Raw genomic sequence first — 52,357 nt, 5'->3', positions numbered from 1 at the left:
ACGGAGACGACGACGTCCTCCGCCGCCGCGTAGTACTGCAGGGACACGAGAATTTTCTCGGCTGCGGCGTCGGTCTCGATGGGGCCGACGATGTACTCGATGCCGGTGACACTGCGGGTGAAAGTGGTCGTCCGTGTGGCACTGTTGCCGAGGGTGTCCGTGACCTTGACCTGCATGGTGTGCTGCCCGTTCGACAGGGCCGCGAACTGCGCCTCTGTGAGGGCGAAGGTGTAGGTCTGGTTTCTCACGGCGTCCTCGATTGTGCGGATTTCGTTCCCGTCGAGGCTTTCGACGACGGTGAGCTCATCGTCGGTGTCTTGGTCGTTCACGGTGTAGGCCATCGAGGGCGGGCTCGTGACGGTGCCGAGGTCGGTGTCGGTGCCGCTGATGGTGGGGTCTACGTTGTGGACAACGGTTTTGACCGTGCTGCTGGTGTAGCCGCTGTACGCTCCGTTGACGTCCTTCGCCCGGACACGCCACTGAACCGTGTTTGCGCTGGTGCCGACGCCGGTGTCGTCGTAGCTGGTGGCGCTGCCGGTGTAGACGTTCGTCCACGCGCCGCTGTTGATGCTCCGCTCGAGCTCGTAGGTGATTGCGCCGCCCTCGGGGTCTACGCTGGCCGCCCACGAGATTTCTGCGGTCTTCCCGCTGCGTACTTCGTCCGGGACGGTGATGCTGGGCGGGGTCGTCGGGGCTTGGTTCCATACAATCGTGTACGCGCCATCGCTGTCCGGGCTGTCAGATACCAAGATTGAAGATGACAGATTCAAAGCCGGGCGGACGCCGTAGTGGCCGTTGTACGCGTAGTAGCTGTTGAGCGTCCCGTCCGAGTTCACGTAGCGGACGTTGTTCGAGCCCGACGCGTTCGGGGAGCGCAGGTAGTAGTACCAGTACTGGGATGCGCTCAACGAACTTGTCTTGTACTCACTGTTGCTGACGGCCTGCGCGGTGGGGCGGCACTGGCGGCCGGAGTTGTCGCTGAACATGGCGAGGGTAGAGCCCTCCGAGACGCCGTTCTCTGCGCCGAGGCCGACTTCCGCCTTGGACAGCAGGAAGACCTTGTCCGTGACGGTCTCGGAGCCGCCGCCGTCAACGCTGGCCTTTGCTACGGTGAGGGTAGTGTTGAGGATAGCGGCGAGCATCTGGGCCGAGAAGCCGGTGAGGAAGCCCGCCTCATCGTCGTACTCATTGTAGCCGTCCCACACATTGGCGTTGGTGGGCGCTGCGTCTGCGCCGTGCTGCGCTTGATACCACGGCGAGCCAGACTTGTTCAGCCACTGCCGGAGGTTAGAAAGGGAATACCTGTTGTTGCCGTAGTTCCGGCGGCTGCTGTCGCCGTTGCCACTCTCCTTCGCGTCGAAGCAGGCGAGCTTGAGGATGTTCGCCGCGACGAGGGTGACGGAGTTCGCCGGGTACCCGGCGTGGTTCTTGTCACCTATCTCCCAGATGATAGGGACGCCGTAGTAGGTCGTGCTGGTGTCTTTGACCTTTGCCCTAACGGGCAGGGCGCTGATTGATTGAGACATCTGCTGTTTCGCTCCTTTCAAAAATCTCATTGTAGAGTTGGTCGTATTTCTGTATGAGCGCGTGGCAATCGCCGTGGGAAGCGTGTGACCGCCAGCTCTGGTAGCTCTCGGTGATTTTCTCCTTGGTGATGGCTCCGCTCTCGTACATGACCTTGTACTTCCGCAGTTTCCGTTTCATCCGCTCGCGGCTGGCCCGGCGCAGCTTGCGGACGACCTTTCCGGTGTCCGTGAGATAGCTGTGGAAGCCGAGAAAATCCAGTCCGTTACGGAGGGGAAATATCTGCGTCTTGTCATTGAGCTCGAGCCCTCGCTCCGCGAGGTGCTCCGATATGGCCTTCCATGCGGCCCGGAGGGTGTCTTTGCTTTCGTGGATGATGTAGAAGTCGTCCATGTATCTCCCGTAGTAGCGGAAGCGGAAGCCCTCTTTCATGAGGTGGTCGAGCTTGTTGAGGTATAAGAGCGCGAATACTTGGCTGCTCTGGTTGCCTATTGGGATGCCGACGTTGCCCGGTGTGCTGTCGATGATGAGGTCGGTGAGCGCGAGGCTCCTTTCGTCGTCGAGCAGCTCCCGGACGTCCTGCTTGAGGATGTCGTGCCGGATGCTGGCGAAGTAGTGGTGGACGTCCGCTTTCAGTACCCATCCGTCTGCGCTGCCGTGCCTGCGGTAATACTCCCGCATGAAGTCGCGTAGCCGGTTGAGGCCGAAGTGGGTTCCCTTGCCTATCTGCGATCCGTAGTTGTCGAGAATGAAAGGACGGGTGAGGACGTCGTAGAGAATGGTGTCGCAAAAGGCGTGTTGGACGATTTTGTCCTTGAAGGAGTTGGTCTGAATGAGCCTTTTCTTCGGCTCGAAGACATAAAACTCCCGGTAGCCGCCGGGGCGGTATGTGCCGGTGCTCAACTCCTCTTGCAGGACGGCGATAGCCTCGAGGGCGTTCATCTCCACCTTGGCGACGGTGTTCTTCCACCTCTTGCCGCGCCGGGATGCCCGGTAGGCGTTGTAGAGCGTTTCAAATTCGTAGACGGTATCAAAATTGACCTTCGTTTTCTGCATCTGCTTGGGCTCCTCCGAACACCGCAAAAGCCCCGAGGCCCTTGCGGGCTCCGGGGCGTCGGTGCTATGTGTTTATCCTCGGCGGTATGCCTTTGGACGGGATATTCCTTCCTTTGATGGGTGGGCCTCTGCTTTCGGCCCCGCCGCAGCGGGGTCTACTTGGTCGCGGTAAATTCCACCGAAGCCGGGCGGACGCCGTTGTTGCCGTTGTACGCGTTGTTGTTGTTGAGCGTCCCGTCCGAGTTCACGTTGCGGACGTTGTTCGAGTTCGACGCGTTCGGGGAGCGCACTACGCACAACAAAAGTCGATGCCGTACAAGGAATACCCCAATGAAACGCCGTCAGCCTTTCGGGCTGAACCGCGCTGCATCCTTTTTCCGCCACGAAGCTGTGAGGTTCTTGACGTCGAGTATCTTCTTCGTCCAGTCCTCGCAGCGGCGGATGTCGATGTAGCCCCTTTCGAGGGCTATGTCGAGTAGGTTGAGGAGGAGCTTACATTTCGTAAGAGCTCTCTTTTGAAGGTCGAGGCGTTCTGCTGTCTCTGCGGCGCTGCGAGGGAATATCTCGTTCGCCTCTATGAGGCATTCCAGAACGTCGAGGGCCGCTGTCTCCATCCGCTGTGAAAGTGTGAAGCGGACGCTTTTCGGAAACACCTTATTGCTGGCCCACATGGTATGGTTCACAAGGTCTTTGGCCTTGCTTATGGCGGTGAGTTCGCCGGGCTTGCCGTTCGTAGCAGACACCTCCTTTCGGCGAGGGCGTCGAGCTCCTCTTGGCTGATGCCCTCCACTTCGAGTACGCCTTTCTTCACTGTGATGCTCACCTGCCTGCCGTCTATGCTGGTGCCGGTGAGATACAGCCCGTCATGCCGCCTGCACGGGCAGGGCGTCTCCAATTCGGAAATGAGGTGCGGTATGAGACAGGCGGCGGTCTCCTCCGTGCAGAGAACCGCCGCCGTCATGCCTCGATGAGCCTCGCTGTCTGGTTCCACACGCCGTCAATGATGGTGACGTTGGAAAGGGTTGCGAAGTCCGCGCTGAACGTGATGCCGCCGGGCATATCCCCGCTGATGAGGTCGGAAAGAAGGTCGATTTCGTCCCCGTAGTCGTCGAGGATTTCTTGCAGGCCGGCGATGTCGGAAATTTCGTGCCCGTGGCCGATGAGCGCGTAGTTGGCGAGGTCTGCCATCGTGGCGAAGGCGTCCGGGTTGATGATGGCGGTGACGATGCTGACGCTCGAGACAATGGTAACGAGCGTGAAGGTCGCCAGCTTGTTCACGGCGTCGCCGTCCGGGCGTATCCATTCCGGGTGTTCCTGCAGGGAGAGGTAGGTGTAGAGGATTTCTCCTTCGTCCGGGTCTGTGGCCCAGAGGCCAAGCTCCGTAGCGTTGAAGCCGGTCTCGACGCCGACACTGCTGACCTGCGCGACGATGGAGACTTCTCCGTTGTTGCTGTTGGCGATGGAGGCAATCATGCCGTCCATAACTTCGTGCCCGAGGTCTGTCATGCTGTCCGGGCTGCTGCCCGAAGGAATGCTCCCGTCGCCGACGCTGACGCGGGTGAATTGCAGTCCCTCCCCCGAGGCCATGAGCTTGGCGATGAGGTCGTTCCCTTTTTGGGTGAGGTAGCTGCCGTCGTTGTAGCCGATTTCTGGCATTGTGCTGTTCCTCCTGTCTGTTTAATATGCTGGCCGGATTGTGATGTGGGCCAGTTCGTAGGCGTAGCTGTTGAGGTAGACGGTGTTGCTGGCCCTGCGGTTGATGACCGGGGGCCTTATCGTCATTCTCGACGAGATGGCTGCCCCGGTATTGAGGTAGAGCGTCGCTTCGTTCCGCCGGTAGGTGCGGAGGAAAAGCCTCATCCCGACGCCCGCTGCGACGATGCGCTTCATGACGCCGGCGATGAGCTCCGCCGTGTCAATCTTCTCGGCTTCGAGGTCTGCTTCGTCAACATATATCCACACCTTCGCGGGGAAAACTTCGTCGAGGTCTACTTGCTCCGGCTCGATGTCGAAAAGGGTCGCCGCCGCATTGATGACGGTCTCGATGTCGCCGCCGGAGAGGAGGCTTATCATCTTGACCTTAATCAGCAGGCGGTAGAAGGCGTCAGGAGCCCCGTCTCGGGCTACGCCGAAGTTCTCCCCGTAGCGGTCTAATACCGCGCCCTGCGCGTTGTCAAGGTCGTCCCAGAGGAGTATCTTGTCGCTCTGGTCGTGGACAAGCTCAAGGCCCCACGCAAGGGTGTTGAACAGCCGTCCGATGTTGGTCTCGAGGGGGAGGCTGCTGTATGCGTTCCTCACGTCGTCCCGGTTGTACGCGCCGGTGAGCATATCAAGCATTGTGTGTAGGTAGCCGTGGCTCATGAGACGCTCACCTTCGCTTTCTCGGTGTATGCCTTCTCTCTGGTGTCTACCTCGATGTTGTAGGTGCCGTAGTCGCTGCCGTCCGGGCTGGTCTGGAGGGTGAAGTCGAGGACGCCGGGGATGGTGTAGATGACCTCCGGGAGCCGGTTGTAATACACGGTCTCTCCGATGGTCGTCCCGCCTTTCACGTCGCTGCCGATGTAGTCGATGAGGGCCTGCGCGATTTGGTCTTTTCCGTCCACAGGGAAGCGGTTGGCGTCCGTCTCGAGGTCTGTGACCTTAATCCACACAGGCACGAGGGTCGGCCTCGAGAATTTGATGTTGTAGGTGACGCCGCTGGAAGACAGGACGGCGACGGTGGTGCTTCCGTAGGTCTGGATGCCTGCCGCCTTGCGCCGGAAAATCTGCTGCGCGACGTCGCTGTCGAGCCCGCCGTAGACGACAGCCTCGATGCTGTGCGGGGGGAGGCCCTCGCTGTCTGTTTCGTCGGTGTCGTTCTCGTACACGATGGCCGAGTAGACGCCTTCGACGTTCTGCAAAATCTCGCCCCGGATGGCGTCTGCGTTGACGCCGCCGGCATAGTCCACGGATTGGTAATACCTGTCCCGGTATTCCTCATCTGTCTCGCGGGCCCGGCCTCCGTCGAAGGCTGCCGGGTTCGTGACCGCCGTTATTCCCTCCGGGATGCCGGGGTTGATGACGACGGTGACGGTGCCCGCTGCTACGTTGCCCTCTGGGCCCGCTGTGGTGGCCTGTGCGGGCAGAAGGACGGTTCCCCCTGTTCCTATCTCCCCCTGCGCCATGACGACGAATTGGAGGCCCGCTACGGTTCCTGCGAGCCACCCTACGGGGACGATGGTTCCCGGCGTACCTGTGATTTGGAGGTAGCCGCTCGACTTCTGCTCCGACAGGAGCTTGAGGCCGATGGCCTTGCCGAGGTTGTAGAGAGAAGTTCCTACCGCCGTGTCAACGAAGCGCGAGTTGTAGACGTCCTCGATGGTGGAAAAGAGCATATTCAAAATCCATGCGAAAATCCGCAGGAACAGGCCAATGGGCGAACGGACGGTGAGGTTCGCCTTGCTGCCGAACAGCTCCCTTGCCTTGTACTCGAGGGCGTCGAGAAGCTCCGTGTATGTGGGCCTTCGGAAGCCTCGCTCCGTGAGGCCCCATTCGTTTTGTGTGCTCACTGCTGCGTCACCTCCATGCTGATGGTCTGGCCGCTGTAAAGGGTGCCGGAGAAGGCGACGTTGAGCTCGCGCCCGTCTGTCTCTGCGTCAAGCTGGTCTATCTGCTCGACGTCCGTCTCTTGGAAGATGGCCTCCCGTAGTACCTCCTCGACCTCATCGCTCTCGAGGTCGGAGCGCCGCCGTCCGAAGATGCGCTCGTAGTCGGTGCCGTGGCTCTCGTCGAGAGGGAAGCCGCCCTTCCACGTGAGAAGGGTAAGCCGGACGCACTGCGCCGTGGTTTCGTCGCCGTAGATGAGCACCATGTTCCCGTCTTCGTCGATGGGAATGTCCATCGTCTCGGGGTCGATTTTCAACGTCATGTTTCTGTCCACTTGCTTCCCTCCTTTACTGCGGTGGTGATGTCTGCCCGTCCGGGCAGGTGTGTGTATGGCTCTTGAGGCTGACGCCTCCGGCGATGACGTCGCCCGTGGCCGTGATGCTGCCGGTGACGGTAACGTCCCCAGTGACAGCAACATCGCCGATGATGGTGATGTCTCCCGTGACCTTCGTGTCTCCGAGAACTTCGATGCCGTCCTCCTTGACGACGAGGTAGATGGAGCCGCCCTCTGTTCCGATGGCGTATCCGTCCGGGAGGCTGTTGCTGGCGCTGCCGGGCAGGATGCCGCCGATGAATATGGCGTCGGTGGCCGAGTGATTGCGCTCTGTGTTTGGCTCTCCCTCGGTGCCGCTGCTCACGGCGTTGTCGATGTCATGGTCGCAGAAGACCACGAGGCCGATGTCTCCGGCCTTGTAGGCGACCTTCTTGGAGAAGCCTCCGCCCCTGTCGCACACGATGGGGACGCCGAGGATTGGAGGCTGGCTCTGGTAGGTTCCCTGCTCGAGCCTTTTGGAGATTGGCTGCACATCGACGGTCTGCTTCGCACCATCGTAGGCCGTGACCTTGACGATTTGGGCGACGTTGATGGCCTCTGCCGCTTTCTTCTTCTGCTGCTGCTCGTATCTGTACTGCGGCGTGTTCATGTGGGCCTCACCTCGATTTCTGTCTTCCAGTCGCCGCTTTGGCTGCCCTTGTGGGTGCCCCGGACGATGATAAACTGCCCGTTGAGGTCGCTCGACTGGATGCGGATGATGTCGGCGGGGCCGAGGTGGTAGTTGAGAAGGCTGTTCCGCTTCTTGGTTTGGGCTTCTTCGTCCTTCTCCTCGGTGGTCTTCTTGGTGTCGAGGTCGGTCTCGACCTCGATGACGACCTTTTCCTCATCCGTGCGGAGGAGGCCGGTCTCCGGCGATAGCAGGTAGCCTTTGTTCACGCCGTCCGTCGGGTTGTTGATGATGATTTTCCCGCAGCGGATGAGGAACCGGCTCTTGCAGTCGCTCACGACGATTTCCTTCAAAACGTCCTTGAGCTTTCCCTTGCATACCCTCCCGCGAGGGTATTCCTTGTCGATGGCGAGCTCAAAGGTTCCGACTTCGATGCCGAAGATGTTGAGAAGGTCTTGCACCATCGCCTTCGCCTTTATGCTCTTGGTGTAGGTCTTGTTGACCTGTGCCGTGAGCCATTGGTCGAGGGCCTCCGTGGCCGTGATTTTGGTCGTCCATTCTGTGCTACTGTGCTTGTGGGAAAGGCCGGACACCTGCCCGACGAAGATGACGCCGAGGTCTCCTTCGTAGCCGGCATTGATGATGACCGGGTCTCCCTTCTTGATGCTGTTCCGGGTGTTCGCCGACAGGTTGTAGGCGTTGACGGTGGCCGTTGTGAGCTCATCACTGTCCTCGAACGGAACCTCGAAGTCGAAGGCGAGGTCGTCCATCGAGTATCTGTTCCCCCCGATTTGGAGGGTCGCGCTGCGGAGCCAGAAGTCCATCACTCGACCCTCCTCTCGTGGAGGTACAGCTTGACTTGCTTCCCGAAGTTGTCGAACGTCACTGTGTCGATGTCTTCCCCGGTGAGGCATTGAGGGATGATGACCGGGAGGGGGAAGCGTTCGTCTTCCACGCTCCCGAAAAGGGGCCGCCCGTAGCGAACAATGTCGCCGTAGACGAGCGGCTCCCCGTCACTGGTGGCGAGGTCTACTGTGAAGAAGCTCCCCGCCTCGTTGTACTTGACCGTGAAAGTATAGGTCTTGTCCGTGAGCTTGACGGAGAAGGTGTAGGGCACCTTGCTCGTATCAATCTCGACGACCTCGACCTCGTTTCCAAGGTCGATAAGCTGTAATGCCATAGCCGCCCTCCTTCCGTCAGCTCACGCCGTTGTAGCTGGCCGTCGCTCTGGTGGCGGGGCCGCTGCTGCTGGCCGGTTTGCTGTTGTAGCTGTTCACATAGGCGGCGTAGGCGCTACTGGAAATGGTCTCCGACACTGTGGTCTTGAGCCCGTCGCTGCTGGTTTTCTTGGTCTGGGCTGTCGAGTAGCTCGTAGGCTTCCCGGTGTCCTGCTGCGTCATCATCGGCATCGCCCCGACTTCGACCACCTCCGAGGAGGAGATGTTGACCTGCTGGAAGGACACCTTGAAGGTGCAGCCCTTCGCGTTCTTGGCCCCGTAGTCGAAAGAGAGGCTTGTGATGACGAGGTTTGCGATGCGGACGCGCCCTGTGTAGGTTACGATGTCCCGGCGGTCTCGCATGGTTTGTAGCGTCTGCTGGCCCTGCTGGCCGCCGATGATGGTGCCGCTTATGGAGAATTTGACCGGGTCTTTTACGACGTGGTCGTTGATGTCTGCGCCGTTCTCGATGGGGTTCGAGGTGACTTTGCTGGACATAGAGACGGCCTCGCTCTGGATGTTACCGATGGTGTCCGGCTCGAACCGCACCGAGCCGCTTTTCCGGCCCGTGATGGTGTATGCCATGCGCTGTCACCTCCTTATGCGTAGGCGTTCTTGATGTTCATGGTGTCGTACTCCTCCTCTCGCATCTCCTTGTAGAGCCGCCGGAACATGGCCTCCGCCTGCGCCATTAGGCTGTCGGCGGTGCCTTGGTCTACGTTCCCCTGCACTTGCAGGGTGAGGCTCGGGGAGAAGCTGCTCGAGGAGTTGATGTTGCTCGATGCGCCGGCGATGAGCTGCTCGCTCTTGTCCGCCGGGATGATGGCCGTGCCCTGCGGGAGGAAGGCGACCTCTCCGCCCTCCTCATTGATGCGCGTCCAGCCGCCTTCAAAGTTGTCGGTGCCTTCCGCGTTTCCGGGAATGGACGTCACGCCGACGCTTACGGACGCGCTGCTCGCGCTGGCCGCCGCCGAGGCGATGCGGTTGAAGGCTGCGACGATGGCGTTCGCCCCGCTCTCCGCAGCCGCCGTCATTCGGCTCCATGCCGTTTCGGCGTCTATTGCCATCGTGGCGTAGGTGCTGCTGGCCTCCGCGCCCATCGTCTTGAGGTTGAGGTCTGTGATGTCCTTGGTCTCGATGATGCTTTCCTGCGCGGTGGCGTTGGCCTCCGTTGCCGCCCCGGTAACGTCCGAGGTGTACTGCGACGTATCGACGGCGAGGCTGACCTCCGTGTTCGCGCTCTCTTGCAGGCCGTTGACGGCTCCGTTGAGCCCTTCGACCTCCTCCTTGCTGTCTTTCGCGCCTCCGAAAAGGCCGGAGAAGAAATTGACGACGGCTCCGACGCCGTCTGCCAGCCAGCCGATGATAGTGCCGAGCACGTCCCCGATGACGCCCAGAACATTCCCGATGACCTCAAGGACAGGGGAAAGGGCTTCGAGGATGGGGGCGATGAGCCCGAGCAGCTCTGCAATCGGCGGGAGAATGGCCTCTGCGATGCTCTGAATGACCGGCATAAGGGGCTCGATGAGCGAGATGATGACGTTCAAAATCTCCGTCAGCGGCGGCATAAGGGTCTCGACCAGCAGGCCGAGGATGCTCGCCAGTGGCGGCAAAACGGTCTGCGCGAGGCTGCCGAATACGTCGATGAGCGGTATTGCGGCTTGGAATACCGTGCCGAGGACATCCGTGAGGACAGGCAAAAGGGCCTGCCCGAGCTCCATTATGACCGGCATGGCCTGCGAAAGGCCCTCCGAGAGCATTTCGACGAGGCCGAGGAGCATGGGCTCGATGGTCGGCCACGCCTCGATGATGGTGTTGAGGAACTGCTCGATGACGGGGGTGAACTTCCCTCCGGCGTCCTCCATGAAATTCGTCCAGATGCCGTTGAGGCTCTTGGTGCTGTTGGTGAGGCCGTCCGTCTGTGTGATGGCTGCCTGCTGCACCTTGGAGCTCTGCTCGATGATGGAGGCGAGCCGTACTTGCGCGAGGGTGGCTTCGTCCATTTCGTCGATGTTCTCCCCGAGCCCCATCTTCATGGCCTGTGCCTTGACCGTCGCTTCGTCCAGCTTGACGCCGTACTCTGCGAGGGCCTCGCCGTTTCCTTGGATGCCCTCTTGGATGAGGGTGAGGGCCTCGGTGTCATCCATCGAAAAGGCGTTGCCGAAGTCGTAGGCGAGGGACGTGGTGGTCTTGGACAGCTCCGCCGCCGCGTCGTCTGTGATGCCGAGGTTGGTGTAGAGAGCTTGGTTGCTGACAAGGAAGCCTTGCACCTCCGTGTTGCTGCGGTGAACGGCGTCCGCGTAGTTGTCGGCCCATTCTCCGACGTCTGTGCCGGCGAACAGGTTATCGAACTTCGCGGATGTGTTCTCCCCGAGCTTTGCTGCCTCTACTGCGGCGCTGGCAAATTCCTTGATGGCGTCGGTGGCCGCTTGGATGGCTTCGATGCTCAAGAAGGCTGCGAGCGCCCCTTTGATGGCGTCCTTGACTTGGTTGCCTGCGTCGCTGCCCTCCGCGCCCATGTCGTCGAGCGCCCGCTCTGCGTCCTTGGCCTCATCCTCTACGTCGTCAGCCGCGTCTGCGGCCCCGTTAAGGGCTTGAACGAGTTTCCCCTTTATGGTCTGTATTGGATGGGTGAAGGCCGTTCCTATGGCCTTTGCGCCCTTTGTGACGTCGTTCTTGAAGCCTGTGAATTGCTTTTGGGTGTAGGCGAAGGCCCCGGAAACGCCGGTGCGGAAGCTCTTGGCAAGCGACTGTCCGCTCTGGATGCCCGCTGCCATCGTCTTCTTGAAGGCCGCGCCGAAGCTGTCGGCCTCCGCTCCCATTTTTCGGAAGCTGTCGCTCGCATCGTCCCCGGCGTCGTCGAAGTCTGCTCCCATCCTCTGGGCGGCGGCTCCGGCGTCCCGTGCTGCGTCCGCGCCTGCCGCGCCCATGTCGCTGATTGCGCGGCTGCAAGACTGTGCCCCAGCCTCTGCCCGGTCTACAGCCTCATCAACGTCGCCGAGGCCGCTTTCCATCTGTTCGATGGCGTTCAAGGCGTCCGACGCTTGGAAGCCTACGCCATAGGTGAGGTCTCTTGCGTCTGCCAAGTTTTCACCTCCTTAAATGCCGAAATAGCCGCCCCCGAAGGGACGGCTATTTCTTTCTGTTGGGGTTCCATTCTCCTTGCCACAGCAAGCGGGCCTCGACGGCTTCCCGGTACTCTCTCAAGTCCATTTCTTTGAGCTCGGAGTAGGTGATGCCGCTGCCGGCGAACACCATGCACCAGAATTCCCTGTTCCGCCGGGCCCGCCGCTGCGCTGCGGCTACGCTGGCCTCACTCTCGAAGAAAGTTCTCGATGGCCTTGATGAGCCCCTCCGGGGTCTTGAGGTCATCCTTCTCATCGAAGTAGGCCATGCCTTCGTTTCTCACCTCGGCGGGCGCGATGACGCAGTTCTTGAACATCCTGTCCATGTACTCCGCGCTCTTGCGCTTTCCGCTGCCGGTGTTCCCACACTCATCGTTGGTCTCGTAGTACCACGACGGAGAAACGCTCTGCAGGGTGAATTCGGTTCCGTTGACAGTTACCTTTTTCTGACGAGCCATATACTTTCGGTAGCCCCTTTCTGATAATGATTTCGGCCTTTCCGGCCAGTTCTTCTTTGCCATCTAAATCCCCGCCTTAACGGTAGTTGAGGTCGGGGATGTAGACGTTGACGGTGACGGTGGTGGGGTCTTTGCTTCTGGGGGTGTCCGGCATCTTGAGGATGCGGCAGTTCTCCTCGCTGACCTGGATGGCGTCGGCGTCGTTGACGTCCGAAACGGAGAAGCGGACGGGACGCCGCTTCGCGCAAATCTCGCGCAGGTACGCAAGGCTCGAAGACGTGCTCATAAGGGGCAGAGCGGCGTTGCCGCTGTTGTTCGCGTTCTCGCTGTATGCGACGTCGCCCTTGGCCCCCACGCTGGGCGTGACGGCGTCCTCATTGTGGGTGAGGGTTACGACGCCGTCTGCGGCAAAGCCGGTGATTACCCGGCCTCCGACGGACACAGTGACCTTCTTGGGGTCGTAGGTGCTGACTTCCGGCATGGTGTGTTCCTCCTTTCACTTACGCGGTGAGGGTGGCCCGCAGGGTGCCTACCACCTTGACGCGGTGGACAGCGCCCTCGAGCAGGGCCTCCCAAGTGATGTCCGGCATCTGGCGGGCGCGGGCCTCCTCATCCGTGGCATCGGCCCGTTTCGGGACGACGACAGAGAAGACGCCTGCATCGCTTTCCGGGTCTCTGGCGATGATGCCGAGGTCGGTGGCCCGGTTGAGGGTCGCGAAGACGGCTCCGGCCACCAGCGCGAAGCCTGCGTCGGTGTAGGGCACCTTCGCATTCTCGAGCAGGACGGCGTAGAGCTCCTCCCTCATGTAGCTGGCGATGTAGTCTGCGCCGAGCTGGTTGTCGATGAATTCTCCGTCGCAGCAGACGCCGTTCTTGACGTACTGCTTCTTGTACTCCTCCGTGAGGAAGTTGACGTTTGCCTCCTCGAGGGCCTCTCTCTGGGCGCTGGTGATTGCAGGCATGGTGATGCCCTGCGGCACCTTGAACTTCCACGTCACGCTCTGCGGGTAGAAGGGGCCGACGTTGCCGAGGTAGGCGGCGTCCGCTTCCTCATCGAGGTTCTCGGTGTCGGTGTAGATGAGGGCGCACCGGCGGTTCTTGACAGCCAGAGAGAGGTTGTCAGTCTGGCCGAAGTAGAATTTGCGGTGGTCTTCCTCGCCTGCGCCGAGCTCCGCCTCTGTCGGCTCCGTGCCCTCCGCCCACGCACAAAGAGCTTTGACGTAGTCGTCTCCGTCTTGGTCGGTGAGCAGCATATACCAGTCGTCGTCGGTCTGGCGGAGGGTCTCGATGGCAGTGATGAGGGCCTCCGCCTTCTCTCCGTCGTCCTGCCCGGTGGGGGGCGCGATGCCGGCGATTTTGACCTTGCGGATGAGGGTGTCTGCGAGTGTGGTCTTGCCCTGCTCAAACAGGGCGCTGACCTTCCGATAGATTTTCGCGGTGGTGCCGCTGTTGGGGTAGTCCTCCGCAACCTCCTCGAGGCTGCGGTAGATGGCGGGGTCTTTGGCCCCGGCGGTGCTCAAGATGAGGATGTCGAGCGCCTCCGAGGGGTTCGGCTTCGCGTCGAGGTTTACGACGACGATAACGTCTTTCGGCATTTGGTTCACTCCTTTTCTTGTTTGGTGACGACGTTTTGGAGGATGTCGTCTCTCCGCTGGTCGTCCTTGGTGTAGCGGACGCGCACGTCAAAGCCATACCGGCGGGCCGCTTCGTCGATGACGAGGGTGGTTCGGTTCCCGACGTTCGTAACCTCCGCGACGACGATGCCCTTGTTGGAGAGGTCGTTGTAGCCGCCCTGCAACAGGTAGCCGATGGCCTTCTCTGTTATGCTCTGGGCTTCATCGTCTCCGTAGACGTATTCCTCGCCGTCCCACCTGTTTTCGGAACAGGCAGTGAAGGAGAAGGTAGCGGAAGGCTGCTCGCGGCGGTTGTCGATGAGCGCCTCGGTGCCGTCTTCGTTCTCGATGACGGTCTGCGTGTGGTCTCCGAGCTCTCCCGTCGATGCGTATGGTGCCGTGACGCTGTAAACGATGAAGGGCACCTCTGCTTCCGGCTGCACTTGGTCGCTCAAGAGGACGGGGAGGCCGAGCGCCGCCGCGAGGCTCGAGACGAGCGTGTTTCTGACTTCAAGGAATGTCATTTCGGCGAGCTCACTCCCTTCTTCTCAACAACATAGCGTTTCAGCGGGTGGATGGGCCCGTGGGTAAGCTCTTGCTTCACGGTATAGACCTGTCCGTCGAAGGTGTCTCGTACCTGCTGCCCGACGGTGAGGCTGTGGCCGTTGGTGTAGAGCTTTTGGCTGTTCTGCGTGTAGGTGCCCGCGATGGCGTACTGCAGGTCTTCGTTGTTGACCGGCATTACAACGCCTTTGAAGGTCTTGGACGTCGGCTTCGTGGGCTTCCACTGGCCTCCGTTCGCTTGGTCGTAACTGCCGCCGGGCTCGAGCTCCTCGATGTCGTGCAGCAGCCCGAGGGGGATGGTGGGCTTTGCGTACTTGAACATGGCTATCCCTCCTCGATTTCGTAGGTGATGGATTGGTAGAGGCGTCCCGTGCTGTAAAGGGGCTTCCCGCTCTTGGTGGTCTCCATTGTGATGCTGCTCTTGGGCGGGTCAATGCCCTTCATGATGTAGGCCTGCGTCATAGCCGCCGCCCGCTCGCCGATGAGGGCCGCCGCCTCTCTGGCGGTTCCTCCCTCGAGGACGATTTTGTCGATGGCTGCCTTGCAAGCCTCCGCGAGTTCGTTCTTCCCGTGGTCGAAGCTGCCTCGAATGAAGCTGCGCTCTGGGATGGTGACGGAAGGGAGGAGAAGGAACAGGAAATTGAATTTCCCGTTCCCCTTGTCCGTAACTCCGAACAGATGCCCTTCCTCCGACGTGATGAAGAAAAGCCCTTGGAAGTCCCTCGGGCTTTTCCCCTCCGCCTCCCGCGAGATGGGAATTGCGAGGTTCTTTACGTTCTTGGCGCGGATGGTCGCCCCGTATTCGTGGACGCCGGCTATCATGAGGAGGTAGCTGTCTGCGTCTCCTTGTATGCCGACGTGGATTTTCAAGGCTTGAAGGGCCTTGAGTTCTGTCTTGATGCGCTCGAGCTCTGGGCGCAGGGTGTCTCTGATAATCGCCACGGCCCACCTCCTCACAAGCGGGTGTAGTAGCCAATGGTCGTGAGCCAGCTCTCTCGCGGGTTCTTGTCGAACGTCCAAGAGACGTCGGAAATGCTGAACGCGGACAGGCCTTGCGCCCCGTTCTGCATGATGGAGAATTCCTGCTGGATAATCCCCCACACCACTCCCTGCAGGTCTGCGGGGAGGGTGCAGGGGTCGTCTTCCGTGGCGTCCTTTGGGAGGACGTAACCGGCGGTGTACTTGACCTCCAAATACCTCGCTGCGAGGAGGAAGTCGTAGGATAAGCCGCCGACGTAGCCCCGGAAAGTCCAGCCGTTGTCCTTGTAGAGGACGCCGATTTCTCCGTCTACGGTGTAGTCGTACTCCTCCGGCGGGATAATGCTTCCGTCAGTGGTGTCCTTGACGTACTCGACATTGATGATGGGCCATTGGAGCAAGACGAGCTCTTGCGTCCCAGAGGCGACGTAGCGTTGTGTGTACTGCTGACGCCCGAGCTTCCGGCCTGTCATTCGCTCAATCCACGCCGAGGCGTAGTTGATGAGGTTCACGAGCATGGCGTCTCGCTGCTCATCCACGTCGTCCGGGGCGATGCCGAGCATGATTTTCACGTCCTCGAGGGTGGTGAGGGCGTTGTTGGCCAGCTTTGCGCTCATAGGTTCGTCACCTCCTGTCGGAAGGGAAAGAGGGCGGCTACTCGCCGCCCTCCTCGACCTTCTCGGTGTTCTTCTTGCCCTTGCCCGCGCTGCCGGTGTCCTTGGTCTCCGTCACCGGGGCCGCCTTCTTATTGCTCTCGGGGCGGGGCTGCTTATACACTCTGGACATAGCCGTCTCCCTCCTTACACCGGCTGCACGTTCTTGTCGCCGAGGGCGATGGCGCAGGTGGCGGTGCAGCTCGGGGAGGTTCCGCCGGTGCACTCCACGGCGACGGTGGCCTTGATGAACTGCTTGCAGCCCACGAGGTCAATGTCGATGTTGTGGAGCTCGCTGCCTGCGGGGTCGGCCTCGATGGTGACCGCGCCGGTGTCGTCGGTGGTCTTGCCGGGCACAACGAGCTTGTCGGCGACAGGGGTGTAGCTGCCGCCCTCGGTATCGCACTCGGTAAACGTCACCTTGACGGTGATGCCGGTGGGGGTGCCGGTGGCAGCGCCGAGGGAGACGCCCAGCACGGCAGAGAGGTAGCCCTCTCTGTCGATGGCGTCGCCGCTGGTGTAGGGCTGCACCTTCACGTTCTCAAGAAGTTCTCTTTTCATGCTGCTGTTCCTCCTTTGGTGTTATGCGCCTTCGCCTTACGCGATGGCGACATTCTTGACGACGATGAAGCTCTCCGCATGGCGGGCCGCGATGTCCACATACATGAGGGCGCGGGTGGCGGAGAGGTTCTCCTCGAAGGCGTTGTGCTGGACGCCGTTCTCATCCGTCCAAGAGCCGTCGAGGGTGGTGTAGGTCTCGAGGCCGAGCTGCTCGCCCACGAGGAGGTCGGCCCAGTTGCCGAAGATGATGGTGGTCTTGTTGCTGGCGGTCTCAATCTGGTTGGAGACCTTGTAGGGGAAGCCCAGCAGTTTGCCGCCGTTCATCTCCTCGCGGTAGATGTACTCGCCCGTGGTGGTCTTCATGTTCTTGAGGAAGCCCTCGACGAAGCTGTTGAACGTCCAGCCGAGGCCGAGGTCGTCCACGTTCTTCGCCAGTACCTTGGACACAAGCCACACGGGGAAGTCGGCGGTGATTTTGCCGTCTGCGCTGGCGAGCTCGGTGTTGTTCAGCGCGGTAGCGTCAACGGTCTCGACCTCCTTATTCTTGGCGATGCCGAGAGGCTGGAATTCGCCGCCGCTGCCGAACATACCGCCGTAGTCGAGGCCCAGCTCCATGCGACGGGTGAGGTCGTTGGCGAAAAGGGCGTCGGCGGAGTAGTTGGTGCTCATGAGCAGCTCGCGGGTCTGGGGCACAATGGCCTCGAGCCGCTTCGCGCTCATTTTGATGTTGCCGAAGGTGGGCTGGCTCTTGGCAATCTTGCGAGCCTCGCCGCCCCACGTCGCACGAGCGCCGGAGGTCATCTTGGGGATGTTGAGGTTGCCGTTCGCCATAGGCACCTTGCGAGCGCCGAGCTCGAAGATGACGGTCTTGGCGTACAGCATCTCGATAATCTCATCGAGGTAAATCTCCGGGATGAGGTAGCCGCCGGAGCTGGGGGAGGTGGCGGACATGGCCTTGAATTCGCGGGCCATAGCCTCATCGCCGTAGTTCTTCTTGGCGTAGTAGGCTGCGGCCTCGGGGTCGTGCCGGCCAAAGACGTCCAGGCACTTCACAGCGCGGGCGAGCTGCACGTCGGCGGGGATTTTCTTCTTCTCGACGGTGACGACTTTGCGGGGCAGATAGATGTCCGCGTACTTGCGCTGCGCGGGGGCTGCGGTGCGCTTCTTAGTCTGGCGGGTGGCGGTGGTCTTGGTGGCCTTGCCCTCCGCGACCTCCTCCTCGGACTTCTCCTCGGTCTCGGCGTCGTCGGCCTTGGCCTCCTCCTCGGCGGTAAGACCGTCAAGGATGGCGGCGGCCTCGGCGATGATTTCGTCGGGAGTAATCTCCTCGGGCACCTCCTCACCGGCCTCCTTGCGGGCCTTGCGTTTCTCGGCGGCAGCTTCGACGGCCTCCTCGATGACGCTCATGACGTCCATGCCCTCACCGGCGGTCTCCTCGGCGGGCGGAGTGTCTTCCTTCTCCTCGCCGAGGCACTCGGCGACGGCGGCCTTCACCATCTCCTTGAGGTCGTCTGCGCTCATCTTGAGAGACTTGCCGCTGGGAGTGTTTTTGTTGTTCATAGCCATTGTTGGTGTTCCTCCTTTAGAGTGTGATTTCAATGGTGGGTTGGGTCGGGGCTTTCTTGAGGCCCCGGATGGGATAACGCTTGCGCGACTTTGCTTTCTCGCCTTCGACCTCGGAAATGAGGGCGTCGAGGGTCTTGGCTGCCTTCTTCATCGTCTCGCTCGCCTCTTTGAGGGTCTTGAGGCGGGCAGAGCTGATTTTCCGGCCTTCCTTGACCTCTGCGGCTGCGTCCTCGGTGAGCTTCACGGCCCTGTCGGCGGTCTCTGCGGCCTTGTAGCCGATGACCGTCGCCTCGGGGTTCATGGCCCACGTCACGACGCTCACCTCCCAGAGCTTTACCTCCCGGAGGTGCCGGATGCCCGTTTCGTCGTAGTCGAATACGATGGGGTCGTACCCGATGGACAGCTCATTGAGGACGCCGTCTTTCAGCAGCACCTTGACGTCGCGCCCCATCGCGGTGTCGCTGATTTTGGCCTTGATGTAGAGGCCCTTGCTGTCCTCTCTGACTTCAAGTGGGCGTCCGATGGGGAGGAGGCTGTCGTTGTGTAGCGCGAGTATCTTAACTCGCTCAAATCCTTCGGCGATGGTCTTCGTGAAGGCTCCGGGCTCTACGATGTCGCCGCCGTCATCGACGTTGCCGAAGACGGAGCCGTAGCCGGAGAAGATGCCTTGCTCCTCGTCATAGTCGTCCACGTTGAAAAGCAGGGTTTTGTACTCGGTCTTCCGGCCCTGCTGCTTCGCCCCTCGGGCGAGGGATTTCTCCCATGCGGTAACTCCCGCCTTGGGAGAGTAATAATTCGGCGAGACGCGCAGGTTTGCCAGCGCGAGCTTCGCCGCTATTACCGGGTCTTCTGCGACGATGTTGGTCGCCGCATCCTTGGTGCCGTGTCTGGCGGCCTCAACGGCCATTCCAGCGGCCAAAGCCTCGGGGCGTATCTTTTCCCCTTCGAGGTCTACGCCGATGTTTCTGGCGGCCTCTGCGGCTTGCTGTGCGGTATATTCCATTGAGCTACCTCCTAAAAGTTCGGGGTGCATACGCACCGGCAGTTTATAACTTCGTCCGCCGGGCCGTCCGGGTCTCTGGGGAACCGTAGGCCGTTGGAGAATTTCGCGTCGATGGGTACGGTCTCTCCGTCCATGCGCCGGTGGTCGCGGCGGTAGTCCGGCGTGATGCTCATGTGGTGCCACGTCTTGGTCTGGGCTCCGGCGTTCACCATCATGTCGTACTGGCCCGTCGAGAGGCTTGTCATGGTCTCTTGCTGGGCGATGAGCCGGGCCCGCTTCTCATTGGTGTTCATTTCCTGCATGATGCTGTCCGCCATGACCTGTGTGCTGTCGCCGTTCTCGATGCCGTCGGCAACGATGCGGGCGATTGCATCCTTCGTGGTCTGGGTGACGTTGGTGACGCGCCTGCCGCCGCGCAGCTTCGCGGTGCTGATAAGCTCGGGGCGCTGTACACCTCGGAGCCCGTAGAGCTCTTGGGTCTGCTTCGCCCCGGCGGTGTACGCTTCTTTCCACAGCGGTTCAAAGACTTTGTTGAGAACGTCCGTCTCATTCGGCCAGTCGATGAGGCTCCCGACAAACTCGTCCATGAGGGCCTTCCGCTGCTCCTCCGTGAGCGCCTCCCATGCCTCCCGGTCTACCTGCCCGGTCTCGGTGATGTACCTCTTGAGGGCGTCCCACGCCGTCGAGGATGCCTTCTCGGTAGCACCGAGGGCGCTGCCGATGCGGCGGGCCTGCTCCCGAAAGTATTTCATGGTCGCAATCTCGAAGGCCGTGGTACTCTGCCGGGCCGCTGCGTCCTCGCTGCGGATGATGGCCCGGAGGCTGACACTCTTTTTCTGCTTGCCGCCGAAGGCCGTGATTTCAACAGCGTCCGGGTCGGCTGGCGGCTCCTCAACGTCGATTTCCTCCGCGCCGCCGGTCTCTGCGGTTGCGGGGTCTCCGTACTGCAGGTTCGCCATACTGCTGCTCACGCTGGCCGGGTCTTCGTTCGCCCTCATGTAGATGTCGGAGAAGGTCGTCTTGTAGACGTCCCCGCCCACCTCTGCCGGGGGCATATCGAGGAGCTCGCGGGCTTCGTCCTTGGTGAGGAGCCCGGCGTTCCATCCGTCGATGCCCTTCATCTTGTCGAATTCTTGGTTCCGGGGAACGATGTCGTCATAACGCCACAACAGCCCCTCTCCGAACATCGGGAGGAGCTGTTGATTGATGGCCTCCTCGCGCCGGCGAAGGCGCGGCATAAGGACGTTTTGCGCGTAGATGTATTGGGCTGCCTCTGAGGTGGCCCGGTTGCTGCTCTCGGTGATGCCCATGATTTCACGGGGGACGCCGAAATGCTCGAGTGTCGCGTTGCGGATGAAGGTTCTGCCATTCACCATGTCCATGTCCTTCATGCTCTCTGCGACCTTCTGGATGCTGATGTCGCCGCCGGTGGTGGCTATGCCGTGGCTCTTAAAGACGCCTTTGAACCGTTCCAGCCATTCAGCGCGGAACCGCTTGCGCTGTTCGTCACTGCTGCCGGGCATGGAGACGATGATGTTCGGGGTGGCGTCGTTGTAGAAGAACCGCTTTTGAAACTGCGCGGCGTATTCGTCGATTTCCACTTCGTCGGCGATGGCCTCCGCCTGCCCGAGGCCCCGAAGGAAGGGGTCGAGCGGGTTGATGTCCTTCATCACGAACATATCATCCACGCTGACTTCCATGATGCTGCCGCTGGTGGTCTTGACTGTGTAGTAGGGGTGCCCGAGGTACGGCGTCATCATCACCCAATGGGTCGGTACCGGCCAAAGCTCTGCCGGGCGGCCTGCGGGGTCTTTCTCGATGACGAAGTAGCCCTCGCCCTTGAGGAGGAGGTAAATCTCCTCGAGCCGCCACAAGGCTGCTGCCGAGAATTCGTGCAGGGGGTTCGGCTGCGCCCAAAAATTGAGGAAGCTGTGCCGGGTGATTTCGCTCTCCTCGCCGTCGCTGCCTACGACGTAGAGCTTGCCGGTGGCAAAGGAAAGGTCGGACGCGATGCGCTCCACCACGGAGAGGCGCGGGCTCTTGGAGAACATCTTAATCCAGTCGTAGGTGTTCCGCTCCGGCGGGCGCGTCCACCTCGGTATCATGGCATTTCCCTCGGCGCGGCTGAATTGGTCGCTGGGAAGCTGCCTCCGCCTGTTAAACAGGGGCATCGCGGTTCACCTCGCTCTCTGTTTGGTCTTTCATTGGTCTCCTCCTTAATCGCTCTCGAGGCTCCACGAGAGCATATTGTCCGCCGCCGTGGTGATGAGCATTGTCACGGCGTCCGGGGCGTCGTCGTGTTCGTTCGGCCCCCGGATGGTGTAACTGGTGAAATGGTCGTAGAACTTCTCGTAGTCGCTGCCGTGCGCGTAATCCTGCCGGAAGTGTACGCGCTGCTTTATCTGGCCGCTGGCCGTGAGGATGCGGGTCTCCTTGTTCGTGCTGGACGGCACCGCCTCGATGGCCGTGAAGCCCTTGGCCTTCTCGCGGATGCTCTTGGCGTACAGCCGCCCGCCTGCGTTGCTCTCGATGCGGAACCGCTGTACTTTCCAGTTGTCCAGCGCCCCGAGGGTGAGGGGCTCCGTTATCTCCGCTTGGTCTTGGGTGTATATCACGTCCACCACATAGATGTCGTTTCCGAAAAGGTAAGCCACAATCATGCAGTAGTAGTCCTCGCCGGTGTCTGCGACGTCTGCAACGGCTATCACGCCGTCCGGCGTCCTTCCCCGTATGTCTTCCATCTCGAAGTAGTTGAGGGCCTCTGCAGGGAACAGGAGGCCTTCTGCGGGCCTCGGGTCTTGCTGGTAGAGGCTCATGAAGACGTGGGGGTTGCTCTGCTTTGCAGACAGCAGCCGGGCGAGGCTGTGGCGCTCCGGCCAGAGGGCTTCGCCTTCGTGCCGGGGGTCTATGTCGGTGGGGTCGCCCTCCTTGATGGCTTGGAATTTGACGACTTCCCATTCTCCCGGCTCGCGCTTGAGGATGACGCCGGCGAGGTCGTCTTGGTGCCAGCGCGTAAGGGTGATGAGCTGGCGGCTGTCGTTGTGCAGGCGGGTGGTGGCGACGGTGTCGTACCAGTCTTGGATGCTCCGCCGCACCGTGGGGCTCCATGCGTCCTTCGGGTCTTTGTACGGGTCGTCGATGATGAGCACGTCGAGGGCGCGGCCCGTTAGGCCACCGCCTATGCCGACGGTGACGAGGCCGCCTTGCCGCCCTACTATCTCGAATTCGTCCGAGTTGCGGAGCCAAGAGCCGACGGCTGCGCGGATGTTCGCGGTGTTGAGGCGGGTCTCCGGGTAAAGCCCTGCGTATTCCCGGCTGTCGATGATGCGCTGCACGTCCCTGTTGAACTTCGATGCGAAGTCGTGGTTATAAGAGACAAGGCCCGCCCGGAGGTCTGGGTTGTCCCCGAGCATCTTGGCCGGGAGCCTGCGGCTGCACAGCTCGCTCTTTCCGTGCTGCGGCGGCATGAACACCATGAGCTTTTTAATCCTTCCGGCGGCAAAGGCGTCCAGCTTCGCCGCATAGCTGACGTGGTGCCAGTTTTCGATGTAGAGGGGGTTGGTGTACTTCGTGAAGTCGATGAGGCTCCGCCGGGCGAGCTCCATCTTCGCGGCGCGGGCGATTTCCCGTAGCTGCGCCTTGGTGTATAGCCTCTCGCGGGCGTCATTCTTCCTCATCGTCGTCACCTCCGTCCATGCTGGCGAGCTTGCGGAGGTCTGCGTCCGTCAGCTTCGACCAATCTATGCCGCCGTCCGCCGCGCCCTGCTGCCCGCTGCGGGCCGGGGTGCCGGTGGGCTGCAAGAAGCCCGCCTCCTCGAGGAGGTTGCCGCGCTCGAGCTTCGCGCCCTCCACAATGAGGCGGATGATGGCGTTGGCGTCGAGGTCTTCGACGTTCAGCCTGTCGAGGGCCTCGGTGGCCTTCTTCTGCATGAAATAGCCGGTCTTGCGCTGGCGCTTCCGGGCCTCCTTGAGGTCTTTGGCTGCCTCTGCTCGCTCTTGGCGCTCGAGGTCGTTGTCATAGGCTCGGGCCCGTTCTACCCATTCCCATCGGCTGCTCCACCTGTCCATGAGGTTCTTGCTCTTGCCTAACTTCCGCCCCACCTTGGCCGTACTGCGGCTTGAGCCCATATCGCGGTAGATGGAAAACGCCTCGAACGCCTGCGGGGTCTCTCCCTTTTGCCGTTCCCACGGGAGGGCGGCCTCGGGCTCCGGGCGTCTCTTTGGCATTCCCATCCCTCCCTTATCGCTTTATCGCGTATCTGTAAATGACATCCCCGTTCTCATCCTTCCCATCCGGCACAAGGACGCCGCCGTAGGCTCTGGCCGGGCTGGTGCCCTTCTTGGTGTCGTTCCAGTTGGAGCGCAGCCATTGGGCCATCGTGGTGTCGTACAGAAGGGCGCGGGCCTTGTTGCTGCCGGTGTTGTAGCCGCAGGCCCCCACCCAAGGGAAGTCGAAATACTTGTTGATGCTCTCCATCACGTCGGAGAAGGTGACGAAGCCCTTCTCGCGGGCGATGATGATGGCGTTCCCGATGTTGCCGGTCTGGCTGACGCCCCATTCCGGCGGGACGCCGCAGCAGTTGCAGGCGTCGTTGCATTCCCGGCAAAAAGCGTCGGAAACGTGGAAGCGCATCCCAAGGCTGTGCGTGAGCTCCCGCATCCTGTGGATGATGGGGGCCTTGATGGCCCGGTTCAGCCTCTTGTAGCCCTGCTGCTTGCTGTTCTCCATGTAGAACTGATGGATGTCGTACCCGAGCACCTCGCTCATCGCCGCGTATCTGGCCTTGAGCCTGTCGTCGGCCCGGCTCTCCATGCAGAAGAATTCGGTGGTAACGCTGTCCGCGCCCGCCTCCTTCGCCGCCCGGATGAGCGTTGGGTAGTCCTCGCTGCATCCGATGATGAAAGGCCGGAGCCGGAGCGTGACGTGGATGCCGATGTCGGCGAGCCTCTTGATGACTGCGAGCCGCTCTTGCGGCGACGGGACGCCGCGCTCAATCTTCCGGGCCTTCTCCGGGTCTGCGGTGATGATGCTGATTTTGACGTGCCAGTTGTGCGTGTGCCGGGCGAAAAGCTCCATGTAGCGGCTGTCCTCCGTCCACCACGCCGCCTTCGTCGAGAAGGATAGCGGGTAGTCGATTTTGTCAAAGTAGCGGAGGAGCTCGAGGGTGACGCCGTTCCGGCGCTCGTATTCGTCGAATTCGTCCGCGAGGCCGCCCCACTGCATGATGCGCCGGTCTTGGATGTACTTGAAGAATTGCACGTCCGTCTTGTTCGCCGCTGCGGTGTTGTTGACCGCCGCGTTTTCAAACAGAGCGATGACCTTCTCCGGGTTCACGCTGCGCGGCTGGCCGGTGAGGTAGCCTTTGGTGGTATGGCTTTTCTGGAAGAACGAGAAGCAGTAGAGGCAGTTATAGGAACACCGGCTGTATGTGTCCATGCTCATCGGCATGGAGCAGTCCGGGATTTCCATGCTCCACCGGGGGCTCGTATAGTTTTGCTTGAGCTTTTCCATCTGCCTCACCTCTTTCCGCGCTTTACCATGAGCACCTCGCCGGGGCGCTTGGGGTTCAGCTTGAGGATGTCCGGGTACTTGGCGACGAGCAGCTCCGCCACGCGGATGACGCCGCTCTTGTCCTTCCATGCGTCTTCGCATCCTCCCTTGGAGTAGTGCAGCGCGTCGCAGGCGAAACGGTCTAACCGTATGCAAGCCCCGTACTTTCGGATGATGCGGCAGCACAGCTCATAGTCCTCTTTCGTCTGGAGCTCCTCGCAGAAGGTGATGCCCGGCGTCGCCACCATGCCGATGAGGGTTCCGACGCAGATGGCCGCCTTCTTGTAGCCGCCCCGCATGAAATAGGCGTTGGCGACGGGGTAGAGGCCGAAACAGATGGTGCGGTTCTTCTGGGCCGTCGCAAAGCCGAGCTTGCACATCCGCTCAAACTTCTCGAGGGTGTCCAGCGGCACGAGCCCGAGGTCTTCCATGACGACCTGCTTGATGTCGTCGTCCATGAAGACGACGTTGGTGCCCTCCGGCACGTTCAAGAGGATGGTGTTTCTGTTCCCGGCTGCGGTGCTGGCCTCCCGGTACAAGAAGGTGCCGACGCGCTCGTTCAAACCGCTGCGCGTGTATGCGTCCCGGTCTTCCTCCGTCTGGACGCTCAAGATGCGCCGCTCCTTGGGAAAGCCGAGGCTATCGAGGTAATCGAGCGTCCGGGAGGCTTCCGGCCTCTTGTAGCTCGCAATTCCCACATAAAAGTCCATGCCTCACTCCTCCATTCTGATGACGGTGGTTTTCTTCCCGGCCTTGGCGGTGGCGTCGTAGCCCATGCGGTCTATCCACCTCTGGGCGTCCCGGCTGCTGCGGAAAGTGAGCGTCACTACCCACGAGGCCCCGAGGAAGTCCGGGTCTTCGTCTTCTTCGTCCTCCTCATCGTCATGCCATGCTGCCGGGTCTTCGACGTCGTCGTTTTTGGCGAGGATGAGGGCGATTTCCTGCCCGGTGAAGCCCGTGACCTTCGCCTCCTCGAGCTCGTACTCTTGGAAGATTTCTTCCAGCCGGGAATAGTCCCACTGGCCCTTGATTTTGTTGAGGGCCACGTTGAGGAGCTTTTCTTCCTTCTCATCAAGGTCTACCACGCTGACCTCTGCGCTGGTGTAGCCGAGGTGCTGCAACACGGCGAGGCGCTGGTGGCCGCCTACGATGTGGCCGGTGCGCTCATTCCAGACGATGGGCTCGACGTTTCCGAACGTCTCTATGCTGTTCTTGAGCCTCTCGAACTCCGGCATATCCGGGGTGAGGGCGACGCGGGGGTTATAGTCGGCGGGTATCAGCCGCGAAAATTCAATTTCTTGTATCTTCATAGCTGTCGCCCTCCATGTGTATCACGAGGTTCCGGCCTCCCCTCGGGAAGCCCCTCTCGATGCCCTCGCCCTCGAGCCACTCCTCTGCGGCCTGCCGGGTCGGGAAGGAGAGGTAGATGCTGAATTCCCCGTCGTCCTCCTCGGTGTCGTCGCCGTCGTCGTCTTCCTCCGGCTCCGGGTCATCTTGGTAGAGGTCTGTGGGGTCTTCGTCCTCACCTCCGAAAAGGGTCTTGAGCTCCCCGTCGGAGTAGCCGGTTGCGAAGATGTCCTCTGCGCTGAATTCCTCGAACAGGTCTTGCAGTTTTTCGTAGTCCCACTGACCTTCGATGCGGTTCAGTGCGACGTTGAGCAGCTTTTCCTGCTTTTCGTCGAGGTCTACGACTGCCGCCTCTGCCTCCGTGTGGCCGAGGTCGAGCAGGACGTTGTACCTCTGGTGCCCGCCGACGAGGTTGCCCGTCCGAAGGTTCACGACGAGCGGCTCCACGAGGCTCCACCGGCTGATAGATGCCTTGAGCGCCTCGTATTCCTTTTCACCGGGCTTGAGCTGCCGCCTTGGGTTGTAGGCCGCCGGTTTCACGTCTGCGAGCTTGATGCGCTTGATGTTCACGCCGCTTTCCTCCTTTCTGGCATGAAAAAAGGCCGCCCCGGTTTCCCGTGACGGCCTTGGTGCCCTTTGCTGCTGCGGCTATCCGCAATTTCGCATTGTAGGTATTATAGCACAGGCAAAATTCACACGCAAGGTTCGCAAATTCGCGGCTGAAATTCACATTGACGCCTGCGAGCCGTAGAGGAGAACCGCGACGGCCCGCACCAGCCTTCCACGCTGCTTCCAGAGCTGCGTGTTGCCGCATTTGAGGTCAGCGGCGATGTCGTCGTCCTCGAGCCCGTCGATGTACTTGGCCTCGACGGCGGGGTAGAAGGGGTCGTCCTCGATATGGGCGAGCGCCTTCTCGAGCGTCTCTATCTCGTACTCATCCGCCGCTATGGTGGCCTCGAGGTCTTTGATGATGGCCTCGAGCATCTCCTCCGGGGTGAGCCGGTAGCCGGTGCGGCTGAACCGCACAATGCTCTTGCTCCGCTCCGGGGCCCCGTGGGTCTTGATTTGCTCGAGCTTCTCCTTGTCATCCTCGACCTTCTGGCGCAGGACGGGCAGGGCATAGAGCCTGCGCTCGGTGGCCTTGTAGGCGTCCTTTGCGATGCTCATGCCCTGTGCCCGGCCTGCGTTCACGGCCTTCTGGATGATGGCGTCAAAGTCCGGCCAGTTGTTCTTCCCCATGTTGACCGCCTCCTTTTCGTATGGGGTGGCCCCTCTCAAAGAGGCGGCCTGCTGTTATTCTTCGTCCGGGAAGGGGTAGTCGTCGTCATACCCTCCGGGGGCGTTGTCCCGGCGCGGGCCCCCGAGGAATTGCACGTCGTCCGCGATGCACTCGGAGACCGTGCGCTTGTTTCCATCCTTGTCCTCGTAGCTGCGGTTGTGCCAGCTCCCGATGACCGCCGCCTGCCGTCCCTTGGTGAGGTAGCGGCAACACAGGTCTGCGGTGTTCCTCCACGCGATGACCGTGATGTAGTCGGTGACGCGGTTGCCGTCCTTGTCCTTGTGGTCGCGCTCGACGGCGAGTGTGAAGCTGCAAGTCGTCACGCCGCTGCGGGTGGTGCGCCGCTCGGGGTCTCGGGTGAGGTTCCCGATGAGGATTACTCTATTCATGCTGGTACTCCTTCTCGATGAGCTCGGCGAGGCGCTTTCTGACCTGCTGCAGGGTGAGGAGCTTCTTCCGGGCCTGCTTCGTGGCCGTCGGCATCATGGCCGCGAGGCCGGGGGACAGTGCATTGATGACCGCCGTGGAGCCCTCCGGGGGATTGGCGGCCCGCTCTGCTGCTGCGATTTCGACGTCGAGGTCGGCCAGCAGCTTCGCGTCGCTGATTTGGGTGGGCAGGATGGCGGGCGGCGTCTGCTGCCGCCCTGCGAAAATTCCGCGCTTCTTCTTCATGGTCTTGGTCTCCTTTCATCCGACGTATTCTTTCGGTGGGGTCTCGTACTCCTCGCCGATTTTCTTCCAAAGATGGAGGCAGTACGGGTGCCTGTTGACGTACTCGCTGCGGGGCGGGTGGAACTGGACGACGCACTCCTCCTCTCCCCAGAAGATGTCCTTCACCATGCACATCTCCTCCCATGTGGGGCACCGGCGGGCTAGGCTGACGCTGACGTGCTCCCAGCCGCCTCCCCACGAGGCGATGACGGCGATGGCTGTGGGCTTGTAGCACGGGTGGTTGATATAGGCCGCGAAGCCGTCCTCTCCGCTGCTGACGATGCGGAGCCGGTAGTTGTTCTTAATTTCGGAAATTGGTCTCATAGCACCATCCTCTCAAAAAAGCGATAGATTTTTCCCGTATGCCATCTTCCCGTTTTGGCAGGGCACGTCCCCCTCTTTCTTGTAAAAAGGCCATCCGCTGCAAAGTACGGAGCCGTCGCTCATCTCTCCGTGCTTCCTGTCGCAGTCGTGGCACGAAGGCGGGCGCGTCCATGTCCGAGGCTTGAAGTGGGGGCAGGCCGTTGTGTCGGGGTATGCCCGGGTCTTCGTTCCGCTGCGCGGGAGGGCGCATATCGCCCCTTTCTTTTCATCAAAACCGAGAAACGGCGTTCTGTAAAACTTGCTTCCCGGTATAGGTTCCCAGGGCCCGAAGATGTGCCCGTCGAAATCCCCGAAAAATTCGCATTCTCCGCAGGTGTTCATCGCCCGTTCCCCCCCAGCTCTCAAATAAGCCCGTGAAACATGGCGCTTTTGACGTCTATGAAGCTGGTAAGCTCATACTTCTGCAGGGCCTTGATTTGCTCCTCCGTCTGGTACTGCGTCTCGTAGTGCCTTTCGATGACCTCGCAATCCTCGATGCGGGCAACGGTGGGGAAAGGGTAGCCGCACGGGATAAGGCGTCCGGCCTTGTGGTCTACGCCGCAGACCGTCCACGTCTCGCCTGTGGGGCGATGGAGAATAACGTCACTTGGCATGATTATCTGTCTCATGGCTTTTCCTTTCTACGCAGCGAGGGCAGAGGCACCGGCGTCCGCCGCCGGAAATTATCCATCCGTCCCTCATCGCCTGCTTTTGGACTTGGATTTTGCTTCCGCTGTCGAGAAAATCCTCACGGTATGTTGAAGAACACTCGTCACAGTCGATTTCGATGACGACATACTTCTTGACGCTCATGGTCTCCCTCTCAATCGAGCAGCAGCAGAACGCCGTTCCGGCCCAGCGGTACTTTGTAGGCCTCGAGCTCCTCCGGGGTGACGTACTTGTGGCCGAAGTGCGTCTTCATGTCACGCCAGACGTCCCACGGGACGCGGAAGACGTCTCCGCTGCCGAAGCCGGCGACGACGAAGCACATGGCCCCGGCGGCGAGGTGGTCGTCCAGCCGGGCGGCCTGCTCTCGGGTGACGCGGCTCTGCTCCATCTGGGCCGAGTGTGTGTACTTGGCCTCGAAGACGACGGCCCTGCCTCCCTTGAGGGTGCCCTTGTAATCCGGCTGCGCGGCCTTCTCGTAGTACGCGATGAATTTCCCGTTGCCGAGGTCTTTGGTGGGCCGCATGGGCTCTGGCGTCTTCTCGACTACGGCCTCGCCCCTCTGCTCGTAGTAGCGGAGGGAGAGGTCGATGTACTCCTCGAAGTGCTTGCCCTGCGCCCGGCTCACGGCCCCTTGGTACTGCTTCATCGGGTCTTTCTTGTGGGATGTCGGTCTGTGCGTTCTCTGCATGGTCTCTCTCCTTCGTTTGGCTTCTCCGTTGTGTATCCGCCCCGCATGGCGAGCTGGTGCTCCCGCACGAGCTTGTCGATGACGCGCCCGATGCTGTTGTAGCCGGCCATATCCGCGAGGTGGCGCAGGTGGTAGTAGCTCTGGGCCGTCACGACGACGGTGATGCGCTTGGTTCCTTTCCTCACAGCGGCTTTCCTCCTTCCTTCCAGTATTCGACGAAGTAGGTGTAGCTTTTGGAGGTTCCGCGCTTCTCCTTGGCCTGCCGGACGGCGTAACCGTTCCGGGCAAGTATCGTGACGAGGGTATCGCGGTCTGCGGCTGAAACACAGTCGATTTTCCTTCGCTCATCCACTGTTGTCGCCTCCTATCATGCCGGGCGGGTGCTCCCGGAGGATGTCGTCGCCCCAGATAGGCTTGAGGCTGTCCTTCATGAAGACCGCCGTGCCCGCCTCGCGGGCCTTCTTAACGATAGCCTCCACCCATTCCCGCTTCGGCTGCTGCTTCCTGCTTCCGGGGCCCGTCATGGCTCCGATGATTACCCATCCGACGCGCTCGAAGGGGTTTTCGCCGCCGGTGGCCTCGGTGTCGAAGGGCTCCAAAAGGGGCTCGACGCTCACGAAGGTGTTTGCCTTGTCCCAAAAGAAGAAAGGCATATCCGGGCCGGTGATGGTGGTTCCGTACCAGAAGTTCGGCTCCGTGGGGAGCTTCCCGGCGCTGGCGAGGTCGCAATACCGCTGCGGGTTCTTGGTGAGGAACAGGTAGGTGTGCCTCGGGGCCCGGCGGCAAGCGTCAAAGACCTGCTCTATCCAGTCGTCCGGCACCCAGCGCCCGAACAGGTCTGCCATGCTGCCGACGAAGATGGCGGCGGGGGTGAGGCGCTTCTCCGGGTATGTGAGCGTGTACTTGTGGAGCGTAGGGGCGAAGTTCTTGGGGTAAGGCGTCGAGCGCCGGTAATTTCCCTGCCAGTCCTTGAGCTCCGTGGGCTTCTCGACGACGTAGCAGTCCACTCCTTCGTTGATAAACGCCGTGATGCCGCTCTCATCTGGGAATTCGTCAATCTTGGGGCCGAACCGCGTTGCGATGCGCCGGGCGTAGCAGTAGGGGCAATCGTGCCGGCAGCCGGTGACAGGGTTCCATGTGTGGCTGCACCACTCAATTTTCGTCTTGTGGATGTTCATGCTGGGCCTCCTTCGCTGTTTCCGGGAAGTGCGCCGCCTGCCCGACGTACTGCCGGGCAAAGGCGCTGACGTACTGGCGGCGTTCCTCCTTGGAGGTAAAGGCTGCGGGTATCTTCTCGCGGGTGAAGCTGTCCATGAACCGCTTTGCCCGCTTCTTCAAAATCCGCCTGTTCATAAGGCGTCCTTGACGATGTCCGCAAGGTGTTCGAGCTTCTCCGTCTCCGCGTCTTCGTTTTTGCCGAAGATGACGGCGAGCTGGTTGAGCATGATGGACACGTCGGCCCGCTCCTCCGCGATGCTCTCGACAATGTCGTCGTAGTCCCCTTGGTTGAAGTCTTCGTGCCGGATGTACTTGAGGAGGGCTTTGGTGAGCTCGCTCATCTCCTCGATGGCGACGAGGATTTGGGCCCGCTCGCCGAACTTCTGCACCGCCGCCTTATAGAGCTCCTCCTCGCTCACCTCAATGGTGCTTTCGTCGTTCCCGTCCAGAGATACCGAGATGTCGGATTTCAGATACAAAGCCGGGCGGACGCCGTAGGAGCCGTTGTACGCGCTGTAGGAGCCGAGCGTCCCGTCCGAGTGCACGACGCGGACGAGGGAGGGGTAGCCTGCCCGCTCGGTGGAGTACGGCGTCGCCAGCCACCACCAGCCTTCGTCGCCGAGGGGCGGGAGGATGTCGCGGTGCTGCCGGTATTCCTCCTCGGTGAGCAGGCCCACCTTCGCCTTGACGTTCCCGTAGTCCTTGAGGCCGTCGTTGCTGGTGAGGTCGATGAACTGTTCCGCGACGGCCCCTTCTCCGAAGGCGTCCTCGAGCCTCTCGAGGAATTCCCCGTTGAGGTAGGCGAGCAGGGTGCTGACGCCTAGGTCGTTGCGGTTCTTCTCATCGAAGGCCCGGCGCTCGACGATGCCGGTGGAAACGATGTGTGTGACGATGGGTAGCCCTTGGCTGCTGTTGGTGTGACCCAGCACGAGCCACTGGATGCCCGCGCCGTAGAAGGTCTGCCCGCGTTTGAGGGTTTTGAGCTTCGCTTTCATTTCGTGTTACCTCCCGTTTTTGGTTTCTTGGTTTCCGGCTCGGCGACGCAGTTGCACCGCTCTGGCCCGTTGAGGCAGGGGTTCTTGCAGTTACCGTTCCGCTTGTAGCCGCAGTCGGCGCAGCAGAAATTCCCGTGCCGCCTGTCGCAGTTGAAGATTTTGCACATTCTCGGGGTAGTCTTGCTCATACAGCCGCCTCCCCGTAGGGGTCTGGTAGGCTCCAATCCCACGTCGCCCCGGTTTTCTCGTAGGTCTTGCGGAAATGGTTCCGAAGGCCGTCCCCCTCGAAGAAGAAGTAGTCCTCCGGGAGGGTTCTCCCGACACCTTCTGCGCCGCGCTGCTCTGCCTGCCACCTCTCGAGGACGTCTCTGGCGAGCGCCTCGAGCTCCGGCGTGACCGGCGAGCTCTCGTAGTAGGCAAACTGCCACGGCGTAGTGAGCACCTCCGCGAGGGTCTCCCCGTATGTACCAGCGTCCAGCCGGTTGAGGGCGCACCATGCGACGGCTGCTTTCTCTGCGTCGCTGGGGACACCTCTGGCCTCCGCCCAGATGGTCTTCGCCAGCATTTCGACGTCCCTCTCGGTGTAGAGGGGCTCCGGCGTGACCGCAGGAGGCGCCACAGAGGACACAGGAGGGCTTGTGACGTTGGGGCGGTATGTTTCCCCCTCCGGGGCGGCAGAGGACAGCCCGGGGAGGTCAAGGCCCGCAGAGGAGTACTCTGGCAGGGTGAGCAATCCTGCCGAAAACACAATCGCCACCAGCAGCATAGCCAGTGTGACCGCGTCCTTCACCTTGCTCATTCGTAATCATCCCTTTCGTAGCGGGCCTCAAGAGCCCTTCTTTCTCGCTCCTCGAGGAGCTTCGCTTCCGCGTCCTCTCCGCCGACCAGGGCGAGGAGGTCTCTGGGCTCCGCAAGTCGCCGGTAAAGAGCCTGCCGCTCCTCGTACCGCCGGTTCACTCCCTCGATGAGGCTGCGGGTTCCGTCGTCGAGCCCGGCGCTGACCGCCTCGATTTTCTGGCGGAGGCTTCCGGGTAGCATCGCCTTCCGGCGCTGCCGTTCGACCTTGTCTTCGTATGCCTGCATGAACGCCACTCTGTCGAGGCCCGCCTTTGCGGCGTGGCCCCGTGCGTATGCGACGTGCATGGCGTAAAGCTGCCCGTATCCGATGCTGTCCACCGCCTCGGCAATAGTCCTCGGGAGGGCCCGGTAGATGTCCCCGTGGTTGTACTCTCCCTCGGTGTCGAGGTACTTGGAGACGACCTCCCACGCTTCGTCCGGCGGTATGATGTCCGGGTGGGCGATGCGTGTCATAATCTCGCGTATCTCCGCGATGGACGGCGGCCACTTCGACGTGCTGATATGCTCCTTGACCGCAAGGGCAACGAGCCCGGCGTCGTCCTCGGAAAACATATCGGCCCAGATGGCTACCATCGAGCGGATATGCTTTTCGTCCCGGAACTTGTCGAAGTTCGGGTAGGCCGTCGTGATAATTCCGATGACCTTGATGGTCTCCTCCCGCGTCAATATCCGTCGCCTCCTTCTTCGCCGAGCATGGCCTCAAGGACGCCGAGGGTGTCCGGCCTGCCGCCGGGCCCCCGTGGGGGCGGCGGGGGAGGATAGTCCTCCGGCCCGTCGTACTGGTTCTCCCACGACTTGCTATTCAGCCATGACGCAGGGTGCGGGGTGTATCTGGTTTCCCGGAAGCGGGTGTCACACCGCTTGGCCGTCTCGACGGCGGCGACGATAGTGTCTGTGAGCTCCTCACTCGGTTCTATCTTCGCCCATGCCTTTTCGGCGTCGCCGATGCTGACCTTCCGGGGGTATATAGCCCAGAAGCGATTGAAGCGGGCCTCTTGGGTCTTGGACAGGGTGGACGGTTTACGCCTGCGGGGTCTGGGCGGCTCCTCCTCGCTAAAATCCGGGTCTACGCCGGGCGATTCGGGTGGCTGGCCCACATCATCCCCCGAAGGGGGGTAAGGGGGGTTATCCTCCTCATCCTCTTGCTTGTCCTTTCCTAATCCTTTATCCCTTCCTTTATCCTTTATGGCTTCGGGTTTGCTTCCGGGTTGCTTCGAGTTGCTTCCGTTTTGCTTGCTGTTTGCTTCGCGCTTGCTTTTGCCTCCCTTGCGGCCTGCTTCCGCTCTCGCCTTGCTCCTGTCAAGCACAGGCTTAACAAAGGCGAAGCAGCTCTTTGGGACGCCGGAGATGGTAGGCTCCGTGTCGTTGAGCGCGTACTCTATGAGCGCGTCGTAGAAGGCGAGGCGCTGTTCGTCGTCCAGCTCTTTCGCCCCTTCGTAGTAGCTGCGGAAGAACATGAAGCCTTCGCGTGCTTCATCCGGCACTTGGGTTCACCTCCTTTGGAGGAAGGGGGAGGCGGGCCTCCCCTCATTCCATAGACACGCTGCTGCCGTTCTCTCCGCCCTGCACGATGATGTTCTGCGGGAACCGCGCCTTCATGGTGGGGTCGTGGCTGATTGCGAGAATTCTCATTCCGGGGTTGCGGGCTGCCATATTGGCGAGGGCGTCCGCGTATGCCTCGGTGCCGTCGGCGTCGAGGAAGGGCGGTTCGTCGATGAACAGCATTCCGAGCTGTACGCCTGCCCGGCGGGCCTTGACGTCTGCGAGGCCGAGCGTGACGGCCAGCGCGATTTTGACCTTCTCGCCGCCGCTGTGGCTCTGGTAGGGCCTGCTGCCGCCGGTGATGCTGTTTATCCACACCTCGAGGCTGTTCACGATTTTCTGGGTGCTCTTTTGCTCCTTCTCGGTGCGGATGTCAACCGCCATGCGCCCGCCCGTCATGGCCGCGAGGATGTCGTTTGCCCGGTGCATAATCTCGGGGACGACGCCTCGGATTATCATGTACTGGATGCCGTCGAGCCCGAACGCCTGCACGAGCGTCTGGTAGTCGTTGAGGGCTCTGGCGATGGCCGTGATGTCCTTGCGGTACTCCCCGGCCTGCTCCTCTGCCTCGGCAATGGCGTCGAGCTTCGTTCTGGTGCCGCCCTTGCTGGCCGAGAGGGCGTTGACGGTTTCCGTGAGCTCCCGGCGGCGGGCCGTGAGGGCCGCCAGTGTGCAGCCGCCCGTTTCTGCTGGTATCTTGCTGCGGATGGCCGCCGCCTCGACGATGGCCGTCGCCTGTTTCTGCTTGAGCTGCTCGATGTCTGCCTCGAGAGAGGACACCTGCGGACGCAGGGCGTCCGATGTGGCCGATGCCGCCCTACACTGGGGTAAAGTGTCGGCCAGCGCCTTCTTCGCGTTTAAGGACGCTCTGGCGGCCTCTGCGCGAGTGTGGGCTTCGCGGTACTGCGGGAGGGCTGCGTTTGCCTCCTCGATGGCCTTCGTGGTCTCGCGGATGCGGGCCTCCTCGGTCTCGATGGTCTTGGTGAGCTCCTCGACGAGCGTTTCCGCTGCCGCAAGCTTTGGAGCGAGGCCGGCGAGCTGCCGGTGCCCGGCTTCCTCCGCCGCAATCTCCTCGAGCTCCGCTGCCGGGTCTCCGATGGCCGTATATGCGGCCTTCGCCTGCTGGAAGGCGGCGGTGAGCTGCTCGTACTCGGTCTTTGCCGCAGTGCGGTACCCGTTGAGCCCCTCCCGGAGCGTTTCGAGGCTGTCCTTTGCCGCAACGGCGTCTTTGAGGAAATTGCAGGTCGCGTTCTCCGGGGCCGGGCATCCGCTGTCTTCGAGCAGGGCCGCCCGTTTGGCGTAGTAGGCGATGCGCTCCTCCCGGCGGGAGATTTCCGCCTTGACCTCTGCGAGCTGGGCGTCTCTGGCCGCCTTTGCCTCGAGCACGGCTTTGTGGGCCTGCTGGAAGCTGCGGAGCCGGGCCTCTGCGTCCGCCCTCCGGGTGCCGAGGGCCTCGATGGCTCCCTGTGCCTGCCGGATGTCCTCACCCTTGGCGATGATGGCCTCTGCCTCCGCGATGGTCTGCCGGGCGCTTTGGATGGCGCGGTCTGCGGTGATGAGGGTTTTCTCCTTGTCGGCGATGCTCTGGATGCAGGCCCTCATCTTCTCTTCATCCGGGGCCGCCGCCTCGATGACGGCGCGGGCCTGCTCGACGGCTGCTGCCGCTTCCTCTGCTGCCGGAGCGGCTGCGGCGAGCGTCTCTGCGTTGGAGAGCTGCGCCTTTACTGCGGCGAGCCGGTTGCCCTTGTCGGTAATGTCGGCCCCCGTGGCCGATGCTTCTTGCTCCTTGGCCTCCGCCTGCTTGGTGAGTTCCTCTCGCATGGCCTCGCTGCGCTGCGCGGCGGCGATGGCCGTCTCGAGGGTCTCTGCCTCTTTCTGTGCGGCGGAGATTTTGTCGTCGTACTGCCCGAGCTCAGCTTCGAGCTCTGCCTTCGCGGCGATTTGCTCCTCGAGGACGGAGAGGCGCTCGCGGGTAGCGGCAATCTTCCGGCGCTGCTCGCTGGCCCCGTCCTTGGCAAGGCCTTCGAGCCGGCCATAGATGTCCAGCCCGAGGAGGGCCGAGAGAACTTCCATGCGCCTGTCGCTGCTGGCCTCGAGGAATAGGCCGTAGGCGTCCTGCCGGATGAGCGCCACGGAGCAGAAGGTGTTGCAGTCCATTCCGAGGACGCGCTCGATGCGGGCCTGCGTCAGCTTCATGGTGGTGTCGCTTTCGTCCAGCCATTCGCCGGTCTCGGGGTTGCGCCGGTGGATGGCGAGTGTGCCGCGCCCGCTCTTGGTTCTGGTGCGGATGACGCGATAGGTCTCCGCCCCCATGCCGAAGGTGAAGGTGATGGCCCCACTCTTGGTGCCGTCCCGCACCCAGCCGCCGATGTCTTCCTTTCGGGTCTGCTCATAGAGGCAGTCGGCGATGGCATCCATAAAGAGGCTGCTCTTTCCGACGCCGTTCTGCCCGTTCACCATAGCCATGTGAACGTCCGAAAAGTCGAATTCCGCCTCGGTGTAGCTGCGGTAGTTCTTGACCTCGATGGAGATGGGGGCGAAGTTGCCGGTGCGCTTGTCGGCGTCCCTGCCGTCGTCTGCCTTCTTGATGAGCGGGGCAGCGAGCTCCATGAGCCGGGCCGCCTCCTCCGGCGTGACCTCGAGCTTCTTGAGGTAGCGTTCGAGGGCCTCTGTGGAGCCTTCGTGCTCCGTGACCTCGCTTTCGCCGGCGACGTCTTCGACGTCCTCCGGGAGCACCTCTGCGACATAGAACGCGCCCGCCGCCAGCAGTTTCTTTTGCAGGTCGGCTTTGTTGAGGGCCTTTTCCTGCTCTGCGGTGCAGTTGTAGCGGACGCGGACGATGGCGTCCTTGAGCGGCTCCGGCGCTTCCGGGAGTTCTCCGCTGGCCGTGAAGGCGGTGACGTCCTCCGGCCCCATGCGGTAGGTGTAGTGCTGACGCTCCGGCGTCTGGTCGAACTTTGTCTCAACTGCGGTGCCGGGTTCTCCGACGGGGGAGGTGTAAATCCGATGGAGCCAGAAGCCGTGCTTGACACCTTCGTCGTTGAAGTTGAGCTGATTGGGGCTGCCGCAGTAATAGGCCGGGGTATTGCACGGGAGTTTCTGCGGGCGGTGGATATGTCCGAAACAGGCGAGGTCTACGCCGGTGCTGTCGATGGTCGAAGGGAGTATGACAACGTCCTGCCCCGCGAGGAAGGTGCTGCCGTTGTCGGCCTCGCTGCCGGCGACGGTGTAATGGGCCACGAGGATGCTCGGGATGCTCTTGTCGAGCTCCGTAGAAAGCCCGAGCAGAACGTCGTTGATGAGCGCGGTAGCGTTGCGGTTCTCGGTCTCCTTGTCCGCTCCGGGGCAGAACAGCCGCAGGCGGCCTTTGTCGAAGCCGGGGAGGGCCAAAATCTGAACCGGCCCGGCGCTGGTGGTGAGTTTCTCGACGCCCGGCGCGGTGTAGATGTGGAGGTTCTTTTCGTCCTTGGTGATTTCCCGCACAGTCTCGAAGGCGCGGGGATTGTCGTGGTTCTCGGTGCCGAACAGCAGGACGACGTGCTCGCTGCTGCGGCACAGAGGTCGGATGAATTCGGTGATGGCGTCGTTCACGTCGTCGAGGGCGGTGTCGGCCCAGACGCGGGAGCGGTTGAATAGGTCTCCGGCGATGATGGTGACGTTCGGCGTCTCCGTCGCGGCCCGCTGCGCGATGTACTTCATGCAGGCGATGGTGTCCTGTCTGCGGGCGTTTTTACCGTCCCGAACCGGCCCCGTAAGGTCTCCGAGGTGGATGTCGGCGGTGTGCAAAATCTTCATGTAAATCCCCCTTTAGCGAATGGTCATAGAGAGGTTGTAGATATACTGGCCGCATCTGACGCAGCGGTCTTTCTTCCTCCAAAATCCAAGTTTTTTCATTCCCCGGACGCTGCCGGTGTGGTGGATAGACGGATGGCGGTCTTTCTGTGCTTGGGTGAGGCGTTCGTACTTCATGACGGGGCTCCCTTCTTTTCGGAGGCGACGGTGAGGGCCACGGCGAGCTCATTGAGCATATCTCTGATGGCCTCGGCGTCCTCGACGAGCTCGCGGGCCGTGGCCGGGACACCGTTCTTCCCGCGCCCCTCAATCCAGAGCTCAACGTGCTCATCTACGTCGAAGCCGTCGGCGTACTCACGGACGTTCTTGACGAAATTCCCCTTCTGAACGCCGAAGATGAAGTCTTCTCCGGCGGGTGAATACTTTTCGAGCTCCACATAGTCTTCCTCCGGGTCATCGTGGACGCGCCAGTCGAGCGCCTCGCATACGGCGATGTGCTGCTCCGTCATGCTTATCGGCCTCCTCTCGCGGCCTTCTCCGCCTTCTGGCAGCGGGTGCAGAGGCAGCGTCCGAACTTGCGCTCGCTGTACCCTTTGATGTTCTCGGGCGTCCAGATGCGTCCGTCCTTTGCTCTGGTCTCGACGATTTGCTCTCCGCAGTCGTCGCAGAAGATGGCGTCCGGGTCATCGAAGTCCGGGGCGTCGTCCGGCTCCTCCGGCATACCTCCGGCCTCGTAGCCGCCGTCGGCTCCGTCGTCCGGGATGACTTCTGCCGTCGTCTGGGCCGCCGGGAGGGCTGCTCTCGGTGCTCCCGCTCCCTCGAACAGCATCCCCATCGACTGCAAGTAGTTGGAGGCGACGGCCTCCTTGATTTCCGGGGCGTCGAGGTTGGGGACGACGTGCGCGATGATGAAGGGTTTGCGAAGCTCCGGGAGGGAGTAGGTCGCCGCGAGGCCGAGGGCTGCGCGGAGTGCCCGCATGAATGCCTTGCTTTCTGCCATCGCCGTCCGATGTGGGAGGAACCGCTTGTATTGGGCCTCCGTCATGCTCTCCTTTTCGGCTGCACAGTCGATTTCCTTCGTCGCCTTCATGAGGCGGAAGCCGCCGGAAGGCTCCGGGACGCGGATGGTAACGGTGACGGCAACGTCGTAGCGGGCCGGGCAGGTGCCGCAGGCTTTGGGCTTCCCGACGGCGCGGGCCATGTCTACGCACCTCTTGCAGCCGTCCGTCATGCCGCTCTCGGTCTCGACGATGCTGATGTTGGCCGCTGCGGCCAGCTTCATGCCGCCGACCTTGGTGATGGCGTACTTGCCGCTGCTCTTTTCTCGGTAGATGTCCTTGCTGTTCTCCGGGTCTGCCACGTCGAGCTGAACCTTGTTCACGATGATGCGCTGCAGGTTGCTCATGACCTGCATGGTGGTGACTGGGATGAGGACGTTGAACTTGTCCGGGGGATATTCATTGAGCTGGACAATGGTGCCAGTGATGTTGTTGTTCATGGTGGTCTCCTTCCTTGACACACGGCTTTCGCCGTGCTATACTGACCGTAGTTTCATTTCACAAGGGCCGTTTCCGTTGCAGCGGGGCGGCTCTTTTCCGTCTCTCGGCTCATCGCCCAGAGAAGCATATCGGTAATAGTCTCCTCGAGGGAGCGCAGAAACGCGAGTGCGGTGTCGAAGTCTGCGCGTTCCATGTGGTCTACAATTCCGTCGTCGGCAATGCTTTCGAGCTTGTCGGCGATTTCTTTTGCCTTCTGGAGCCTCTGGCTGACGCGAAGGGCGGCCCACGGAAGGTCGCGGTCTACTGCCCGCTTGCCGGTCTTCTTTCCGACGGGGCAGCTCGCGCAGTAGCGGAGCATGATGTCGGGCCTCTGGTAGCCCTCCGCATATCGGATGATGTCGTCCGGGGAGACAGGTACGTCGCCTCGCTCATGCCGCCCTATGGTCTCGGGCGAGTAGTTGAGCTTGATGGCCGCCGTGTCTCGTGACGCATATCCGGCCTGCAAACGTGCATCGCGGAGATAACTTTGGGTAGCGGATGCTGCGGTTGTTGCCACGCTGTTTCCCTCCTTTCTGGGGTATAATTGGGTTGAGCTTGAGGGAGGGCCCTCAACAGCCATAGCGCCCGAGGGGCGTCACGGTGGCGGTTGCCATCCAGTCCTCGACGGTGCTGCCGGTGTCCGTTCGGATTGTCCAGTGCGTGTTGTGCGCCGTCTTGAACGTGCCGGAGAAATGCCGGAGGAGGTGAAGCATTCCGGGGTCGTCTTGGTCTACCCAGAGGGAGAAGTTCGGGTATCTCGAGCCCTCTGCTTTCTCGAGCTCATAGACGTGCCTATAAACCGCTTCCCGGCGAGCCGTCATATCCGGGTCGTATTGGAATTCATCGCCGTAGTTGAGGCGCTCTGTGCCTTTTGGGGAATATCCGTCCCGGAATACGCGGTAGCCGCCCAAGTCCGGGCAAACCGCAACGGCGTCGAAACTGGCTCCGAGGTCGTTCACAAACTTCAAAATGCTCTCGAGGGTGTAGCCGATGCGGGCCCTACGCTCGAACGGGAGGATGTGCCGGTTGCAGTCGTCGTTTCTGTCGTCGTCGGTGACGTAGTGAAGGTAGTCAATCCAGCCGTAGTAGGTAGGCTCGAGGCCGAGCTTCTTGTTTTCCTTGCCGATAGTGCCGCAGATGATTTCGAGGTAGACCGCTGCGGCCCCGTCGTGAGGCTCCCTGCAAGAGCATCGTGGGTGTTTCTTCTCGAGGTCGAGGTGGAATGCGGTGCGGATGCGGCAGTTGCCGATGGTGGCCTTGCTGCTGTCTGCTCCGCTCCATCCAGCTCCCTCGAAATAGAGGGTCTTGCTCATCTCACTGCCCTCCTTTATCGACGGATGGGTGCCGGGGGCGGAGTGGTCTTGCCGATGAAGCAGTTGCCGCAGTACTTCCAGTTCTGGCCCTCCTTGACGAAGGTTGGGAAGGTGCCGCGCCAATGGCCGGTCTCCGGGTCAAATTCATGGCTGTACGGCTCGCCGACCTGCAAGAAGCCTCGCTCCATCTTGGCGGGGGGAAGGACGTCGCGCATATCATCGACGATGCGCTCCTCGACGTAGTCTCCGGGCTGCGCCGCCTTGCTAAAGTCCCCGGCGGCCTCCCAGTCCGAATAGGTCACGATGCGCCGCTCGCTCTCCTCCGGCTGCTGCTTGCAGTCGCAAATTTCTCCGGGGTCGAGGGCCGCTCCGCAGTGGTCGCAGAAATAGTTGTGCATGGTCTGGTCTCCTTTCGTCTCTGACGGCCCCCGATGGCCGTCCAGCCGCGAAGCTGCCAACCGAACAAGGGGGCGATGATGATGTAAACGGGAATAAAAATCTCTCCGCCGGGGAGGCCGGTGCGGGCCCCGAGGGCGTCGATGCCGAGGATGATGAGCCGGGCCGCGATGGCCCCAATGAGGATGAGGAAGGTCATGCGGTAGAAGGGTGCGAGGCGCTTACTGGCCTGCCGCCTTGCGCGTCGCCTTGGTCTTTCCATTGTGCTCTCTCCTTTCCTTGGTCTGCCGTGGAGGTTGGTCGAGGAGCTCATCGCCGCAGTAAAATTTCTCACAGAACCGGCGGCGGGGTACTCTCCCGGCGATGGTCTCATAGCCTTCCGCCTCGAGCTCGCGGTTTATCTTCCGCATAATCTGGTAGGCCTTCGACTGTGAGATGCCGAGGATTTGCATGACGTCCTCCACGAAAAGAAATTTCGCTGTGGTGCTTCTCATCGTGGGTGCGCTCCTCTCTTTAGCTGCTGGCCTTCTGGGCCTCGTAGTCCGCCATGAACTGGCGAACCTTGGGGATGAGCTCATGCCCGGCGCAGCGGCCAGTCGTACACTCGATGAGGGTGCTGCGCTTGACGTCTGCGCCGGTTGCGACATCCCGATAGGTGAGGCCGTAGGTGGCACAGAAGGCCATGAGCTCGACGCCGAAGTCGTTCTTGGGCTTCTTCCGTACTGCCATTGTGGGGTTTCCTCCTTTCCTTCTTTGTGCGCCTTGCGCGTTTGGTGTTTCTGTGGTAAAATGGTTCAATGGATGGGTGTGTCTGGCCGTTCGTAGTAGGCCGGGTCGTATTTGGCGGTCTGCTTGATGATGAGCTGGAATTCGGAGCCGTCCTCCATCTGAATGAGGACGCCTTTGTCGGTGTCGCTGATGCCTGCGTCCTTGAGGGTCTTGCAGATGGCTACCTTGTTGAGGACGGTGTCCTCAAATCCGTAGAACCGGGCCAGCAGATACCAGAGGCCGTCTTGGATGATTTCTTCGCTCACGGTGTTCACCTCCTCACAAGATGGGCTTGCCCTCGCGCCGGCAGGCGCGGTAGTAGTTGATGAGCATGACGAAGTCTCCGGGGCTAATGAAGGCTTCTTCGTCTGGGATGCTTTCATGGTCGCCGTGCTGGTCTTCGATGACGAGGAGCGTCGCCCCGTCGTGCTGACGCTGCACCAGCTTCATCTTCCGCTGGTTGTTGACCTCGAAAGAGATGGTGTTCATTCGTCGTCGCCCTCCTCAAGGTCTTCCGACGGGATGATGGTGCGCTCGGTGATGTTCCCGTAGGTGTAGCCGTTGTCGTTGCGGAGATAGACGGGGAGGTCTTCGTCGAAGTCCGAGAGGATTTCGATGAGCTCGCCGACGGTGAGGGTCTTGCCGCAGCCGTCCGGGGAATAGCCGCTCCGGCGGCCTTCGATATAAAGCGCGTTCATGGTGTTCTCCTTTCTGCGGGCCGGGGTTATTAGGCCCGGCCCTTGGCGGTGTTTACTCTCGTCAAGACTTCCGTCCAGTGGCTCAAGTCCGCCTTGGCGGCTCGGTGGTCTTTGACAGCGTTCCTAAATGCTGCGCTTTCCGGCTGGTCTGCCACCTCGACGATGCGGGCGGCTGCGTCGTTGACCTCTTTCCCAAGGTCAGCAACCGTTTTCGAGAGGAGGCGGGAAATGTCTGCGAGGTCGTCATCTGCGAGGAGGCGGCTCTTGAGGGATGCTATTTCTGCGTCCTTCTCCTCCGCGATTTGGTGCGCTGTGGCGTGAGCTGCCTCGTAGTCCTTTTCGCTCTCCGCGAGCTTGTCCCGGAGTTCTTCGATGGTGCCGTTGGCGTCGTTGAGCTCTCTATCCGAGGTCAGCCAGCGGTCTTTCATGCTTAAGGCCCAGTCGTTTTCGATGTTGGCCTCTGCATCCTTGAAGCATCCGTCAAAGGCGGTGGCGATGTAGCTGTCCGGGCCGAGCTCATCAACGATTTTGCGGATTTTCTCGAGGGCGGCCCGTTCCTGCCGCTTGGTGGCGGGGGCATCGCTGCTCACGAGCTCTACGCTGGTGATGGTGCCGTTCCCGTGACGGTAGACCTCCTTGAAGTCTCTCCGGGCCTGCGCCTCGCTCGGAGCGGTGAAGTTGTCCGAGCCGACGGTGCCGTTCTCGCGGGTGAAGGTGATTTTGTAGGTGTTCATGTGGGCTCCTTTCTCATGCGGCGGGCCTTGGCGGCCCGTGTATGGTGGGCGGTTTTGGTTGCCTTCTTCGTTTGGTGTGCTTTAATTATAGTCCGCATTTGAGGATTTGTAAAGCCCTTTTTCGGATTTTTTCAAAAATTTTTTCAGCAGGCGTCCTCGTCTGCGGATTGGAGGAGCTAAAATGACGATTTGTGAGAGAGTTTTCTCCCTCTTGGCCTCTGATGGCCGAGACCAAAAAGACCTCGCCATGCACATCGGCGTTTCGACGCGCACGGTGAGCACATGGAAAACGCGGGGGACAAATCCGGGGGCCGAGTACATCGCCGGCATCGCGGAGTTCTTTAGCGTTTCCACCGACTACATCCTCACCGGGGAGGAGCGGCAATACTCCGTCTCCCCGGCTGACGAGGAGGTCTTGAGCGCCTACCACGCCCTCAAGAGGCCGGAGCAGGTCTATATTCTGGGCGAGATGTACCGCCGGGCCGGGCTGGTTCCTTCGCAGCCCGCCGGCGATGAGAGCAAAAAAGCTGCCGAGCCCGAGGCTTCCATCGGGTCGGCAGGGTGATTTATTTGGATTACCCTCTTGGAGGTGGTGACGAGTGAAGGTTGGGTATCTTCGCTGCGCGGCCTGTGGGGCCGAAACAAATTGTGTCGAGCTGACCGCCGGGCTCTGCCCGGCCTGCAAAGATGAGCGCGTCCGGGAGCTCTCGCTCCTTCACCGCCGGTATGACCGTGCTATTCTGGCCGGAGACCTCTCCGCCGCTTCGCTGGCTGCCGATGAGGTGGAGGGCTATGAGCGTGTCTGGGGGCTCCGGCTGCTTGCTGCGCCCTCTGTGGCTCAAATGCGCCGCGCCATAGCTGGCGCTTCGGAGGGCGATGCCTATGGGGCTTGAACAACAGGTATGGTCGCTTTCCGACGGGAAAAGGCTGCGGGAGGTGAAGGCTCCGAGCGAGAAGCAAATTGAAGACTTGCTCGCCGCGAACATCGAAATTCTCGACGCCGGTTGGCTGGTGATAGGCCGGCAGGTGAAGACGGAAGGCGGCGGCTTCATTGACATCCTCTGCATCGACCAGCAGGGGGCCTTGGTGGTCGTCGAGCTCAAACGTGAGCTGACGCCTCGAGAGGTAACGGCGCAGGCCCTTGACTACGCTTCCTGCGTCTCCGTCTTCACGGAGGCCCAGATAGCCGAGACCTACATGGCATACAGCCGGAAACTGGGGCGGCCCGAAACGCTTGACAAGGCGTATGAGCGGAAATTCGGGATGAAACTGGACGCCGACGCCTTCCGGGGCGACGCTGGCCGGAATGAGGTGAAAATCGTCGTCGTAGCGACGCGCATGGACGGCAGCACCGAGCGAATCATCGAGTATCTGTCCGAAGCCTTCAAGGTGAATATCAACATCCTGTTCTTCTGCGTCCTCGAGTACAACGGCTCCTTGCTGCTGTCTCGGGCGTGGCTCCGCGAGCGCGAGGAGCTCGCTGCTGCGCCCGCCGTGGGCCGCCGTGAATGGAATGGGGAATACTTCTTCAATTTCGGCGACAGTGAGAGCCGCAGATGGGAGGAGGCCCGGAAGTACGGCTTCATCTGCGGTGGCGGTGGGAAATGGTATCACCAAGTCATTTCCTCTATCGAGCCGGGCTCGCGGGTCTGGGTTCGCATTCCGGGCTCCGGCTACGTCGGCGTCTGCACCGTCCGCGAGAAGGCTGTCCCGGCCCCGGAGGCGGTTCTCTCCGTTGATGGGAAGGACGTCCCCTTCCTTGAGCTCCCGCTCAAGGGCCATTATCATCGGGACAGAACCGACTATGACGAGCAGGAATTTATTGTGAAGGTGGATTGGGAAGTCTCCGTCCCGAAGGATGAGGCTGTTCACGAGTTCGGCTTCTTTGGCAATCAGAATATCGCCTGCCGCCCCACGGCTCCGAGCTGGGAGTTTACCCTTGACCGCCTAAAATCTGTCTGGGGTCTCCGTCGGGATGGAGGTGGTGCCGATGCCAGTTTACAAGGATGATGAGCGCGGGACGTGGTACGCCTCTTTCTACTACACCGACTGGCAAGGCCGCCGGAAACTCAAGAAGAAGCGCGGGTTTGAGCGCAAGAAGGACGCGCAGGAATTCGAGCGTGAGTTCCTTGCGAAGCAAGAGCGTTCCTGCGATATGACCTTCGCCTCCCTTTGGGCGCTCTATTGTGAGGATATGACTTCCCGCCTGCGGGAAAATACCCTACAAAGCAAAAAATACCTCGTAGAGCGGCACATTCTGCCGTTCTACGAGGCTCTAAAGGTGAATGAGATAACTCCCGCCCATGTGCGAAAATGGCAATCTGAGCTGCTGTCAAAGGGGTACGCGCAGACCTATGTGAAGACGATAAATAATCAGCTTGTGGCCGTGCTGAATTATGCCGTCCGCTACTACGGCCTGCCTTCAAATCCCTGCCACGTCGCCGGGAGTGTGGGCCGAAAGAACGCCGACGCGATGAAGTTCTGGACGAAGGAACAGTTTGAGGCTTTCCTTGCCTGCGTGGAGCGCCCTTCTGCCCGCGCCGGGTTCTCCTTGCTGTTTTGGACAGGCATCCGCATCGGGGAGCTGCTCGCGCTTACGCTCAATGACTTCGACTTCGAGAAGAAGACGCTTTCGGTCTCAAAGTCCTTCCAGTCTATAAAGGGCCGGGAGGTTATCACCGAGCCGAAAACGCAAAAGAGCAAGCGCGTTATCCCTCTGCCGGACAAGCTCTGCGCCGTGGTGCAGGAATACACCACGCGCCTCTATGACTACTCCCCGGACGAAAGGCTTTTCCCGTTCACAAAGTCCTTCTTTCACAAGGAGATGGAAAAAGCCTGCGCGGCCTCCGGCGTCGAGAAAATCCGTCTGCACGACCTCCGGCATTCTCACGCCTCGCTGCTCATAGAGATGGGGGCCCCAATACTCCTTGTCTCTGAACGCCTCGGGCATGAGGACGTTGAGACTACCCTTCGTACCTACGGGCACCTCTATCCGAACAAGCATGAGGACACCGTAAAGAAGCTGGATGACCTCATGAAATAGCCCCTTCGGCCCGTGGTATTACCGTGGCATTTGGGCCTTTCGGCGGCTTGCCGCTGGCATTACTTTGGTATGAAAAAATCCTCGGGAGCCGTGCAAAAAGTCCGTATTTGAAGTAATATATGTAACAAAACGCGGATTATAGAGCGTCAAACGAGGGTTAACAAACTTCATCCGTAGAGTGGGAATAAATATTTAGCGTTTTCTGAATCCTGAAAAGCGATGGTAATACAGCGTTTTTCAGGATTTTTCTTTTTTAGTGGCTACAAATCGGCTACATTTGCAGCGATTTTTGTAGCCAGAGGCTCACGGCATGATGCCGTCAAGCTGTCTGGCTACCTCCACCTGCTTGTTGGGGTACAGGTGGCTGTACGTGTCCATCGTTGTCTGCACCTTTTCATGTCCGAGCCGCTCCGCGATCAGCAGCGGAGAGAAGCCCATCTCCACCAGCAGGCTGGCGTGGCTGTGGCGAATGTCATGCACCCGTATTCGCTTCACACCTGATGCCTTGCAGCCATACTCCATTTCGTGATACAGAAAGCTCTTGGTGTAGGGAAAGAGCCGGTCGTCCTTTTGCAGCCCGTAGCAATGGGACATATACTCCTGCAAACAGGTGCAAAGACCGTCGGGAATGGGGAGGGTACGGTTGCTCTTGGGCGTTTTCGGCGTGGTGATGATGTCCTCTCTGCCGAGACGCTGATAGCTCTTGTTTACCGTCAGGGTCTTCTTCTCGAAGTCGATGTCCGACGGTGTGAGTGCCAGCAGCTCTCCCTCCCGAATCCCCGTGTAGTACATGGTCATGAATACCGTGTAGCTGGCGGGACGGTCTTTCATAACCTCAATGAATGTCTGAAACTCCTGCCTTGTCCAGAACAGCATCTCATCGGCGTGTTTCTTACCCATACTTCCCGCTTTGTGGCATGGATTTTCTTTCAGTCCATAGTACTTGACTGCGTAGTTGAAAATTGCCGTAAGCTGGTTGTTGATGCACTTGAGATAGGTTTGAGAGTAGGGCTTGCCACTTTCATCGCGGTAGCTGGTCAGAGAGTTCTGCCACTGGCGCACATGGGTAGGCTTGATCTCGTTCAGCGGGATTTTCTTGAAGAAAGGCGTTACCTTCAGGTCGATCAGCCATTTCTTGCTGGCAACGGTGGAGGGCTTGAGGCGGTGCTCCATATCCTTGACATACAAAGCGATGAAGTCACCGAAGGTCATACCGAGGCTGCCCGTGGATTGGCTGATGAAGTCACGTTCCCATTGAAGGGCTTCCTTTTTGGTGGCGAAGCCGCGCTTCTTTTTGTGGATGGTCTTGCCTGTCCAATCCGTTACCCGGATCTGCGACATCCAGCGACCGGTGTCGCCGTCTTTTGTTACTGACATTTTTACCTCCTTCCCTCAAGAATCAGGCTTTGATAGGGGTTATTCACTCGTTACTCTCGCTTTTGCCGTATTCCTTTTCCAAAAGCTCCGTCCGTCTTGCGATCAGTTCGTCACGGTCAAGTTCTTCCGGCTCTGTGCATTTGACTGCGTTCGCGGCATAGTATGCAAGCGTCTGCTCCTTCCAGCGCTTATATGCTGCCTGAGTGGAGTTATAGGCGCGAAGCTCGCTGCGCTCATCCTCCCATTGCTCAAGGAACAGGCACATATCTGCGTTGAACTCTGCCGTGCTCTTTCCATCAAAGGAAACCGAGCACTCCCATTGTTTGCTGCGGGGCGGCTTCTGCACATTGATCTTGAAGTCGATGCCCTCTACCGTTTCCAGCTTAAAGAGGAAGTCCACCACGTCGGCAAGCGTCCTGATCTGCGTCGTGCTGGATTCATACCCAAGAATATAGGTTGAGGTCGTGTCCAGCAGGTCTGCGATCTGATTGACAACGGCAATCGACACTTCAATCTCTCCGGTTTCGTACTTCTGTACGGTGCGGAGGGATTTTTTCAGCATTTGTGCCAGCTCGGTCTGGTTCAGCCCCTTCCGTTTTCGGAGTTGCTTGATTCTCTGCCCGATAGCGGGATAATCGAAATTGTCCATATCTGATTCACCTCGTTCATATCATACCACAGAATAAAGCGAATTGCAAGTACATATTTTTATTTCGTAAAGGCTTGACAGATGCATCTTGTATGCGTATAATAAATATGTACTTAGGATACGCCTTTTGACAGAGCTGGCAGAGTTAAAATGAATGGAAGATGCGTAATCCAAGAAAAATACTTTGAAACAGGAGGTACTATGAGAGCACAGTTTATCACAGCGTCAGAGGTGGCGGAGATCATGGGCATCAGCCGCAGCAAGGCATATCAGATCGTCCGGGAGATGAACAGAGAACTGAAAGCCCAAGGCTATCTGACCGTTGCCGGAAAATGCCCTGCCCAGTATTTCAAGCAGAAGTTCTACGGCTTCCAGATTCCCGGAGGTGAACGCAATGATGAAAAATGAGAAAACGACCGCCCTCATCCCATCTGTTGGCGCAGATGGAGGGCAGCCGCCTCACGATTCAACTAAACAGAGGATACCACATGAAACCTGCGAAAGCAATCCCCCTGAGGAAAATATTGAGGAAATGCGTGAGAAAATCCGGCGCATGAACGATCCGCGTTATCTTCATACGGTTTCCATGACAGAGCTGTATCAGACCGCCTACAAGAGCAGACCGCCCGTCATAGACGGTCTGCTTTACTCCGGGGCATATATCCTCGCAGGAGCACCCAAAATCGGAAAGTCGTTTCTGGTAGCGCAGCTTGCCTATCATGTCAGCACAGGGCGAAGGCTGTGGGGCTATGAAGTCCATCAGGGTACGGTTCTGTACCTTGCACTGGAGGATGATTTCCAGAGAATCCAGAGCCGAATGTTTATGATGTACGGCGTGGCGGATACCGCCAGCCTGCATTTTGCAACGGCAGCAAACAAAATCGGAAACGGTCTTGACGAGCAGCTTGAGAATTTCATAAAGGAACACCCCGACACGAAGCTGGTTATCATTGACACCATGCAGAAGATTCGGGAAGCCGGAGGCGAGGCTTACAGCTACGCCAGCGACTATGAGATCATCGGCAAGCTCAAGCGTTTTGCGGACAGACACAGCATTTGCATCGTTACCGTCCATCACACAAGAAAGCAGCCAGCCGGGGACAGCTTTGAAACGATCTCCGGCACAACAGGACTTCTCGGTTGTGCAGACGGAGCACTCCTGATGCAGAAGAAGAAACGGACTGCATTGGAGGCCACGGTCGATGCGGTGGGGCGAGATCAACAGGATCAGATTCTATATCTGAAAAAAGATGCCAGCACGCAGATATGGAGCCTTGAACGGACAGAGAACGAGCCGTATCAGGAGCCGCCCGACCCGGTATTGGATACGGTTTCCCAGCTTGTTTCCTTCGAAAGCAGAGAATGGACAGGCAGTCCGACCGAGCTTGCGGAAGCGGTGAATACAGGCATGGCGGCAAATGCCCTCACCAAATACCTGAACGTAAAATCCGGCAGGCTACTGGACGAGTACCATGTGAAGTACGAGAACAGAGCAAAACACTCCGGGCGACAGGTGAAACTCACCTATATGGTAATCGACAATGTAGAGTACGAAGTAATCGAATGAGGACGGCGCGACGGCTGCGACGGCTGCGACGGTTGCAACGGTTGCAACGGTGAAAATGATACTGTCAGAGCAACCGTCGCTATCGTTGCGACCGTCGCGGAAAGGAAAGGATAGGAAAATGAAAAGCGTACAAATACCCTATGATCTTTTCATCGACCTCGCCATGTACCATCTGCGGGGTGATGATGATTTCGAAGAAGAAATCCGGCAGGGCTTAGAGCAGAAACTTGACGCCATGCTGAACCGGCAGCTCTATTCCCGGTACAAGACTGCTCCCACCGAAGAGGAACGGGAACAGGCAAGGCAGGAGTATCTTGACCGACGTGGAGTGCCGCAAAGCTATCGCTGGACTACTCCTCCTTGGGAGCTGTGACAGGAGCGTGCCACGCTCCTGTGGCTGGCAGACAAGGCAATGCATTGGCTGCTGTCCCCTCGCGTCCCCCGTCCCCATCGAAAAATCCGCAGAGTTTGAGATGGATGTGGGCAGATGATTATGAGCAGGAGTCGCCTGCAAATAAGCTGCTGACCACGCCGGTTTTTGCGGTTTGTATCTACACTGCAAACTGCAAAACCGGCAGAGGCTTCCGCAGAAGCCGCATACCCCCTCGGAGAGCCCACGATACTTTGCAGCCGCAGGATGAAAGTATCATAGTGGGTTATTACACTTCCGCAGAAGTGCCTCCCCGAAAGCTGCCCCGTCCTGCACAATCTGAAATCAGGAGGTAAACTGCCTATGGCAAGAGGCGACGGTATTCACCGTACCAACGCAAGAAATATGAGGCTGACCGCTGCCAAAATCGGCAACGTGCAACAGCACAACGAACGGGAAAAGGAATCCTATGTCAATCAGGATATTGTACCGGAGAGGACACAGCTCGACGTCCATTTCAAGCAACCGACGGGAAGTTATGCCGAGATGTTCCAAAAGCTGAAAGAGGACGGCGTAATCTCCACCCGTGGTCTGAAAGAAGACGCTTTTCTCTACGGCGAACTGATCTTTGACGTAAACACCGCCTACTTTCACAACCACGGCGGCTATGACTTCGCAAAACAATTCTACACCGACGCATACAAATCCGCAATAGAAATCGTAGGCGGCGAGCAGTACATTCTCTCTGCGGTCATGCACGCCGACGAGCGCAACCGCGCCATGTCCGACGCGCTGGGGCAGGACGTGTACCACTATCACCTTCATGTGGTCTATATCCCCGTCGTGGAAAAACAGATTCTATGGACGAAACGCTGCAAGGATAAATCGCTGGTGGGGACGGTCAAGGAAACGATACAGCAGGTCAGCATGAGCAAAAAGTGGGATTCCAAGCCCGCGCTGGACGAGCATGGGAAACCGCTGCTGAACGCAAACGGGAAAACTGTGCTCCGAAAATCCTATTCCGTTCTGCAAGATGATTTCTTCGCTGCCATGCGAAAGGCAGGGTATGACGATGTGGAGCGAGGCGAACGCGGCAGCTCCGAGGAACACCTGACTGTGACGCAGTTCAAGGTGCAGCAGGAGCATGCACGGTTGGCAGAACTCACAGAGCAGAACCGTCAGCAGGAAAAACAGGCAGCAACGCTTGGGAGCAAAATTGAAAAAATCCAGAATCAGCGGGTCGATGTGCGGTCTATCGAAAAAATCGTGGCAACGTCCATTCCCTTCTCATCCAAAGTTGCCGTGGAGCGTGAGGACTTTGACCGACTTTCCACTCTGGCAAAGAAGTACGTTACAGCAGAGAAAAAGGAATCCAAACTGCAAAAGGCGGTGGATGCGGCAAACAAACTGATTGCAAAGCTCAAGGCTGAGATTGACAGTTTGAAACAGGAAATTTCTGATTATAAGTCTGTCCACAGCAAGCTCCGTGCGGCAGAATTGGAGCGTGAAAATACGGAGCTACGCGGGAAAGTCCGCAGCTATGAGGATGTAATTCAGCGTAATAATCTGTGGCGATTCTTCCATCCGCTCAGAGAAAAAGCGGTCACGAGGGACGAAGCTCGCTGATTCCTGTGTAGAGCCGGAAAAAACGCATTTTATCGAATGGGAGCGCGTCGGACAGGGCAGACATCGTCCGGCGCGCTCCTGTTTGAAAATCGCCATTTTTCCCAAGTCAAGAGCCGAAGAAAATCCCCGAAAAACACCCCTATTGCGTGACAGAGCCGCAGAAAGGATAAGCCTATGAGAACAGGACCTACCAAGCAGGAAAAGACCACCGAAATCTATTTTGACGAGAAAGACCCCACCATCTTCATCCGCACCCACAACACCGACCTCAAAAACAGGCTGACCGCATACAGCCGCAAACACCCTGCCGTCTGCAAGCTGACGGACGTAGACCCGGACACGGGCTGCAAGGAATTTGAGA

General features: G+C 60.1%; 71 protein-coding genes (1 of these 71 cut by a window edge). 9 read left to right on the top strand and 62 right to left on the bottom strand.

The window, feature by feature from the left end; all coding sequences use genetic code 11:
- The 60 genes from NE609_RS06120 to NE609_RS05825 all read right to left on the bottom strand — a co-directional run.
- Positions 1-1,526: the 5' portion of a DUF6273 domain-containing protein gene (locus NE609_RS06120; RefSeq protein ID WP_256152012.1), read on the bottom strand. It extends 181 nt beyond the left edge of the window; only the first 1,526 of its 1,707 coding nucleotides appear in the window; its start codon is at positions 1,524-1,526; the stop codon falls past the left edge of the window.
- On the bottom strand, positions 1,495-2,580 hold the full coding sequence (locus NE609_RS06115; protein ID WP_148337914.1) for a reverse transcriptase domain-containing protein: 1,086 nt from the start codon (positions 2,578-2,580) through the stop codon (positions 1,495-1,497). Before NE609_RS06115 ends, NE609_RS06120 begins: the two co-directional genes overlap by 32 nt.
- A 155-nt stretch (positions 2,581-2,735) precedes the next feature.
- Positions 2,736-2,870, bottom strand: coding sequence for a DUF6273 domain-containing protein (locus NE609_RS06110; RefSeq protein ID WP_256152020.1), 135 nt, complete (start codon positions 2,868-2,870; stop codon positions 2,736-2,738).
- Between the two features lie 51 nt (positions 2,871-2,921).
- A complete protein-coding gene (locus NE609_RS06105) occupies positions 2,922-3,323 on the bottom strand; it encodes a four helix bundle protein (protein WP_087301560.1) in 402 nt (133 codons plus the stop codon).
- A gap of 214 nt (positions 3,324-3,537) precedes the next feature.
- Entirely contained in the window at positions 3,538-4,236 is a 699-nt protein-coding gene (locus NE609_RS06100) for a phage tail protein (RefSeq protein ID WP_148337921.1), read from the bottom strand.
- A 21-nt stretch (positions 4,237-4,257) separates the two neighbouring features.
- Positions 4,258-4,941, bottom strand: coding sequence for a hypothetical protein (locus tag NE609_RS06095; RefSeq protein ID WP_178627631.1), 684 nt, complete (start codon positions 4,939-4,941; stop codon positions 4,258-4,260).
- Positions 4,938-6,128 (bottom strand): baseplate J/gp47 family protein, encoded by a 1,191-nt coding sequence (locus NE609_RS06090; RefSeq protein ID WP_148337925.1) that lies wholly within the window; start codon positions 6,126-6,128, stop codon positions 4,938-4,940. The genes NE609_RS06095 and NE609_RS06090 overlap by 4 nt, the downstream gene beginning before the upstream one ends.
- Positions 6,125-6,499, bottom strand: a complete 375-nt coding sequence (locus tag NE609_RS06085; protein WP_162612367.1) for a DUF2634 domain-containing protein — start codon at positions 6,497-6,499, stop codon at positions 6,125-6,127. Before NE609_RS06085 ends, NE609_RS06090 begins: the two co-directional genes overlap by 4 nt.
- A gap of 13 nt (positions 6,500-6,512) precedes the next feature.
- A complete protein-coding gene (locus tag NE609_RS06080; RefSeq protein ID WP_162612366.1) occupies positions 6,513-7,148 on the bottom strand; it encodes a Gp138 family membrane-puncturing spike protein in 636 nt (211 codons plus the stop codon).
- Positions 7,145-7,990 (bottom strand): hypothetical protein, encoded by an 846-nt coding sequence (locus tag NE609_RS06075; protein WP_178627633.1) that lies wholly within the window; start codon positions 7,988-7,990, stop codon positions 7,145-7,147. Before NE609_RS06075 ends, NE609_RS06080 begins: the two co-directional genes overlap by 4 nt.
- Positions 7,990-8,346 (bottom strand): hypothetical protein, encoded by a 357-nt coding sequence (locus NE609_RS06070; RefSeq protein WP_087301549.1) that lies wholly within the window; start codon positions 8,344-8,346, stop codon positions 7,990-7,992. The genes NE609_RS06075 and NE609_RS06070 overlap by 1 nt, the downstream gene beginning before the upstream one ends.
- Before the next feature lie 16 nt (positions 8,347-8,362).
- Positions 8,363-8,968: a phage baseplate protein gene (locus NE609_RS06065; RefSeq protein WP_087301547.1), complete on the bottom strand. Its 606-nt coding sequence runs from the start codon at positions 8,966-8,968 to the stop codon at positions 8,363-8,365.
- A gap of 14 nt (positions 8,969-8,982) precedes the next feature.
- Entirely contained in the window at positions 8,983-11,469 is a 2,487-nt protein-coding gene (locus NE609_RS06060; protein ID WP_148337929.1) for a hypothetical protein, read from the bottom strand.
- Positions 11,470-11,696: 227 nt separating this feature from the next.
- Entirely contained in the window at positions 11,697-12,029 is a 333-nt protein-coding gene (locus NE609_RS06055; RefSeq protein WP_256152011.1) for a hypothetical protein, read from the bottom strand.
- 13 nt (positions 12,030-12,042) lie between these two features.
- Positions 12,043-12,447, bottom strand: a complete 405-nt coding sequence (locus NE609_RS06050; RefSeq protein WP_178627638.1) for a phage protein — start codon at positions 12,445-12,447, stop codon at positions 12,043-12,045.
- 19 nt (positions 12,448-12,466) lie between these two features.
- A complete protein-coding gene (locus NE609_RS06045) occupies positions 12,467-13,561 on the bottom strand; it encodes a DUF3383 family protein (protein WP_178627640.1) in 1,095 nt (364 codons plus the stop codon).
- Positions 13,562-13,566: 5 nt separating this feature from the next.
- Positions 13,567-14,103 carry a hypothetical protein gene (locus tag NE609_RS06040; protein ID WP_148337933.1) on the bottom strand — a complete coding sequence of 179 codons (537 nt, stop codon included), beginning with the start codon at positions 14,101-14,103 and terminating at the stop codon, positions 13,567-13,569.
- Positions 14,100-14,465, bottom strand: coding sequence for a hypothetical protein (locus NE609_RS06035; protein WP_087301537.1), 366 nt, complete (start codon positions 14,463-14,465; stop codon positions 14,100-14,102). The genes NE609_RS06040 and NE609_RS06035 overlap by 4 nt, the downstream gene beginning before the upstream one ends.
- Before the next feature lie 2 nt (positions 14,466-14,467).
- Positions 14,468-15,085, bottom strand: a complete 618-nt coding sequence (locus NE609_RS06030) for a hypothetical protein (RefSeq protein ID WP_256152010.1) — start codon at positions 15,083-15,085, stop codon at positions 14,468-14,470.
- Positions 15,086-15,096: 11 nt separating this feature from the next.
- Positions 15,097-15,738 (bottom strand): phage head-tail connector protein, encoded by a 642-nt coding sequence (locus NE609_RS06025; protein WP_178627644.1) that lies wholly within the window; start codon positions 15,736-15,738, stop codon positions 15,097-15,099.
- A 37-nt stretch (positions 15,739-15,775) separates the two neighbouring features.
- Positions 15,776-15,907, bottom strand: coding sequence for a hypothetical protein (locus NE609_RS06020; protein ID WP_256152009.1), 132 nt, complete (start codon positions 15,905-15,907; stop codon positions 15,776-15,778).
- 14 nt (positions 15,908-15,921) lie between these two features.
- The gene (locus tag NE609_RS06015; protein ID WP_178627646.1) at positions 15,922-16,335 is read right to left on the bottom strand and encodes a hypothetical protein; all 414 of its coding nucleotides are present in this window, start codon (positions 16,333-16,335) and stop codon (positions 15,922-15,924) included.
- A gap of 36 nt (positions 16,336-16,371) precedes the next feature.
- The gene (locus NE609_RS06010; protein ID WP_256152008.1) at positions 16,372-17,901 is read right to left on the bottom strand and encodes a phage major capsid protein; all 1,530 of its coding nucleotides are present in this window, start codon (positions 17,899-17,901) and stop codon (positions 16,372-16,374) included.
- A 16-nt stretch (positions 17,902-17,917) separates the two neighbouring features.
- Complete coding sequence (locus tag NE609_RS06005; RefSeq protein WP_256152007.1) at positions 17,918-18,904, bottom strand: HK97 family phage prohead protease; 987 nt, start codon at positions 18,902-18,904, stop codon at positions 17,918-17,920.
- 11 nt (positions 18,905-18,915) lie between these two features.
- Complete coding sequence (locus tag NE609_RS06000) at positions 18,916-21,009, bottom strand: phage portal protein (protein ID WP_256152006.1); 2,094 nt, start codon at positions 21,007-21,009, stop codon at positions 18,916-18,918.
- Between the two features lie 111 nt (positions 21,010-21,120).
- On the bottom strand, positions 21,121-22,581 hold the full coding sequence (gene terL / locus NE609_RS05995) for a phage terminase large subunit (protein WP_087301529.1): 1,461 nt from the start codon (positions 22,579-22,581) through the stop codon (positions 21,121-21,123).
- Entirely contained in the window at positions 22,568-23,131 is a 564-nt protein-coding gene (locus NE609_RS05990; RefSeq protein WP_087301527.1) for a hypothetical protein, read from the bottom strand. Before NE609_RS05990 ends, terL begins: the two co-directional genes overlap by 14 nt.
- 13 nt (positions 23,132-23,144) lie before the next feature.
- Entirely contained in the window at positions 23,145-24,416 is a 1,272-nt protein-coding gene (locus tag NE609_RS05985) for a radical SAM protein (protein ID WP_178627649.1), read from the bottom strand.
- 5 nt (positions 24,417-24,421) lie between these two features.
- Entirely contained in the window at positions 24,422-25,165 is a 744-nt protein-coding gene (locus tag NE609_RS05980) for a hypothetical protein (protein WP_178627651.1), read from the bottom strand.
- A 3-nt stretch (positions 25,166-25,168) separates the two neighbouring features.
- Entirely contained in the window at positions 25,169-25,765 is a 597-nt protein-coding gene (locus NE609_RS05975) for a ParB N-terminal domain-containing protein (RefSeq protein ID WP_178627653.1), read from the bottom strand.
- Positions 25,746-26,372: a ParB N-terminal domain-containing protein gene (locus NE609_RS05970; RefSeq protein ID WP_148337947.1), complete on the bottom strand. Its 627-nt coding sequence runs from the start codon at positions 26,370-26,372 to the stop codon at positions 25,746-25,748. The genes NE609_RS05975 and NE609_RS05970 overlap by 20 nt, the downstream gene beginning before the upstream one ends.
- A gap of 156 nt (positions 26,373-26,528) precedes the next feature.
- The gene (locus NE609_RS05965) at positions 26,529-27,041 is read right to left on the bottom strand and encodes a hypothetical protein (protein WP_178627655.1); all 513 of its coding nucleotides are present in this window, start codon (positions 27,039-27,041) and stop codon (positions 26,529-26,531) included.
- A 54-nt stretch (positions 27,042-27,095) separates the two neighbouring features.
- Positions 27,096-27,470 (bottom strand): single-stranded DNA-binding protein, encoded by a 375-nt coding sequence (locus NE609_RS05960; RefSeq protein ID WP_087301519.1) that lies wholly within the window; start codon positions 27,468-27,470, stop codon positions 27,096-27,098.
- On the bottom strand, positions 27,463-27,753 hold the full coding sequence (locus tag NE609_RS05955) for a hypothetical protein (protein ID WP_178627657.1): 291 nt from the start codon (positions 27,751-27,753) through the stop codon (positions 27,463-27,465). The genes NE609_RS05960 and NE609_RS05955 overlap by 8 nt, the downstream gene beginning before the upstream one ends.
- 15 nt (positions 27,754-27,768) lie before the next feature.
- Positions 27,769-28,116 carry a hypothetical protein gene (locus tag NE609_RS05950; RefSeq protein WP_178627627.1) on the bottom strand — a complete coding sequence of 116 codons (348 nt, stop codon included), beginning with the start codon at positions 28,114-28,116 and terminating at the stop codon, positions 27,769-27,771.
- 401 nt (positions 28,117-28,517) lie between these two features.
- Complete coding sequence (locus NE609_RS05945; protein ID WP_256152005.1) at positions 28,518-28,769, bottom strand: hypothetical protein; 252 nt, start codon at positions 28,767-28,769, stop codon at positions 28,518-28,520.
- Positions 28,759-28,968, bottom strand: a complete 210-nt coding sequence (locus NE609_RS05940; RefSeq protein WP_178627661.1) for a hypothetical protein — start codon at positions 28,966-28,968, stop codon at positions 28,759-28,761. Before NE609_RS05940 ends, NE609_RS05945 begins: the two co-directional genes overlap by 11 nt.
- A gap of 10 nt (positions 28,969-28,978) precedes the next feature.
- A complete protein-coding gene (locus tag NE609_RS05935; protein WP_256152004.1) occupies positions 28,979-29,512 on the bottom strand; it encodes a Holliday junction resolvase RecU in 534 nt (177 codons plus the stop codon).
- Positions 29,467-29,697 (bottom strand): hypothetical protein, encoded by a 231-nt coding sequence (locus tag NE609_RS05930; RefSeq protein WP_178627663.1) that lies wholly within the window; start codon positions 29,695-29,697, stop codon positions 29,467-29,469. The genes NE609_RS05935 and NE609_RS05930 overlap by 46 nt, the downstream gene beginning before the upstream one ends.
- Positions 29,694-29,864 carry a hypothetical protein gene (locus tag NE609_RS05925; RefSeq protein ID WP_256152003.1) on the bottom strand — a complete coding sequence of 57 codons (171 nt, stop codon included), beginning with the start codon at positions 29,862-29,864 and terminating at the stop codon, positions 29,694-29,696. The genes NE609_RS05930 and NE609_RS05925 overlap by 4 nt, the downstream gene beginning before the upstream one ends.
- Positions 29,857-30,690, bottom strand: a complete 834-nt coding sequence (locus tag NE609_RS05920; protein WP_256152002.1) for a DUF5131 family protein — start codon at positions 30,688-30,690, stop codon at positions 29,857-29,859. The genes NE609_RS05925 and NE609_RS05920 overlap by 8 nt, the downstream gene beginning before the upstream one ends.
- A complete protein-coding gene (locus NE609_RS05915) occupies positions 30,665-30,865 on the bottom strand; it encodes a hypothetical protein (RefSeq protein ID WP_178627667.1) in 201 nt (66 codons plus the stop codon). Before NE609_RS05915 ends, NE609_RS05920 begins: the two co-directional genes overlap by 26 nt.
- Positions 30,862-31,725 carry a DUF6273 domain-containing protein gene (locus NE609_RS05910; RefSeq protein WP_256152001.1) on the bottom strand — a complete coding sequence of 288 codons (864 nt, stop codon included), beginning with the start codon at positions 31,723-31,725 and terminating at the stop codon, positions 30,862-30,864. The genes NE609_RS05915 and NE609_RS05910 overlap by 4 nt, the downstream gene beginning before the upstream one ends.
- Positions 31,722-31,913 carry a hypothetical protein gene (locus NE609_RS05905; protein ID WP_148337962.1) on the bottom strand — a complete coding sequence of 64 codons (192 nt, stop codon included), beginning with the start codon at positions 31,911-31,913 and terminating at the stop codon, positions 31,722-31,724. Before NE609_RS05905 ends, NE609_RS05910 begins: the two co-directional genes overlap by 4 nt.
- A complete protein-coding gene (locus tag NE609_RS05900) occupies positions 31,910-32,524 on the bottom strand; it encodes a cell wall hydrolase (protein ID WP_178627671.1) in 615 nt (204 codons plus the stop codon). Before NE609_RS05900 ends, NE609_RS05905 begins: the two co-directional genes overlap by 4 nt.
- Positions 32,521-33,249, bottom strand: coding sequence for a replicative helicase loader/inhibitor (locus tag NE609_RS05895; protein WP_178627673.1), 729 nt, complete (start codon positions 33,247-33,249; stop codon positions 32,521-32,523). Before NE609_RS05895 ends, NE609_RS05900 begins: the two co-directional genes overlap by 4 nt.
- On the bottom strand, positions 33,246-34,067 hold the full coding sequence (locus tag NE609_RS05890; protein WP_148337968.1) for a DUF6291 domain-containing protein: 822 nt from the start codon (positions 34,065-34,067) through the stop codon (positions 33,246-33,248). Before NE609_RS05890 ends, NE609_RS05895 begins: the two co-directional genes overlap by 4 nt.
- A 43-nt stretch (positions 34,068-34,110) precedes the next feature.
- Positions 34,111-37,920, bottom strand: coding sequence for an exonuclease subunit SbcD (sbcD, locus tag NE609_RS05885; protein ID WP_178627676.1), 3,810 nt, complete (start codon positions 37,918-37,920; stop codon positions 34,111-34,113).
- Between the two features lie 12 nt (positions 37,921-37,932).
- On the bottom strand, positions 37,933-38,094 hold the full coding sequence (locus tag NE609_RS05880; RefSeq protein ID WP_178627678.1) for a hypothetical protein: 162 nt from the start codon (positions 38,092-38,094) through the stop codon (positions 37,933-37,935).
- Complete coding sequence (locus tag NE609_RS05875) at positions 38,091-38,426, bottom strand: hypothetical protein (protein WP_256152000.1); 336 nt, start codon at positions 38,424-38,426, stop codon at positions 38,091-38,093. The genes NE609_RS05880 and NE609_RS05875 overlap by 4 nt, the downstream gene beginning before the upstream one ends.
- A gap of 2 nt (positions 38,427-38,428) precedes the next feature.
- Entirely contained in the window at positions 38,429-39,415 is a 987-nt protein-coding gene (locus tag NE609_RS05870) for a hypothetical protein (RefSeq protein ID WP_148337973.1), read from the bottom strand.
- Positions 39,416-39,468: 53 nt separating this feature from the next.
- Positions 39,469-39,972, bottom strand: coding sequence for a helix-turn-helix domain-containing protein (locus tag NE609_RS05865; RefSeq protein WP_178627680.1), 504 nt, complete (start codon positions 39,970-39,972; stop codon positions 39,469-39,471).
- Between the two features lie 52 nt (positions 39,973-40,024).
- Positions 40,025-40,768, bottom strand: a complete 744-nt coding sequence (locus NE609_RS05860) for a hypothetical protein (protein ID WP_178627682.1) — start codon at positions 40,766-40,768, stop codon at positions 40,025-40,027.
- A gap of 14 nt (positions 40,769-40,782) precedes the next feature.
- Positions 40,783-41,166 (bottom strand): hypothetical protein, encoded by a 384-nt coding sequence (locus NE609_RS05855; protein WP_256151999.1) that lies wholly within the window; start codon positions 41,164-41,166, stop codon positions 40,783-40,785.
- Positions 41,167-41,385: 219 nt separating this feature from the next.
- Positions 41,386-41,658 carry a hypothetical protein gene (locus tag NE609_RS17775; RefSeq protein ID WP_338108036.1) on the bottom strand — a complete coding sequence of 91 codons (273 nt, stop codon included), beginning with the start codon at positions 41,656-41,658 and terminating at the stop codon, positions 41,386-41,388.
- 19 nt (positions 41,659-41,677) lie between these two features.
- Positions 41,678-41,893 carry a hypothetical protein gene (locus NE609_RS05845; RefSeq protein WP_148337981.1) on the bottom strand — a complete coding sequence of 72 codons (216 nt, stop codon included), beginning with the start codon at positions 41,891-41,893 and terminating at the stop codon, positions 41,678-41,680.
- 65 nt (positions 41,894-41,958) lie between these two features.
- A complete protein-coding gene (locus NE609_RS05840) occupies positions 41,959-42,198 on the bottom strand; it encodes a hypothetical protein (protein WP_087302422.1) in 240 nt (79 codons plus the stop codon).
- A 13-nt stretch (positions 42,199-42,211) separates the two neighbouring features.
- Positions 42,212-42,421, bottom strand: coding sequence for a hypothetical protein (locus NE609_RS05835; protein ID WP_148337983.1), 210 nt, complete (start codon positions 42,419-42,421; stop codon positions 42,212-42,214).
- The gene (locus NE609_RS05830) at positions 42,418-42,630 is read right to left on the bottom strand and encodes a hypothetical protein (protein ID WP_178627684.1); all 213 of its coding nucleotides are present in this window, start codon (positions 42,628-42,630) and stop codon (positions 42,418-42,420) included. Before NE609_RS05830 ends, NE609_RS05835 begins: the two co-directional genes overlap by 4 nt.
- A gap of 29 nt (positions 42,631-42,659) precedes the next feature.
- Positions 42,660-43,364: a hypothetical protein gene (locus NE609_RS05825; protein ID WP_178627686.1), complete on the bottom strand. Its 705-nt coding sequence runs from the start codon at positions 43,362-43,364 to the stop codon at positions 42,660-42,662.
- A gap of 181 nt (positions 43,365-43,545) precedes the next feature.
- Between NE609_RS05825 and NE609_RS05820 the strand changes: the two genes are divergently transcribed.
- From NE609_RS05820 to NE609_RS05805, 4 genes are read left to right on the top strand one after another with little or no spacing between them, the layout of a single operon-like run.
- Positions 43,546-43,929 carry a helix-turn-helix domain-containing protein gene (locus NE609_RS05820; RefSeq protein ID WP_178627688.1) on the top strand — a complete coding sequence of 128 codons (384 nt, stop codon included), beginning with the start codon at positions 43,546-43,548 and terminating at the stop codon, positions 43,927-43,929.
- A gap of 34 nt (positions 43,930-43,963) precedes the next feature.
- Positions 43,964-44,257 (top strand): hypothetical protein, encoded by a 294-nt coding sequence (locus NE609_RS05815; protein WP_178627690.1) that lies wholly within the window; start codon positions 43,964-43,966, stop codon positions 44,255-44,257.
- Positions 44,247-45,374 (top strand): endonuclease NucS domain-containing protein, encoded by a 1,128-nt coding sequence (locus NE609_RS05810; RefSeq protein ID WP_178627692.1) that lies wholly within the window; start codon positions 44,247-44,249, stop codon positions 45,372-45,374. Before NE609_RS05815 ends, NE609_RS05810 begins: the two co-directional genes overlap by 11 nt.
- Positions 45,355-46,407 (top strand): site-specific integrase, encoded by a 1,053-nt coding sequence (locus tag NE609_RS05805; RefSeq protein ID WP_087416240.1) that lies wholly within the window; start codon positions 45,355-45,357, stop codon positions 46,405-46,407. Before NE609_RS05810 ends, NE609_RS05805 begins: the two co-directional genes overlap by 20 nt.
- A 303-nt stretch (positions 46,408-46,710) precedes the next feature.
- Here NE609_RS05805 and NE609_RS05800 read toward each other — a convergent pair whose 3' ends face one another.
- Together NE609_RS05800 and NE609_RS05795 are read right to left on the bottom strand one after the other, a co-directional pair.
- The gene (locus tag NE609_RS05800) at positions 46,711-47,784 is read right to left on the bottom strand and encodes a site-specific integrase (protein WP_238054470.1); all 1,074 of its coding nucleotides are present in this window, start codon (positions 47,782-47,784) and stop codon (positions 46,711-46,713) included.
- A 43-nt stretch (positions 47,785-47,827) separates the two neighbouring features.
- Positions 47,828-48,433 carry a helix-turn-helix domain-containing protein gene (locus NE609_RS05795; protein ID WP_238054471.1) on the bottom strand — a complete coding sequence of 202 codons (606 nt, stop codon included), beginning with the start codon at positions 48,431-48,433 and terminating at the stop codon, positions 47,828-47,830.
- A gap of 201 nt (positions 48,434-48,634) precedes the next feature.
- On the opposite strand from NE609_RS05795, the gene NE609_RS05790 reads away from it, so the two are divergent.
- The 5 genes from NE609_RS05790 to NE609_RS05770 form a co-directional block, all read left to right on the top strand.
- Positions 48,635-48,841 carry an ICEBs1 excisionase gene (locus NE609_RS05790; protein WP_238054472.1) on the top strand — a complete coding sequence of 69 codons (207 nt, stop codon included), beginning with the start codon at positions 48,635-48,637 and terminating at the stop codon, positions 48,839-48,841.
- Positions 48,828-50,000, top strand: a complete 1,173-nt coding sequence (locus NE609_RS05785) for an AAA family ATPase (RefSeq protein ID WP_238054473.1) — start codon at positions 48,828-48,830, stop codon at positions 49,998-50,000. Before NE609_RS05790 ends, NE609_RS05785 begins: the two co-directional genes overlap by 14 nt.
- Positions 50,001-50,118: 118 nt before the next feature.
- On the top strand, positions 50,119-50,373 hold the full coding sequence (locus tag NE609_RS05780; protein WP_238054474.1) for a complexin-2: 255 nt from the start codon (positions 50,119-50,121) through the stop codon (positions 50,371-50,373).
- A gap of 360 nt (positions 50,374-50,733) precedes the next feature.
- On the top strand, positions 50,734-51,996 hold the full coding sequence (locus tag NE609_RS05775; RefSeq protein WP_238054475.1) for a plasmid recombination protein: 1,263 nt from the start codon (positions 50,734-50,736) through the stop codon (positions 51,994-51,996).
- A gap of 174 nt (positions 51,997-52,170) precedes the next feature.
- The coding region (locus NE609_RS05770) for a hypothetical protein (protein ID WP_256151998.1) at positions 52,171-52,357 on the top strand (187 nt) is incomplete at its 3' end.

This window comes from Anaerotruncus sp. DFI.9.16 (genome assembly GCF_024461615.1).
GTDB classification, from domain to species: domain Bacteria; phylum Bacillota; class Clostridia; order Oscillospirales; family Ruminococcaceae; genus Anaerotruncus; species Anaerotruncus massiliensis.
The sequence above is the reverse complement of the archived record's forward strand: the minus strand, read 5'-3'. Positions and strand labels throughout refer to the sequence as shown.

Bases quoted from the DNA above. Each gene is read 5' to 3' on its own strand.
- NE609_RS06115 (WP_148337914.1), bottom strand. From the start codon at position 2,580: ATGCAGAAAACGAAGGTCAATTTTGATACCGTCTACGAATTTGAAACG.
- NE609_RS06100 (WP_148337921.1), bottom strand. From the start codon at position 4,236: ATGCCAGAAATCGGCTACAACGACGGCAGCTACCTCACCCAAAAAGGG.
- NE609_RS06095 (WP_178627631.1), bottom strand. From the start codon at position 4,941: ATGAGCCACGGCTACCTACACACAATGCTTGATATGCTCACCGGCGCG.
- NE609_RS06080 (WP_162612366.1), bottom strand. From the start codon at position 7,148: ATGAACACGCCGCAGTACAGATACGAGCAGCAGCAGAAGAAGAAAGCG.
- NE609_RS06075 (WP_178627633.1), bottom strand. From the start codon at position 7,990: ATGGACTTCTGGCTCCGCAGCGCGACCCTCCAAATCGGGGGGAACAGA.
- NE609_RS06070 (WP_087301549.1), bottom strand. From the start codon at position 8,346: ATGGCATTACAGCTTATCGACCTTGGAAACGAGGTCGAGGTCGTCGAG.
- NE609_RS06065 (WP_087301547.1), bottom strand. From the start codon at position 8,968: ATGGCATACACCATCACGGGCCGGAAAAGCGGCTCGGTGCGGTTCGAG.
- NE609_RS06055 (WP_256152011.1), bottom strand. From the start codon at position 12,029: ATGGCAAAGAAGAACTGGCCGGAAAGGCCGAAATCATTATCAGAAAGG.
- NE609_RS06050 (WP_178627638.1), bottom strand. From the start codon at position 12,447: ATGCCGGAAGTCAGCACCTACGACCCCAAGAAGGTCACTGTGTCCGTC.
- NE609_RS06045 (WP_178627640.1), bottom strand. From the start codon at position 13,561: ATGCCGAAAGACGTTATCGTCGTCGTAAACCTCGACGCGAAGCCGAAC.
- NE609_RS06040 (WP_148337933.1), bottom strand. From the start codon at position 14,103: ATGACATTCCTTGAAGTCAGAAACACGCTCGTCTCGAGCCTCGCGGCG.
- NE609_RS06035 (WP_087301537.1), bottom strand. From the start codon at position 14,465: ATGTTCAAGTACGCAAAGCCCACCATCCCCCTCGGGCTGCTGCACGAC.
- NE609_RS06025 (WP_178627644.1), bottom strand. From the start codon at position 15,738: ATGAGCGCAAAGCTGGCCAACAACGCCCTCACCACCCTCGAGGACGTG.
- NE609_RS06020 (WP_256152009.1), bottom strand. From the start codon at position 15,907: ATGTCCAGAGTGTATAAGCAGCCCCGCCCCGAGAGCAATAAGAAGGCG.
- NE609_RS06015 (WP_178627646.1), bottom strand. From the start codon at position 16,335: ATGAAAAGAGAACTTCTTGAGAACGTGAAGGTGCAGCCCTACACCAGC.
- NE609_RS06010 (WP_256152008.1), bottom strand. From the start codon at position 17,901: ATGGCTATGAACAACAAAAACACTCCCAGCGGCAAGTCTCTCAAGATG.
- NE609_RS06005 (WP_256152007.1), bottom strand. From the start codon at position 18,904: ATGGAATATACCGCACAGCAAGCCGCAGAGGCCGCCAGAAACATCGGC.
- NE609_RS06000 (WP_256152006.1), bottom strand. From the start codon at position 21,009: ATGATACCGAGGTGGACGCGCCCGCCGGAGCGGAACACCTACGACTGG.
- terL (WP_087301529.1), bottom strand. From the start codon at position 22,581: ATGAGGAAGAATGACGCCCGCGAGAGGCTATACACCAAGGCGCAGCTA.
- NE609_RS05990 (WP_087301527.1), bottom strand. From the start codon at position 23,131: ATGCCAAAGAGACGCCCGGAGCCCGAGGCCGCCCTCCCGTGGGAACGG.
- NE609_RS05985 (WP_178627649.1), bottom strand. From the start codon at position 24,416: ATGGAAAAGCTCAAGCAAAACTATACGAGCCCCCGGTGGAGCATGGAA.
- NE609_RS05980 (WP_178627651.1), bottom strand. From the start codon at position 25,165: ATGGACTTTTATGTGGGAATTGCGAGCTACAAGAGGCCGGAAGCCTCC.
- NE609_RS05975 (WP_178627653.1), bottom strand. From the start codon at position 25,765: ATGAAGATACAAGAAATTGAATTTTCGCGGCTGATACCCGCCGACTAT.
- NE609_RS05965 (WP_178627655.1), bottom strand. From the start codon at position 27,041: ATGGGGAAGAACAACTGGCCGGACTTTGACGCCATCATCCAGAAGGCC.
- NE609_RS05960 (WP_087301519.1), bottom strand. From the start codon at position 27,470: ATGAATAGAGTAATCCTCATCGGGAACCTCACCCGAGACCCCGAGCGG.
- NE609_RS05955 (WP_178627657.1), bottom strand. From the start codon at position 27,753: ATGAAGAAGAAGCGCGGAATTTTCGCAGGGCGGCAGCAGACGCCGCCC.
- NE609_RS05950 (WP_178627627.1), bottom strand. From the start codon at position 28,116: ATGAGACCAATTTCCGAAATTAAGAACAACTACCGGCTCCGCATCGTC.
- NE609_RS05945 (WP_256152005.1), bottom strand. From the start codon at position 28,769: ATGCCAAGTGACGTTATTCTCCATCGCCCCACAGGCGAGACGTGGACG.
- NE609_RS05940 (WP_178627661.1), bottom strand. From the start codon at position 28,968: ATGAGCGTCAAGAAGTATGTCGTCATCGAAATCGACTGTGACGAGTGT.
- NE609_RS05935 (WP_256152004.1), bottom strand. From the start codon at position 29,512: ATGCAGAGAACGCACAGACCGACATCCCACAAGAAAGACCCGATGAAG.
- NE609_RS05920 (WP_256152002.1), bottom strand. From the start codon at position 30,690: ATGAACATCCACAAGACGAAAATTGAGTGGTGCAGCCACACATGGAAC.
- NE609_RS05915 (WP_178627667.1), bottom strand. From the start codon at position 30,865: ATGAACAGGCGGATTTTGAAGAAGCGGGCAAAGCGGTTCATGGACAGC.
- NE609_RS05910 (WP_256152001.1), bottom strand. From the start codon at position 31,725: ATGAAAGCGAAGCTCAAAACCCTCAAACGCGGGCAGACCTTCTACGGC.
- NE609_RS05905 (WP_148337962.1), bottom strand. From the start codon at position 31,913: ATGAGCAAGACTACCCCGAGAATGTGCAAAATCTTCAACTGCGACAGG.
- NE609_RS05900 (WP_178627671.1), bottom strand. From the start codon at position 32,524: ATGAGCAAGGTGAAGGACGCGGTCACACTGGCTATGCTGCTGGTGGCG.
- sbcD (WP_178627676.1), bottom strand. From the start codon at position 37,920: ATGAAGATTTTGCACACCGCCGACATCCACCTCGGAGACCTTACGGGG.
- NE609_RS05880 (WP_178627678.1), bottom strand. From the start codon at position 38,094: ATGAAGTACGAACGCCTCACCCAAGCACAGAAAGACCGCCATCCGTCT.
- NE609_RS05875 (WP_256152000.1), bottom strand. From the start codon at position 38,426: ATGACGGAGCAGCACATCGCCGTATGCGAGGCGCTCGACTGGCGCGTC.
- NE609_RS05870 (WP_148337973.1), bottom strand. From the start codon at position 39,415: ATGAACAACAACATCACTGGCACCATTGTCCAGCTCAATGAATATCCC.
- NE609_RS05860 (WP_178627682.1), bottom strand. From the start codon at position 40,768: ATGAGCAAGACCCTCTATTTCGAGGGAGCTGGATGGAGCGGAGCAGAC.
- NE609_RS05855 (WP_256151999.1), bottom strand. From the start codon at position 41,166: ATGCACAACTATTTCTGCGACCACTGCGGAGCGGCCCTCGACCCCGGA.
- NE609_RS17775 (WP_338108036.1), bottom strand. From the start codon at position 41,658: ATGAGAAGCACCACAGCGAAATTTCTTTTCGTGGAGGACGTCATGCAA.
- NE609_RS05845 (WP_148337981.1), bottom strand. From the start codon at position 41,893: ATGGCAGTACGGAAGAAGCCCAAGAACGACTTCGGCGTCGAGCTCATG.
- NE609_RS05835 (WP_148337983.1), bottom strand. From the start codon at position 42,421: ATGAACACCATCTCTTTCGAGGTCAACAACCAGCGGAAGATGAAGCTG.
- NE609_RS05830 (WP_178627684.1), bottom strand. From the start codon at position 42,630: ATGAACGCGCTTTATATCGAAGGCCGCCGGAGCGGCTATTCCCCGGAC.
- NE609_RS05825 (WP_178627686.1), bottom strand. From the start codon at position 43,364: ATGAACACCTACAAAATCACCTTCACCCGCGAGAACGGCACCGTCGGC.
- NE609_RS05820 (WP_178627688.1), top strand. From the start codon at position 43,546: ATGACGATTTGTGAGAGAGTTTTCTCCCTCTTGGCCTCTGATGGCCGA.
- NE609_RS05810 (WP_178627692.1), top strand. From the start codon at position 44,247: ATGGGGCTTGAACAACAGGTATGGTCGCTTTCCGACGGGAAAAGGCTG.
- NE609_RS05805 (WP_087416240.1), top strand. From the start codon at position 45,355: ATGCCAGTTTACAAGGATGATGAGCGCGGGACGTGGTACGCCTCTTTC.
- NE609_RS05800 (WP_238054470.1), bottom strand. From the start codon at position 47,784: ATGTCAGTAACAAAAGACGGCGACACCGGTCGCTGGATGTCGCAGATC.
- NE609_RS05795 (WP_238054471.1), bottom strand. From the start codon at position 48,433: ATGGACAATTTCGATTATCCCGCTATCGGGCAGAGAATCAAGCAACTC.
- NE609_RS05790 (WP_238054472.1), top strand. From the start codon at position 48,635: ATGAGAGCACAGTTTATCACAGCGTCAGAGGTGGCGGAGATCATGGGC.
- NE609_RS05785 (WP_238054473.1), top strand. From the start codon at position 48,828: ATGATGAAAAATGAGAAAACGACCGCCCTCATCCCATCTGTTGGCGCA.
- NE609_RS05780 (WP_238054474.1), top strand. From the start codon at position 50,119: ATGAAAAGCGTACAAATACCCTATGATCTTTTCATCGACCTCGCCATG.
- NE609_RS05775 (WP_238054475.1), top strand. From the start codon at position 50,734: ATGGCAAGAGGCGACGGTATTCACCGTACCAACGCAAGAAATATGAGG.